Source organism: Bacillus sp. AFS098217, from assembly GCF_002551815.1.
Lineage (GTDB): Bacteria > Bacillota > Bacilli > Bacillales > Bacillaceae_G > Bacillus_A.
In genome coordinates this window covers 1-40911 of record NZ_NVPR01000169.1, presented here as the reverse complement: position 1 = coordinate 40911, position 40911 = coordinate 1, and the positions used below count along the sequence as shown (strand labels likewise).

General features: G+C 36.4%; 35 protein-coding genes, 4 pseudogenes and 1 other annotated feature. Of the genes and pseudogenes, 16 read left to right on the top strand and 23 right to left on the bottom strand.

The genetic code is table 11. The features are described from left to right. Window positions 1-113: 113 nt before the first annotated feature. Complete coding sequence (locus COO03_RS26235; RefSeq protein ID WP_097899870.1) at window positions 114-1289, bottom strand: acetyl-CoA C-acetyltransferase; 1176 nt, start codon at window positions 1287-1289, stop codon at window positions 114-116. 21 nt (window positions 1290-1310) lie between these two features. Beyond that, a complete protein-coding gene (locus COO03_RS26230; RefSeq protein ID WP_097899869.1) occupies window positions 1311-3692 on the bottom strand; it encodes a 3-hydroxyacyl-CoA dehydrogenase/enoyl-CoA hydratase family protein in 2382 nt (793 codons plus the stop codon). Between the two features lie 237 nt (window positions 3693-3929). On the opposite strand from COO03_RS26230, the gene COO03_RS26225 reads away from it, so the two are divergent. Together COO03_RS26225 and COO03_RS26220 are read left to right on the top strand one after the other, a co-directional pair. Further along, window positions 3930-4076, top strand: coding sequence for a YuzL family protein (locus tag COO03_RS26225; protein ID WP_016112417.1), 147 nt, complete (start codon window positions 3930-3932; stop codon window positions 4074-4076). Between the two features lie 263 nt (window positions 4077-4339). Next, a complete protein-coding gene (locus COO03_RS26220) occupies window positions 4340-5179 on the top strand; it encodes a D-alanyl-D-alanine carboxypeptidase family protein (RefSeq protein WP_097899868.1) in 840 nt (279 codons plus the stop codon). 23 nt (window positions 5180-5202) lie between these two features. Here COO03_RS26220 and COO03_RS26215 read toward each other — a convergent pair whose 3' ends face one another. From COO03_RS26215 to COO03_RS26200, 4 genes are all read right to left on the bottom strand, one after another. Next, entirely contained in the window at window positions 5203-6120 is a 918-nt protein-coding gene (locus COO03_RS26215; protein WP_097899867.1) for a proline dehydrogenase family protein, read from the bottom strand. 547 nt (window positions 6121-6667) lie between these two features. Beyond that, a complete protein-coding gene (locus tag COO03_RS26210; RefSeq protein ID WP_097899866.1) occupies window positions 6668-6913 on the bottom strand; it encodes a YusU family protein in 246 nt (81 codons plus the stop codon). 114 nt (window positions 6914-7027) lie between these two features. Next, window positions 7028-7330 carry an MTH1187 family thiamine-binding protein gene (locus COO03_RS26205; protein WP_001018864.1) on the bottom strand — a complete coding sequence of 101 codons (303 nt, stop codon included), beginning with the start codon at window positions 7328-7330 and terminating at the stop codon, window positions 7028-7030. A gap of 103 nt (window positions 7331-7433) precedes the next feature. Beyond that, window positions 7434-9434 (bottom strand): methyl-accepting chemotaxis protein, encoded by a 2001-nt coding sequence (locus COO03_RS26200; protein WP_097899865.1) that lies wholly within the window; start codon window positions 9432-9434, stop codon window positions 7434-7436. A gap of 228 nt (window positions 9435-9662) precedes the next feature. On the opposite strand from COO03_RS26200, the gene COO03_RS26195 reads away from it, so the two are divergent. Continuing rightward, window positions 9663-10421: a TrmB family transcriptional regulator gene (locus tag COO03_RS26195; protein WP_097899864.1), complete on the top strand. Its 759-nt coding sequence runs from the start codon at window positions 9663-9665 to the stop codon at window positions 10419-10421. 136 nt (window positions 10422-10557) lie between these two features. Here the strand turns inward: COO03_RS26195 and COO03_RS26190 are convergent, their stop codons facing one another. The 3 genes and pseudogenes from COO03_RS26190 to COO03_RS26180 form a co-directional block, all read right to left on the bottom strand. Continuing rightward, window positions 10558-10737, bottom strand: coding sequence for a hypothetical protein (locus tag COO03_RS26190; protein ID WP_097899872.1), 180 nt, complete (start codon window positions 10735-10737; stop codon window positions 10558-10560). Between the two features lie 282 nt (window positions 10738-11019). Continuing rightward, window positions 11020-11181 (bottom strand): annotated as a pseudogene (locus COO03_RS26185) (MFS transporter); the annotation flags it as partial. A gap of 24 nt (window positions 11182-11205) precedes the next feature. After that, entirely contained in the window at window positions 11206-12519 is a 1314-nt protein-coding gene (locus COO03_RS26180) for an APC family permease (RefSeq protein ID WP_097899863.1), read from the bottom strand. A 63-nt stretch (window positions 12520-12582) separates the two neighbouring features. Continuing rightward, window positions 12583-12818, bottom strand: a binding site (T-box leader). Window positions 12819-12984: 166 nt separating this feature from the next. On the opposite strand from COO03_RS26180, the gene COO03_RS26175 reads away from it, so the two are divergent. Further along, a complete protein-coding gene (locus COO03_RS26175; RefSeq protein WP_097899862.1) occupies window positions 12985-13212 on the top strand; it encodes a hypothetical protein in 228 nt (75 codons plus the stop codon). 27 nt (window positions 13213-13239) lie between these two features. Here the strand turns inward: COO03_RS26175 and COO03_RS26170 are convergent, their stop codons facing one another. Both COO03_RS26170 and COO03_RS26165 read right to left on the bottom strand, forming a co-directional pair. After that, the gene (locus COO03_RS26170; protein WP_097899861.1) at window positions 13240-14022 is read right to left on the bottom strand and encodes a membrane protein insertase YidC; all 783 of its coding nucleotides are present in this window, start codon (window positions 14020-14022) and stop codon (window positions 13240-13242) included. 28 nt (window positions 14023-14050) lie between these two features. Next, window positions 14051-14335 carry a hypothetical protein gene (locus COO03_RS26165; protein WP_097899860.1) on the bottom strand — a complete coding sequence of 95 codons (285 nt, stop codon included), beginning with the start codon at window positions 14333-14335 and terminating at the stop codon, window positions 14051-14053. Between the two features lie 275 nt (window positions 14336-14610). Here COO03_RS26165 and COO03_RS26155 point away from each other — a divergent pair, with 275 nt between their 5' ends. Together COO03_RS26155 and COO03_RS26150 are read left to right on the top strand one after the other, a co-directional pair. Next, window positions 14611-15504 (top strand): YitT family protein, encoded by an 894-nt coding sequence (locus tag COO03_RS26155; RefSeq protein ID WP_097899859.1) that lies wholly within the window; start codon window positions 14611-14613, stop codon window positions 15502-15504. Between the two features lie 370 nt (window positions 15505-15874). Then, complete coding sequence (locus COO03_RS26150) at window positions 15875-16261, top strand: DUF3938 domain-containing protein (protein ID WP_097899858.1); 387 nt, start codon at window positions 15875-15877, stop codon at window positions 16259-16261. A gap of 77 nt (window positions 16262-16338) precedes the next feature. Here the strand turns inward: COO03_RS26150 and COO03_RS26145 are convergent, their stop codons facing one another. From COO03_RS26145 to COO03_RS26105, 10 genes and pseudogenes are all read right to left on the bottom strand, one after another. Further along, on the bottom strand, window positions 16339-17772 hold the full coding sequence (locus tag COO03_RS26145) for a sensor histidine kinase (RefSeq protein WP_097899857.1): 1434 nt from the start codon (window positions 17770-17772) through the stop codon (window positions 16339-16341). Further along, the gene (locus COO03_RS26140) at window positions 17772-18455 is read right to left on the bottom strand and encodes a response regulator transcription factor (RefSeq protein WP_097899856.1); all 684 of its coding nucleotides are present in this window, start codon (window positions 18453-18455) and stop codon (window positions 17772-17774) included. The genes COO03_RS26145 and COO03_RS26140 overlap by 1 nt, the downstream gene beginning before the upstream one ends. A gap of 14 nt (window positions 18456-18469) precedes the next feature. Beyond that, window positions 18470-19240 (bottom strand): ABC transporter permease, encoded by a 771-nt coding sequence (locus tag COO03_RS26135; protein WP_097899855.1) that lies wholly within the window; start codon window positions 19238-19240, stop codon window positions 18470-18472. Between the two features lie 10 nt (window positions 19241-19250). Beyond that, window positions 19251-20072: an ABC transporter permease gene (locus COO03_RS26130; RefSeq protein ID WP_097899854.1), complete on the bottom strand. Its 822-nt coding sequence runs from the start codon at window positions 20070-20072 to the stop codon at window positions 19251-19253. Beyond that, complete coding sequence (locus COO03_RS26125; RefSeq protein ID WP_097899853.1) at window positions 20069-20797, bottom strand: ABC transporter ATP-binding protein; 729 nt, start codon at window positions 20795-20797, stop codon at window positions 20069-20071. Before COO03_RS26125 ends, COO03_RS26130 begins: the two co-directional genes overlap by 4 nt. Window positions 20798-20906: 109 nt before the next feature. Beyond that, window positions 20907-21008: a DUF3985 family protein gene (locus COO03_RS26755; protein ID WP_141523209.1), complete on the bottom strand. Its 102-nt coding sequence runs from the start codon at window positions 21006-21008 to the stop codon at window positions 20907-20909. 256 nt (window positions 21009-21264) lie between these two features. Then, entirely contained in the window at window positions 21265-22341 is a 1077-nt protein-coding gene (locus COO03_RS26120) for a M50 family metallopeptidase (RefSeq protein WP_097899852.1), read from the bottom strand. A 27-nt stretch (window positions 22342-22368) separates the two neighbouring features. Then, window positions 22369-23075, bottom strand: a pseudogene (locus COO03_RS26115) (DUF3169 family protein). After that, a complete protein-coding gene (locus tag COO03_RS26110) occupies window positions 23065-23286 on the bottom strand; it encodes a helix-turn-helix transcriptional regulator (RefSeq protein ID WP_097899851.1) in 222 nt (73 codons plus the stop codon). The pseudogene COO03_RS26115 and the gene COO03_RS26110 overlap by 11 nt, the downstream one beginning before the upstream one ends. 409 nt (window positions 23287-23695) lie before the next feature. Then, window positions 23696-24310, bottom strand: coding sequence for a DedA family protein (locus COO03_RS26105; protein ID WP_097899850.1), 615 nt, complete (start codon window positions 24308-24310; stop codon window positions 23696-23698). Window positions 24311-24973: 663 nt separating this feature from the next. On the opposite strand from COO03_RS26105, the gene COO03_RS26100 reads away from it, so the two are divergent. From COO03_RS26100 to COO03_RS26080, 5 genes are all read left to right on the top strand, one after another. Continuing rightward, complete coding sequence (locus COO03_RS26100) at window positions 24974-25420, top strand: DUF3978 family protein (protein ID WP_097899849.1); 447 nt, start codon at window positions 24974-24976, stop codon at window positions 25418-25420. 357 nt (window positions 25421-25777) lie between these two features. Continuing rightward, window positions 25778-26245: a L,D-transpeptidase gene (locus COO03_RS26095; protein ID WP_097899848.1), complete on the top strand. Its 468-nt coding sequence runs from the start codon at window positions 25778-25780 to the stop codon at window positions 26243-26245. Window positions 26246-26625: 380 nt separating this feature from the next. After that, the gene (locus COO03_RS26090) at window positions 26626-27291 is read left to right on the top strand and encodes a response regulator transcription factor (RefSeq protein ID WP_097899847.1); all 666 of its coding nucleotides are present in this window, start codon (window positions 26626-26628) and stop codon (window positions 27289-27291) included. Then, entirely contained in the window at window positions 27269-28717 is a 1449-nt protein-coding gene (locus COO03_RS26085) for a sensor histidine kinase (protein ID WP_097899846.1), read from the top strand. The genes COO03_RS26090 and COO03_RS26085 overlap by 23 nt, the downstream gene beginning before the upstream one ends. Before the next feature lie 170 nt (window positions 28718-28887). Then, window positions 28888-29790: an EamA family transporter gene (locus tag COO03_RS26080; RefSeq protein ID WP_097899845.1), complete on the top strand. Its 903-nt coding sequence runs from the start codon at window positions 28888-28890 to the stop codon at window positions 29788-29790. Window positions 29791-29867: 77 nt separating this feature from the next. Here the strand turns inward: COO03_RS26080 and COO03_RS26075 are convergent. Then, window positions 29868-30381, bottom strand: a pseudogene (locus COO03_RS26075) (class I tRNA ligase family protein); the annotation flags it as partial. A gap of 65 nt (window positions 30382-30446) precedes the next feature. Here COO03_RS26075 and COO03_RS26070 point away from each other — a divergent pair. The 5 genes from COO03_RS26070 to COO03_RS26050 all read left to right on the top strand — a co-directional run bounded on the left by COO03_RS26070 (window position 30447) and on the right by COO03_RS26050 (window position 39331). Further along, the gene (locus tag COO03_RS26070) at window positions 30447-31241 is read left to right on the top strand and encodes a class I SAM-dependent methyltransferase (RefSeq protein WP_097899844.1); all 795 of its coding nucleotides are present in this window, start codon (window positions 30447-30449) and stop codon (window positions 31239-31241) included. 230 nt (window positions 31242-31471) lie between these two features. Continuing rightward, window positions 31472-32044: a TetR/AcrR family transcriptional regulator gene (locus tag COO03_RS26065; protein ID WP_097899843.1), complete on the top strand. Its 573-nt coding sequence runs from the start codon at window positions 31472-31474 to the stop codon at window positions 32042-32044. Between the two features lie 184 nt (window positions 32045-32228). Next, window positions 32229-35081, top strand: coding sequence for a YhgE/Pip domain-containing protein (locus COO03_RS26060; RefSeq protein ID WP_097899842.1), 2853 nt, complete (start codon window positions 32229-32231; stop codon window positions 35079-35081). Between the two features lie 616 nt (window positions 35082-35697). Further along, the gene (locus tag COO03_RS26055; protein ID WP_097899841.1) at window positions 35698-37392 is read left to right on the top strand and encodes a methyl-accepting chemotaxis protein; all 1695 of its coding nucleotides are present in this window, start codon (window positions 35698-35700) and stop codon (window positions 37390-37392) included. Between the two features lie 247 nt (window positions 37393-37639). Beyond that, window positions 37640-39331 (top strand): methyl-accepting chemotaxis protein, encoded by a 1692-nt coding sequence (locus COO03_RS26050; RefSeq protein WP_097899840.1) that lies wholly within the window; start codon window positions 37640-37642, stop codon window positions 39329-39331. Window positions 39332-39695: 364 nt separating this feature from the next. On the opposite strand, the pseudogene COO03_RS26045 reads toward COO03_RS26050, so the two are convergent. Further along, window positions 39696-40911, bottom strand: a pseudogene (locus COO03_RS26045) (IS200/IS605 family accessory protein TnpB-related protein); the annotation flags it as partial.

The window sequence follows — 40911 nt, the reverse complement described above, 5'->3', positions numbered from 1 at the left end:
CTAGTTCCAGCGGCTAGAACGTTCGGTGGCTTCGCTTCCTCCTGCGAGGCAAAGGACGCCTCTACGTCAGAAGCTCCATCCCCCTCACACTCTAAGCGAGCCGCTTCCACTTTTTATAGTAACTCGAATACTCCAGCAGCTCCCATTCCGCCGCCGATACACATTGTTACAATACCGAACTGTTCATTACGTCGTTTCATCTCATGGATAAGAGATAATGTTAATTTTGCTCCTGTACAGCCAAGTGGATGTCCAAGTGCGATTGCACCGCCGTTTACATTTACTTTTTCTTCATCTAAGCCAAGCTCACGAATAACTTGAATTGATTGAGATGCAAATGCTTCATTTAGCTCAAATAAGCCGATATCAGATAGTTCTAATCCCGCTAATTTTAACGCTTTTGGAATCGCTGCAATTGGACCGATTCCCATTACTTCTGGCGGTACGCCAGCTACTGCAAATGAGCGGAATTTCGCAAGCGGCTTCATGCCATCGCTCACTGCTTTTTCACGATCCATTAGAAGAACGGATGCTGCCCCGTCACTCATTTGTGAAGAGTTACCAGCAGTTACAGAACCGCGAACATTAAATGCTGGGCGTAATTTTCCAAGGACATCTAATGTCGTATCCGCTCTTACTCCTTCATCTTGTGAGAAGACGATTGTTTCTTCTTGTAATTTGTTATTTGCGGAAACAGTACGAAGCGTTACATCAACAGGTACTGTTTCGTCTTCAAATTTCCCTTCTGCTAATGCTTTTGCTGCACGCTGATGACTTCTTACCGCAAATGCATCTTGCTCCTCACGGGAAATCCCATATTTCATAGCAACTTGCTCCGCTGTGTGTCCCATGCCCATATAATATTCTGGCGCCGCTTCTACAAGGCGGCTATTTGGACGAACAACATGTCCCATCATTGGAACTAAGCTCATAGATTCCGCTCCGCCAGATAATACCACTTCAGAGTGACCAAGCATAATGCGTTCTGCTCCATAAGCGATACTCTGTAATCCTGAAGAACAGTAACGGTTAATTGTAATAGCCGGAACATCATAAGAAAGTCCTGCTAATCCGCCGATATTACGTGCCATATTTAAACCTTGTTCTGCTTCTGGCATCGCACAACCGAAAATTAAATCATCAATTGGTCCTTCATAGTTATTTGCACGCTTTAACGTTTCTTTTACTACTAATGCCCCTAAGTCATCTGGACGAACTGTTTTTAATAAACCTCTCTTCGCTTTCCCAACCGGTGTTCTTGCTCCCGCAACAATGACAGCTTCTCTCATGAACGATATCTCCCCTCGTTATTAGTTACGTAATGGCTTTCCTTTTACAAGCATGTGCTGCATTCTTGCTTGTGACTTCATCTCACTTACTAAGCTAATAAATGCTTCACGTTCTACATCTAATAAATACTGCTCATCAACTTCTGTTCCGTACGGTACTTTTCCGCCAGCAATGACATATGCAAGTTTTTTCGCAATGTGTAAGTCATATTCAGAAATATAACCAGATAAATGCATTGCTTCTGCTCCAAGGACAAGCGTTGCATATCCTGTTTCACCGACAACTGGAATCTTTCTACGGATTGGCGCTTTATAGCCTGCTTCATATAAAGCAAGTGCTTTTTGTTTTGCATCATATAGTAAGTGATCACCATTCACACTAATACCATCTTTATCGCCTAAGAAGTTATGAGAAACTGCTTCTTGTGCAGATGTTGAAACTTTTGCCATCGCTACTGTCTCAAACACTTTATTCGCAACCTTTTGCAGATCAAACTCCACACCGTTTGCCATTTTGTTTAGGTGCTTAATATATAGTTCTTTGTTACCGCCACCGCCAGGGATTAAACCAACACCAACTTCTACTAATCCCATATACGTTTCGCTAGAAGCTTGAATGCTAGCTGCTGGTAAGCAAACCTCTGTACCGCCACCAAGCGTCATGCCATATGGCGCTGCTACAACTGGCTTAGAAGAGTACTTAATTTTCGTCATTGCATCTTGGAAGTTTTTCACAACCCACTCAATTTCAAAGTAGTTATCGTCTTGCGCTTCCATTAAGATCATCGCAAGGTTGGCCCCAACGCAGAAGTTCTTCGATTGGTTTCCGATAACAAGACCTTTATAATTTTTCTCTACTTCATCAACAGCGTAGTTAATCATTTGCGTAATATCCATACCGATCGCATTGCTCTTCGAATGGAATTCTAAGCAAAGGATGCCGTCGCCTAAATCAATTAAGCTCGCGCCACTATTTTTCTTTAACACGCCGTTTTTCTCTTTTAACTGCTTAAGAGAAATTGCTTTTTTGTTACGTTCGATTAGCTTATATTCACCATTATCGTAATAGTAGCTATCGCCATTATCATGTTTATAGAAAGTAGTAAAACCTTTCTCTAACATGTCTTTCACCCAAGTAGGAACAACTGCGCCGTTTTCTTCCATCTTTTGAACGGACTTTTCTACGCCAATTGCATCCCAGATTTCAAATGGTCCTTGCTCCCAGCCGAATCCCCATTTCATCGCTTGGTCAATCGCCACAATATCATCTGCGATTTCTTTATGAAGCTTCGCTGCGTATAGAAGAGTTGGTGTAATAATGTTCCACAATAGCTCTCCTGCACGATCTTTCGCGTATACAAGCGCTTTCAACTTATTCGCTAATCCTTTTTCTTGTTTGCTTAGCTCTACGGAAGCTGCTTTTAATTTTTTCCGTGCTTCGTATTCCATCGTTTCAGGATTTAATTCTAAAATTTCTTTTCCTTGTTTTAAGAAGAAACCTTGACCCGTTTTACTTCCAAGCCATTTTTTATCTAACATCTCATGCATGAAAGCAGGTACCTTAAATACATCTCGTTCTTCTTCCTGTACATTTTCATATACATTGTTCGCAACGTGAACAAATGTATCTAAGCCAACGACATCTAACGTGCGGAACGTCGCACTCTTTGGGCGGCCAATTAATGGACCTGTTACAGAATCAACTTCTCCAATGCTATAGCCGCGTTTCATCATTTCTTGCAATGTTACAAGTAAGCCGTACGTACCGATTCGGTTTCCAATAAAGTTTGGTGTATCTTTTGCGATAACAACGCCTTTTCCAAGAACGTCTTCGCCAAATAATTTCATGAAGTTTAACACTTGTGGATCTGTTTCTTTTGTCGGTATAATCTCTAGAAGTTTTAAATATCGTGGTGGGTTAAAAAAGTGCGTTCCTAAGAAGTGTTTTTGGAAGTCATCTGAACGACCTTCTGCCATTTTCTCAACGGAAATACCTGATGTATTTGAGCTCACAATAGAGCCAGGTTTACGAACAGCATCTACTTTTTCAAATAGTTTCTTTTTAATATCTAAGTTTTCAACAACAACTTCAATAATCCAATCTACATCTGCAAGGCGCTCAAGATCGTCCTCTAAGTTCCCCGCTTCAATTAATGCAAGGTTGCCCTTCACCGTAAGAGGAGCTGGCTTTTGCTTTACTAATTTTTGCAGTGCCCCATTGCTAAAACGATTTCTCACACTTTTATGTTCTAATGTAAGTCCCTTCGCTTCCTCTTCTTTTGTAAGCGATGGTGGTACAATATCAAGCAATAATGTTGGTATACCGATATTGGCTAAATGTGCCGCAATCCCTGACCCCATTACACCAGAACCGAGAACAGCAGCCTTTTTAATTTGGAACATCCATTTCTCCCCCTATTCTTGAATGAATGCTCATTCAATTTTTCGACATACGTCGCAATCAATGAGTGAGCCTCTACTAATAAATATATGATACTGTTTAAATTTTCGCAATATATTTATTGATAAAATTTTCTGAAATAAATATTTTTCTTTTGTTTGGGTACTCTATAATTGTGTATTTTCTTGATAAAATACGCGTTTTCCTTTTTAGAATTTGACAAAAACGGAGGAATATATATGGCTAGACTTAAGAAAGACCCTTCAAAAGCAGGCGTTAGCGCAGCAAGTGTAACAGGAAATGCAGGTCCAATAGATCGCGGGATTGAAAAAGGACGCCAAGGTAATAACCAGCAATACAAAAAGCACAACATGGGCGAAAAATAACGCTATATGTGCTTGTTCAAAAAGTAGGATAAAGAGAGCCGAGCAGTTCGAGGCGCGGAAGCCGGGAGGATACGGAGTGTAGGTGGAAGAACTACATGAGTACCAGACTGGCGACGTAACGAAGAAATGCGGGCGGTGATCTTTACCGGACTTCTTGAACTTCCTCTATATTTTTGGGCAGAGAACGTGGCATAATGAGTATTGGGCTGCTTTTTCTGCCCAATTTATTTGTACATAAGGACAAACAAAAGAGGGACTGCATAATGAAACGAACAATAATCATGATTGTTATGATTGCTACACTATTTACAAGTATGATTTTCTTTTCTTACACAAAAAGGCAAAAAGACGTAAGAAGTAATCAGCCTGATATCACAGGAAAATATGGTGTTACAATCGATGCAAATACGGGGAAAGTTTTATACGGAAAACGGGAAGAAGAACGTTCTTATCCAGCAAGTGTAGCTAAAATGATGACAACCATTCTGTTACTAGAGAATGTAAAGGAAGATGAAGAAATTACTGTCACAGAAAATGCGATAAAAACGGAAAGTCAGAGTTCGAAAATTAAACTTTGTGCTGGTGAAAAACTAAAAAGAGACGAGGCATTAAAACTGATGCTTGTTATCAGTGCCGATCCAATTGCTGAGTCGATCGCGGAACATATCGCAGGATCAAAAGAGAAGTTTGTAAAAATGATGAATGCAAGGGCGAAAGAACTCGGGACAAAACATGCAACTTTCAAAAATGCGAGCGGGGCTGACGCACTCGGCAATAAGGTTTCCCCTTATGACATCGCAATTATTGCAAAAGAAGCATTAAAATATCCGATTGTACTACAATATATGAACACAATACATACAACACTACATACTTCGCAGCGCGCTCCAAAAATTGCAAACTATGGCCGCGAAGAACTTTACGCTGACCCCTATGCAATTGGAAGTAAAAGCGGTTTATCTGCTTTAGGACAATATACAGTTGTAACTGTTGATGAAAAGGATGGTAAACGCGTTATTAACGTTGTGTTTTCTTCTAGTCGTAATCAGCTATATCCTGATGCGAAAAAGATGGCAAATTACGCGTTTCAGCAATTAAAATAACCAAGGAGTATTTTTCTCCTTGGTTATTTTTTTACCATTCCTTTTAAAACGAACGCAACGTTTGCTGGACGCTCTGCTAGGCGACGCATGAAATAGCCATACCAGTCATTTCCATACGGCACATAAACACGCATTTTGTATCCTTCTTTCACAAGCTCAAGTTGACGTTCAGTTCGAATACCATATAACATTTGGAATTCAAACTGATCACGTGAAATATTATGTTCTTCAGCAAGCTTCTTCGTATATTCAATAATCGCTTCATCGTGTGAAGCAATTGCAGTATAATTTCCATTTAATAAGTGCATTTTAATAATTTTTTTATAATTTTCGTCCACATCTTTCTTATCTGGGAACGCTACTTCTTCAGATTCTTTATAAGCCCCTTTTACAAGACGTAAATTAGGACTATATGCATTTAAATCTTCAATGTCCTTTTCTGTACGATATAGGTAAGCTTGGATTACAGTACCGATATTATCGTATTCAGATTTTAATTGCTTAAAGATCTCAATCGTTTTTCCGCAGCGTGTATAGTCTTCCATATCAATAGTAACAAATACATTGTTTTCTTTTGCAGCCTCTAAAATACGACGCATATTATTCATTACGATATCATCTGAGATATCTAACCCCATAGAAGTCATTTTTAGAGAAAGCTGTGAATCAAGGTTTTCGCGTCCAATTGCACGAATTGCTTCAATCGATTGACTTGCCATTTCGTTTGCTTCTGCTTCATTATCAACGAACTCACCTAAATAATCGATTGTTACACAAAGACCTTGCTTGTTTAATTGCTTAATAGCAGCTGCTGCTAAATCGATTGTCTCCCCTGCGACAAAGCGGCCTGCACCAAAGCGTAAGCCGTACTTCTTAGCCAGTTTTGTTAGCGCTTTATTTTTTGATAAAAAAAGAAACGAATTGCGCATTAATTGTTCCATGTAATCCACCCCTATGACTGTACTTTGTCTGTTTTTTACCCCTCTTCTAAATTATATCACTGTTTGAAATTATTTGATACAAATAATTATTTAGATAATTCTTAAGATACAATAAACATGCTCAAAAACCTATATTCTCGCTTTCAAATATTTATAAAAAGTTTTCGACATTTAGAAAGAAAGAGACTACTAGATGAAAAAAACAATTTGAATACAAAATTCGACATACTTTTGAGCACACTTATCTCCCACCTAACTTCTTTGCTTTCGCCCAATTTTGAAGTAGGAGTATTACTACCCATTCATGCGGGATAAATTATATAAAGATATTAATGTAACCAACACTCATTTGCTCTTTCTGTTTTTACTTCGCATGTGGCAGAAAAAGGCCTTAACCGCTTCTATGCATGGCCAGATGCTCTCTCCTACCTAAAAAGAGAGGGGTATGTCGATTTTTTAATTGATGAGATCATGAATCATAAAAAAGCTTGAGGACTATTTCTCCTCAAGCTTTTTTATGAAAGAATTACAAAATAGTTTCTACTTCTTATTTATCATTACGATGTTCGTCATTCAATTTTTTAATATCAGAAATTAAACGCACCATCTCTTCTTTTCCATCTGGATATGTCTCATTCCAGTGTTTTACAAGCGCTGGCATTGTCTTGGCAATATAAGAATACAACGCCCATTTTTGCACTTGCTCTTTTCGTTCCTCATTGCTCTCCCCTAATAACAATTCTGTATACTTCTCAAGCAAGCCATCAAACTGCTCATTAAACTTGTCACTCATCGCTCTTTCCTCCTTCACTAGGCAATGCAATAGATAATAAAAAAGTGTACCATGAATACACCTTTCTCACCTAATTTATCCATACAAAAAAGCAGCGAAAATCGCTGCTTTTCCCTATAATTTCGAACGAACAGAGTTTAATTTTTTCTCCATCGTGCTTTCTTTATCTCGGCGATCATCAATACGAATTGTTGTCGCTACACGCTTTGCACCTTTTGTATATGGCACTTCATGCATTTGTTGAATGACTTCAAGTAATACAGGAAGATCTCCTTCAATTACTGTGTTCATCGGTGTTAATTGATACTTCACGCGATCAGCGTTTTTCTCTAGCACTTTTTGTACTTCTGCTACATATTCACTTACGCTTGGATTACCTGTTCCAACTGGAATAATCGATACATCAACAATTGCCATGATTGTTTCCCTCCTAAACGGACTTTTTGAACTTCCTCTATAAATTCATTACCTATTGTACCGAAATAAACGTCATTTTACTAATAATATCAAGCCGATTTTCTTATTCTTCTACTTTAAATTGCTCTACTAATTTTTCTAAACCTTTCATTTCCTCGCTCAATGCTTTCATCGTATCTGATACCTTTTCTAAATGTACAACCTGCGATTCAGTTGCTGCATTTACCTCTTCAGAAACTGCCACACTTTCTTGACTCGTTCCTCCGATTGTTTGCATAATTCCTGTAATCTCTTCTTGCTCATGCCCTATATTATTTACTTCTAATACAATCTTTTCAACGGAAGTAATAATTGTATTTACTACTGACATAATCGTACGGAATTCTGTTTCTGCTTCTGTCGTAACCTGATCCTGCACATCAGTAATGCCCTTCAATTTACTTACAACCTCTAAAACACGCGAGACTTCTAATTGCACTTCTCCAATCATACTAGTAATTTCTTCTGTTGCTTCTTTTGATTGCTCTGCTAATTTCCTTACTTCTTCTGCAACAACTGCAAATCCTTTTCCTTGTTCTCCTGCACGCGCTGCTTCAATAGATGCATTTAAAGCAAGTAAATTTGTTTGATCCGAAATACCTTTAATAAGCGCTACAACACTTTGAATAGATTGTACCCGATGCTCTAGCTTACTCGATGCTTCCTCTGTATTCGTCACAATGGAAGACGATTCTCCTCTTGTATGAACTAAATGCCGCATCGTATTTAATCCTTGCTTTGATGCTTGTTCTGCCTTACTTGTCACCTCTTTAATTGCTCCAACTGATTCATTCATCTGTCCGACCGAATGAGTCATATTTTCAAGCTGTACTGAAACTTCTTCCACACTATTTGCAAGCGTTGATGCTCCGCCTGTTACATCTTCCATTGCTCCCGAAACTTCCTTACTAGCAGCAACAGTTTCATTGGTTAAATAATGTAGATTATGAGTAGATTGCTGGACCGTCGTCACATTACGCTTAATCTTACTTACCATTTCATTCATTTGGTCAATCATATAATTAAAATGCGTCGTAAGCGTACCAACCTCATCTTTACTTGTCACTTTCATTTGCAACGTTAAATCGCCCTCTGCTACCTTTTGGACATGTTCCGTCAATAATTGTAACGGTCTTGCCAATCTTCTTGAGAACAAATATGATACGACTATTGCAATCAATAGACTTGCACAAGCCATTCCAATTACTGCATTACGTGTCTCTATTAGCACACTATCAATCGCTTCTTTTGGATATACCATCCCTATCTTCCACTTCATCCTATCAAATGGTTGACTATAAACGACTACATCTTTACCTTTTAATGTAGACACAGCAAATTTCGTTGTATCTTTCTTTATGCTCTGTATAAGCGGTTCTTTTGAAACATCTTTCCCCACTTTTTCCGGATATGCAAGTGCAATGTTTTTATCATTTACAATAAACATTTCTCCGTTGTAACTATATTGAATATTATGTAGTAGCTTCTGAATTGTTCCTAGCGATACATCCATCGCTACAACCCCTAATACAGAACCATCTCCAGCAACAATGGCCTTTGAAACCCCAACGCTTAACTTTCCTGTTGCAATTTCATATTGCGGCTGTCCCCAATGAATAGATTTTGTATCTGCTTCAGCCTCTTTATACCAAGGTCTAGAAGTCGGATCATATCCTTCTGGTACTTTTCCTCCCTCAGCAATATTTGCACTCAATATTTTCTTATCTTTCGTCCCAATATATAAATCTAAAATATCAGGATGATTCTTTTTAAACTGTAAAAATTCTTTTAATATAACGTTCTCTTTTTCTGGCGTAACACCATCCTGTAACGTCCCTTGAATCAAATCACTGCTCCCGTAATGCCCTATATCTTCTTCAATTCCCTGTATAAATGCCGTGAGTTGTTCTGTCACAAGTTCCATCGTGTTTTGAGAATATTGATTAAGTGAACTTGCTTCTCTCTCTTTTTGCACTTGATATACAACTGTACCTAGTATTGCAAAAATCATCGTAATAAGCACCGAAAACACTACTGCAATTTTCCAACGTAAACTTCTTAGCATCTCTCCTCAAGCAGCTCCTTCTTAATGAAATTAAATTACATTAATCACTATATTAAGTATAATGGATAAAACTAAAACCTCAATCCTATATAATTTAAAAATTTATTTATATATATTTCACCGCATCTCTTAATTTCTGTATAAAAAGAAGTTTACCCTAGCAACACTTGTATAAATACGAATAGTTCTTTATTCTTAAGATAGAATCTAATTTGTTCGGGAGGAGTTATGTTACAAAAATTCGGTTTCTCACAATATGAAAGCCAGGCGTATGAAGTTCTAGTCTCAAGCGATGAACCATTAGATGCAACAACAATCGTAAAACATTCAGGAGTCCCAAAGGCAAAGATATATGAGGTGTTGGCACGTCTCATCGATAAAGGAATGGTCATGGATTCCGTATCAGAAAAGAAAAAGTTATATACCGCTTTACCATTAGACCTAGCGATTCAAAAATTAACGACAGAATTTCAATCTCATATTAAAGAACTTCAAACCAATATCTCAAAAAAATCCTTCACGGATGACCGTGTTTGGAGTTTAAAAATGCAGGCTTCTATTCAAGTACAAAGCAAGCAAATGATAGAAGACGCTACACAATCTATCCGCATTTCCGCTTGGAATGATACATTTTTAGAGTATCTCCCCTTACTAGAAAAAAAGGCAAAGCAAGGCATTGATATTGAGGCGCTTGTAGTTGGAAATGTGGAAACAGAACTAACAAACGTTCATTTCCTTATTCCAACTGAAGAACCTAACGCATTAGAACGTTACATACTGCTTATCGTTGATGATCATGCAATTTTATTTGCTGGGGTAGAGCAAGAATCTTGGCAGGCAATGAAAACTATGTCTCAACCATTCGTAAAATTCTTTACAGAGTTCTTCTATCATGATGTGGCACTTGCAAAAATTACTGAGAAGCATCATGATCTCTTTATGAATGATGAGGAAATTCGGAGCATTTTAATGAAATTGAGGTATTAAAAATACAACTTTATTTGTTTATAAGAAAAGAGAAAGCACTCAAATATTTGAATGCTTTCTCTTTTCTTATGCTTTTGTTAATTCAACCTTATGTAATTGGTTTTTTGGATGATTGCTATTTGTGAATACAGAACCTTCAGGACATATTTTGTTTCTTTATCTCATTTAACAGCTCAATAATTTTTTCATTTTGCTTAACTTGTTTCTCAGAATTCAAATAGATAAAACGAACCCATCTTAATCCAAAAATAATAAAAAAAAAGGGTAAGATTACTGCCAAAAAACTAAGCATCGAACTTATAAAACTTATAACCATAACAATACACCAACCTTTCCCTGTATACATACAAATTGAAAAAACGACCTGAAAATCCCTTTCTTTTTAGGTGGCCGAGAGCATCTATTCATGCATAGAAGCGGTCAGGGCCTTTTCCTGCCACATGCAAGGGGAAAAACAAAGGGAGAATACGAGTGCAGGTCATATTTTATTCTTTATAGCAGCGACTTACATGTTAAAAAATGAAAATGGATTTATATAATACCCTTCAATATCAAACTGGTAATCCCTTCAACTTTTAACTCACAAAAAAAGAACCTATCAAACGATAGATTCTTTCTTTACTGCCTGAGTAGATCGTCCTCTCGTAATCGAGAAGATTGTACAAAGTAATGCCAAAATAACAAAACCCCCACCTACCCAAGCATTATATATGACAGATGATTGTTCAATCACAGCTCCGCCTACTGTGGATCCAGGCGCATGATGCGCCTGCTTTTTAACTCCTTAAGACTGCGTTTCTTTTTTCTTATTTAAATACCAATAAACAGGAAGGCCTGTAAATACGATTCCAATTGATAAGAAACAGCTTAGCGGATCATTAATAATCGCACTTCCAATTACGAATAGTGATCCTAGAATCGCTAAAATTGGTACAACCGGGAATAATGGCACGCTGTACGCACGCTCTTTCCCTTCATTACGTTTTCGTAAAATAAAGACACCGATAAATGTCATCACATAGAAAATATAAATGATAAATACGGAAATCTCAGATAGCTTATTTGGATCACTAATAATCATTAAAATAATACCTAATATAATTTCAAAAGTAATTGCATTTGCAGGTGTTTTAAATTTCTCATGTGCTTTTGCAATAAACTTAGAAAACGGAAGTTGTCCACGTTCCGCCATCGACATTGGAATACGCGGGAATGTTAAAATCTTTCCGTTTAAACATCCAAAAATAGAAATAATAATACCGATACTAATGATTTTCCCGCCATGTTCCCCAAGTAACATCCCAGCTGCTGTCGCTGTCGCATTTTCTCCAAGATTTACAATCTTCGCCGCTGGTAATACTTTTAGTAGCGCTAGGTTAATTAATACGTAAGCAGCTGTTACAATTAAAATTCCTACTGTCATCGCCTTTGGTAATAACTTTGTTGGGTTCTTCATTTCACCGCCGATAGAAGCGAGTAAAATCCAACCATCATAAGCAAATAAAGTCGCTAAAATTGCCATCCCAATGCTTTGATTTTCTGACAATGGTACAACTACATTAAAAATATCACTATTCCCTTTCCAAAAACCTAACACAACAATTAATACGATTGGAATCATCTTCCCAACTGTTGTAATCGTTTGGACAATGCCCCCATATTTCGTTCCCATACTATTTACAACACCAAGGAATACAACTGTTCCAATTGCGATTGGTAAACTCCATACTTTATCTAAATAGAAGAAGTTAATCATTAAAGAGCTAAAATACAAACCTAATGTTCCAATAATAGCTGGGCCATATACAATTGTTTGCATCCACCCAGATAAATACCCCCAAAAACTCCCATAAATCTCCTCTAAATACGTATACAATCCACCATTCTTCGGAATTTGCGCTCCAATTTCAGCTACAGTTAAACCGCTAGCTAATGTTAATAATCCCCCTACTACCCAAGCAAGGATTGCCATATTAGAGCTTCCTGCGTAATCTAATACGCTCCCTGGTTTCATAAATACACCAGATCCAATAATAGTCCCTACAACGATGGATAGTGCTACTGTTAAACCAATTTTGTTTTTCTCATCATGATGCATGCTATATATCCTCCTTCCAATTCTAGTGTGATGCAAAAATAAAAAAAAAACACTCCTCCCTAAAAAAGGGACGAGTGTTGTATTCGTGGTTCCACCCTTGTTTCATCAGTAAAGTAACACACTTCACCAATTTCTCAAGTCTAGATAACGGTTTTTGCCGGCAAGCAATTACTAGATATTCATTCACTGCTGCAGTTCAGAGGTGGTAATCCATTTTTTCGTATTAGGAAGCTCACAGCCAAAGGCTTCCCTCTCTGAGAATCGTAAAAAATTGATCATGTCCTCATCATTACTTCTTGATGTCGAATTTTGTAGTTATTTTTCATTATATTGAATTTTTTCAAAAAATCAATATTATTTTTTATATAACATACAAAAATATTTCCTCTTATAGTATAACAGGAGCACTACTATTTTTCAGATTACCTTAAAACAGTACAATATACATATAAAGGAGGTATCGATATGATTCCAGTTATCTGTATTACAGCAACAATCCTATCTTTCATCTTTGCCATCATATTTCGACATAAGTATCCTGGTTATAGCATTTTAACTGTCTTTATTGTTCCTGCCGCATCCTTTTATACGTTAGGAAAATTCCAATACACGGAAGTGTTCATTGGATTTGCAATTGCATTCAGTGTCTTCACCTACATACTAACAATGAAAAGAATTTCAACAAATCAATAAAACGCCGCTCAAATGAGCGGCGTTTTTCTATGCATTTTGTAATTGTCCCTGTTCACGGTCCATTACTTTTCTAAGAACGATTGTTTGCGTCATTGTAAATATGTTACCTGTAATCCAGTACAGAACAAGTCCTGATGGTGCCGCAAATCCCATAAATAAAATCATTGCTGGCATCATGACCTGCTGCACTTTCAGCATTTGAACTTGCTCCCCAGATGTCATATTTGACTGTATAACCTTCATTTGAATAAATGTTGTTAACGCTGCAAGAACCGGTAATATGTGATATGGATCTGCATGTCCTAAGTTCACCCATAAAAATGAAGATGTACGAATCTCTTCAGTTCGGCTAATCGCGTAATACAATGCTGAGAAAATCGGCATTTGTATAAAGATTGGCCAGCACCCAGCAAGTGGATTCCAACCGCCTGATTTCATTAGTTCTGACATTTCTTTTTGATACTGTTTTTGTTTTTCAATATCTTTACTCACATCACCATATTTTTTCTTTAGCTTCTGGAGTTCAGGTTGCATTTTTTTCATTTTCATTTGACCGCGATATTGCGCAACAGCCAATGGAATCATTGCTGAACGAACAACGAGCGTAATGATAATGATTGCAATCCCGAAGCTTCCTCCAGGTATATGATGAGCAACGAATTGAAGCATACATGAAATTGGATACACAAAATAGTGATTCCAAACACCAGTACTATTTGCATCAATTGTTCCGCTATTACTACAACCAGATAAAACAAAAACAAGTAATAATGATAAACTAACGAGCACAGCTCGGTATGATTTTAACATGTTCATTCCTCCAATGTTTCGTAATTAGTTAGCGAAACATTGGTATATATGGACCCACCTCGTCACTCTCACCGCTCGATTCTTGCCTGCGAACTGAACGAGCCATTCCATATTTATAGAAAATAGAAAAGAGCGGGATATTACCAAGACTCTCTTCGCATGTATCAACAAACGTGAAAGCTTTTTGTCTACCACATGATGCTTGCTGCCTTACAAAGCGAGAAACACTAGTGAGAAAAAAGACTTCTAATAAACAAAGCGCTGTCGTTACAACAGATATATATAGAATTGCATCTTGCAATAAAAATTCCATCGCTTCACATCCTTAATAAAGTCATTTTAGCACATTCAACAAACATTCTCTATTTCCTTTTATTTTCAAAAAAGGATTTTGCATATTTTCTCAAAAAAACAATAAAGAAAATCGTTGTATTCGCTTTCTTTAGTATATTCACACACATAACTGAATAGGCTTATTTTTTTAGAAATTTATAAAATTTTCTTATTATAATAAAACTGTTGCCAGCTTTTGAAAAAAGCATTATTCTCTTCTTGTAATCAAAAATAAATATGGAGATGAAACATACTATGGGTCAATTAGGAGACGCCGATTACGTTCCCGATACCGCCTTTTTATCCTTCCCAGCAGCTAGAACATTTCATTTAGAATTTATAATACAGTTGATTGTTATTTTTGTAGCTTCCATTTTGTATGCTATTTCAATGAATATGTTTTTTATTCCGCATAATATGATTAGCGGTGGTTTCGCTGGTGTAGGGATGATTATCGGTTATTTAATGCACTATAATATAGGTGCACTTATCTTTTTATTAAACATCCCGCTTCTTATTCTAAGTCATTTTTACTTAGGGAAGAAGACAACCTTTTTAACAGCGTACTTCGTGGCAGTATCATCTGTAGCCATGAACATTATTCCAGTACATCAAGTTTCAAATGACATTTTACTTTCATCTGTATTCGGTGGCGTCATTTGTGGTGCAGCCTCAGGAATTATATTCCGATTTGCTTCTTCAACAGGTGGTTTTGATGTTGTTGGATTGATTGTAGCGAAATATAAAGACATTTCGATTGGTGCTATTATTTTTGTCTTCAACTTAATCTTACTTGTTGTCGCTGGCTTTATTTTCGGATGGGATATTACACTGTACACATTAATTAGCCGTTTCGTTGTCAGCAAAGTAATTGATGCTGTACATACAAAACACATTAAATTAACGATAATGACAATTACAGAAAAAGGCGAGGAAATTAAAAGCGCACTACTGCATTACGGCATACGTGGTGTAACAATGGTAGACGCTGTCGGCGGCTATACCAACCATAAGAAAAAAATGATTTACACTGTCGTAACTCGTTACGAATTAGGAGAAATAAAACGCATCATTCGTCATGTAGACAATCATGCGTTTATGAATATTACAGAAACCGTTGAAATCGTTGGACGTTTCAAACGTATATAAGAAAGCGCAAGGAATCCTGATTCCTTGCGCTTTTTATTTTTTACACTTATTACAAAATCAGATAATTCTATTATTACCCCTTGAAATATGTTATAATATAATAAGACTTACAAAAAAATGTATAGACTTGGGAGTTTCTCTTATTTTTATAAGCAAAAAGAAACGAGAAGTCGGGTATATTTCAAGCACAAGTTTACGTAATAACTAGTATTATCACATCTTACAAGAAACGGCTTAAAAAGACCGATCATCTTAGTTATTCTTCACAACTCTTTTTATAGAAAAAATACGTACAACTAACATTCACTTCTATATACTATACCTATCTTTTTGACTTCCAAATCATCTTATTACATAAGGAGATGAACATATGAATCAATATATACGGTACTGGGTAGCTGCTTTGTTTGCGATTATCGGCGGCGCAATTTGCTTCTGGACAAACAATCAGCTTGGAGAACACATTATTTTTAATGGAATCGAATCTATTGTAAGCGCTTCAATATTAGGCGGATACATTTACTTCCTCTTTAACCCAGAAGAAAACGCTCAAAAAACAATGCTATTAACAATGATCGGAATCGTTGGAGGATGTATTTCCTACTCAATGACAAACTATACATTACCACTTCAATTAGGCTCAGCTGTCTTCCACGGCCTTTGGACTTGGTTTATCGCATTTTGCTTAGCAGATGTATTTAACCTATTACAAGACCCTAGAGAGGAAAACGGTCACCACATTGAAAGTAACTCTTAATAAAAACGAGGCTGGAAGATACATCTCCCAGCCTCGTTTTTCAATATATCGGTGCTTTCACAAAATCCGCCATCTTATTACACACTCGGAATCTGAAACCACACATGCGCCCCGCCGCATATTGAACTATTTTCCGCAAATATTTTTCCGTCATGCTTCTCCACAATTGTCTTCGCAATATATAATCCAAGGCCTGAATGTTCTTTACTACTGGAGCGAGATGTATCTTCCTGATAAAAGCGCTGAAATACTTTTTGCATATCTCCAGATTGAAAGCCGCTCCCTGAATCGTACACATGAAACTGCAATGCACCGTGCTGTATACATACCTTTACTAACATCTTACCTGCCCCTGGTGTAAAACGAACACCATTCATAACGATGTTGTCCATTACTTGACTGATTCTCTCTTGATCAAATACGAATGTCTGTCTATCATCATCCGTTTCGAACATAACGTTCCATTCTATCTCTTTCTTTTTGGCAACATACTCATACTCTTCTATCTTCTTACGAAAAAAGCTCTCCAAGTTCACTTCGCTTAAAAATAATTGAAACGAAAAACTCTCGAGCTCATTCACCGTATTGAATTCTTGCAGCAGCTTCGCCATTCGATTTGTATTCCGTTCAATCGTCTGTAAATAACGCTGCAACAACTCTTCATTTTTCCATAGACCGCTCTGTAGCCCTTCGGCATGCCCTTGGACAATTGTTAGTGGTGTTTTCAAATCGTGAGAAATTGCTCTGACGTATTCTCTCCGTTCTTCTTCTAGTTCCCATTGGCGTGATAAGCTATTAGCTAATGCAGCGCGCATATTTTCAAATGAATGAACTAATTCACCGATTTCGTTATTTGCTTTGTATTCTAAGTTAAAGTCAAGGTCATGTGCTTGAATTCGCTTAGAGGCTTCTGAAAGTTCAGCAAGTGGTTTTCCGATTCTTTTCCCCATTCGATTCGAAATCATATACGCTAAAATTGTAATATAAATAAAAGGAGCACTAAAAAATAGAATAATCGGAAGATAATCAATAAGGGAATTTGTTGAAACGGCCAAACGATAATGCAAGCCGACTGCTCCTTGTAAATTCCCATCCTTATCGACTAGCGGAACATAGGTTGTAATCTCACTATTATTATTTTCTGCATAAATATTTGTATTAATAACATTCAAAAGTGGATTCTGCTTCGTTATAATCTCTTTTGTATATGTACCATAACGGATTTCTCCTTGCTTATCTACAACCTGATATTGAATACCCTTCATAGGAATAACTTTTTCAAACTCTTCTTTTTCGCTCATATTTAATAAAAATTCTTCTTTTTTCTTAATATATTCCTCAATGGAAGGGATTTGATTCTGATAGTAATTGGCCGGAAACACTTTCTCTTTCCCATCACTTTGTAACCAATACCAACCACCGATTGCCGTTAAAATAGTCAATACTAGGCTTCCAATCAAAATAATTAAGAAACCAACAACTAATTGTTGTTTAATCCGTAGTTTCTCCATCACGCCTGTACGCTCCACTTATACCCAATTCCCCACACAGTTTGGATATACGTATGCTCCCGGTCATACATACTAAGCTTTGTTCGAATTTTCTTCATATGTTCTACTACAGTAGACACATCGCTTTCGCTATCATAACCCCAAATTCTCTCAAAAAGCTGTTCTTTCGTTAGCACTTGACCGGAATGTAGCGCGAGCATTTTTACAACTTCAAATTCCTTCTTTGTAAAATGAATCATTTGATTTCCTGCTGTTACCTCATAACTCTGTAAATCAATTACGATGTTGCCATAACGAAGAACTCGCTTTTCCTCTCTTAAATCAGCAGCACGACGCAAGTTTGCAATAATCCTTGCCTTTAATTCCTTTAAGCTAAACGGCTTATTAATATAATCATCTCCGCCAATCATCAACCCTTCAATGCGTGATTGCTCCCTACTATCGGCGCTTACAAATAGAATAGGAAAAGTTTGTCTCTCCCTAATTTTTTCGCATACTTCAAATCCATTCATATCTGGAAGCATTACATCAAGCAAAACTAAACTCACATTGTCATCTAGTTGGTGGAGTGCTTCTTTCCCATCTAAAGCCGTTCGCACGCAATACCCTTCCATAGCTAGACTATCTGTAATAAACGTTAAAATATCTTCTTCATCATCAACAACTAAAATCGTCTCTGCCATGGTCATTCTCCCCTTCACTCATACAAATCCTTTGTCTTCCACGTTATAAAACTGAGTAACATACAAACTACTAAAATTGTACCATTCACAAGGTAGAATATGGAATCTCCATTACTTAATATACGGATTGCTTCTTGACCTGCTGATAAGAAATATGAAAAACTGTCATGAATATATAGTGCTCCAAAAAGCAGGCCAATTGTCCCAAAGAAAGATAGCACCACGTTTGGCATCCATAAACTTACGAAACTCGCTAATAATAAAATGGTTGCTGTAATAAGTACGAATACCCCGTAAAATTTCAATGTATATAAGAAAGCTTCCGCTGCATTATATTTGATATCTTGATGTAAAAACGTTGTATATTCAGCTGTAGGAATGTATAACTTGCCATATATATACCCGAAGATAAACGTAAGAAACAAAAACGCAATTGCCAGGATGAACTGAGTTAGCCATTTTGCTACAAGCAGCTTAGTTCTCTCAATTGGTCTTATACAAACAAGACGATATGCTCCAGACGAGCGCTCACCATTAAAACTATCAATAAATAAAATCGGGAAAACTAATAATGCTAATACGAAATATATTTCTTTCGCTAGAGTCACTTGAAAATTCAACTGACTTAAAGGTGCCGCCGCTCCCTCACTGCTATAAATTGCCAATTTCCCGTAATCAAGGAAAACGGCGTCTCCTATAAGAAACAATGTAAAAACAAGGAACATTACCTTTGTTTTTTTTCGCGAAAAAATCCTTTCAAACTCACTTATCATTAACTGCTTCATTTCAATCACCTCACACAAAATGATCTTTCTTTCCTAATACGTAAAACGTAATAAAATTAGAAATGGCAATATAAATACTTAATACCCCTAAACAAAGGTAAATAAAATTTCCTTTTCCTATAAGTGATAATGCAATCCCCTGATACTGTAAATTTACGATCGACGAATAACGTACGAATACTATCTGACTATTAGGTACAAATCTCTGCATAACTTCTGGAATTCCAAAAGAAAGTATAATAAACCCGATACCAAATGCAATTGCACTTGTTGTTGACTTACTAAGTGCTGTAAGCATCATAAAGATGCTAATTACACAAGCTATCATGACATAGGCCATCCCGTAATATTTCAGCATATAGAAAAAGACTTCCATTCCGCTCTCTGTTGGCTGTTCATAATAAAAGAGCAAAATATTTGGATTAAAATCAAAACATAAATAACCAATTACATAGCTGCAAATGAAATACACGAGGAAAAACAAAGCCATCATAATGAGCATCGTAATCATTTTTCCCAATAAAATTTGCCGATACGTATAGGCGCGCTGCAATACCATCCGCATTTGCCCGCTATGATATTCATGAGAAATCATAAGAGCCATCGTAACAAGTACAATAAGATTGCATGCACTAATGAGCATTTCTGCTAAACCCATAACGGGGAATGTATTGGCATACGTATAATCTACAGCTGTTTTTGCGACAACTTGATTATGCCCCATATAATACTTTGCTGAAGCAAACAACATAACCGGTATCACCGCAAAACAAAGCCAAGTCACCTTCTTCGCCCAAAGTCGCTCCCATTCAGAGCGCACTAACATCATCATGAGCTCATCATCTCCACAAAGATATCTTCTAGCTCCTTACTATCCCCTTTTAGTTCCTCTGTCGTTCCGCGCCAAATGAGTGCCCCTTCCCGAATCATCACCCATGAATCACACATCAGCTCTAATTCACGAATTAAATGACTTGAGATGAAGAAAGTAATGCCTTTATTACGCTGTAAATCGAGTACGATTTTCCGAAGCTGTTTAATCCCCACTGGATCTAATCCGTTTGAAGGCTCATCTAAAATAATAAAATCTGGATCTCCAAGAAGCGCCTGCGCAATTCCTAATCGTTGTTTCATTCCTAATGAATACGTGCCTACCTTATCATCTGCACGATTTTCTAACCCAACGATTTTTAACACTTGCTCAACCTTTTCCTCTAAATTCTCTCCCCCGCAGTTCATCGTAATTCGACCTAAATTCCGCAAATTTTTTCGTCCAGACATGTAAGGAAAAAATATCGGCGCCTCCACAATCGCTCCGACATACTGAAGTGCCTCCTCACGATTTTTTTGCACACTCACACCGTTAATTAAAACTTCTCCTTTATCTGGTTTAATAAGTCCCATAATCGTTCGAATTAATGTCGTTTTCCCAGAACCATTTGGCCCAACAAAACCGCAAATTTCATTTTTATAAACGGAGAAGGACATATGATTTAACAAGCTTCTCCCCTTCACCCTTTTCGTTACATCTTTTACTTCTAACACCGCTGTTTTCATTCTTATCGCCTCCTTGCTTTTAGAATAGGAGGTAAAAATAAACAATTTATAAACAAATAAAAAGAAGCTGCATTTTTGTAGCTTCTTTCTCACCATTCACTGTATAAAACTATAATCCGAGCAGCATCTCTCCAAATTGAACAATAAATAGGATAATTAATACAATCGCTAACAACTTCAATGCTACATACGTTACTTCTTCCTCTATCATTCGTGAAACTAAATAAAATTACATATATATAAATCCATTTTAATTTTTCGACATCTAAATCCTTGCTATGTAGAATAAAAAGTAACCTACCCTCATCTGCTCTTTCTGTTTTTACTTCGCATGTGGCAGAAAAAGGCCCTAACCGCTTCTATGCATGGCCAGATGCTCTCTCCCACCTAAAAAGAGGGGGTTTATGTCGGTTTTTTTATAGAAAAAAGGATATCTCACTTAACGTAAGATACCCTCTTTCCCATTGCTAGATTACTAGTTTCTTTTGTAAAAGCTCAAACCATTCTCGTTCTAATTGTAAGCAGCCGATTCCACTCTTTTCAGCATTCTTTAACTCTTTTTCTGCTTTTTTCATATATGTATGAAAGGACTCCGTATCCTTCTCTAAATATTTTAAGATTGCATGTGTACGGTAATACCCATGCAAATCCAATTTTGTGATAGCTTGGGCATGCTGCTTCATCTCATGTAAAGACACATCATCCATATCATATAGCGCCTTATATAACAGGTACCAACTATGAAAACTACCAACAAAATATTTATTTGCTTTCGTAACAGGGATTTGTAAAACTCGTTCTAAACAAGTTATACCTTTTTCCATTCCTTCTCTATCACATTTGGAATAAAACACGAGCATAAGATCACTCATGGTTTCTCCTACATCTTCATTATTCTTTATGTTTTCTTTACTTATTTCTACTATCTCATTATCCCAATCTTTCGGTCTTTTTGAACTCAATAGCTCGCTGGATACTTGAATGCTATGTAAATGCTGGTGAGCCTTCTCATCACCTTTAACTAAAATCAAAAATTGATACCCATCACTAGGCATGATTCCCTTCATTGGAATTGCCGTAGCCAAAAAGATTACAAAATGTAATATAGAAAAATACAAAAAAGATTGGTAATAGCTCACCATGTATATATAACCCGCCAACAAGCCGCAGACCAAACTTGTTATCGGCCCACCTAAAGTCGTCCATGCCCACTTTTTCGAAAGGTTTGGCGTATAAAATGAAGGTGGTAATAACATGGCAATACCTCCAAAATATCCCCACATTTTATTTTCTCTTATTCGTATCTTTCCCTCTTCTTTTTGGATGGTAATCGGTCCTGCTGTCATGAATTTAAATTGCAGGCCATTTAACAAACCAAATACTACATGCCCTAATTCATGAATGGCAAACACCAGTACTAAAATAACCAGTACTCCCCACAATTCCATAACCGCCTGCATTTTTTCTGGCCTGATCCATCCATATACAACTGAACAAACAAAAGCAATCACTATAGAAAAAGCTGGCCTTCTCAAAATATCCACCGTTTTTCTCCCCTTGATTATCGTGTGTTAGTAAATCATTTTTCTATGCATTTCATACATGTATTTTCCGATATGCAAGACCCAGACAAATGAAATCATACCAATCAGGAAGAAATCTGCTTCACGTACAATTGTATAACCGATTGACAAGATCCATGCCCATGCAAGCACAATATTTGTAAACTGATATGCCTTGTAACCCGCTTCATGAACGATATGCTGTTGTCCTTCATCTGCATTTCTCGCCCACATCTCCATAGATTGTGAATATGTAACGCGCTGTTCTGGATACAACTTGTTATAGCGGTTCTTCATAATAAAGCCAATCCATATTACAAGAATCAAGCATACAATTGACACAACAAAGTTTACAACCTCAAATAAAGAAGGTGTCCCTGCTGCAAATGATCGATAATACATAATTGCAGCACAAATTGCCCAAGACATACAATCACTTCACTTACACGTAAATAAATGAGCATAGACCCTAGTCTACGTCCCTGTTCATTTTCCTCTTCATCACGTAACTTTGTTAATGTCCACATGTTTTTTCCAAACCAAACTAGAGCAACTGCGCAGCATATAAACAGCACAATTACTTTGGTATAGGAATCATCTCCTTCTGAACCAACGCCAAAATAATGAGCGAATACATATCCGATGATTAGACCAATTAACATAGATCCCAATAATTTAGCAATAGACATCATCATATGCTTTAGCCTATTTTCCATCTTCCTCTTCCCCCTCCACTAACATAAATATCTCCTCTACAGGCACCCCGAAAATATGTGCAATTTTTAGCGACAACACAATCGACGGCGCATAATCCCCACGCTCAATTAAGCTAATTGTTTGCCTTGATGAATCAATCGCTTTCCCTAAATCACCTTGTGACATTCGATACTTTGCTCGAAATTCTCTCACTCGATTTTGAAGCTTCATACCCAACCTCTTTTTCGTTTATTTAGTTAAAATTGTAAATAATATCCTCTTTATTGTCAATTATAATTGTCATTTTGACGTTAATAATTGACAATATAATACCTATTCACGCTAAAAAAGGAGAGACACTTGAAATTACTGTCCACTTCCTTATTGATGAAAGCGGTAATTACGGTCATGGTCTTCAATTTTCTAGTGAATTTAATAGAAATGAATCTGTTTCAGAAATATACAAAGATACATACCAGCTTTCAGCAACAAAAACAGGAATGTATTATAGTCACTGGTTACAAAATCGCAGGTAAAATAAAAGTAAGTTGGAAAATACAATAAAATATTTGCGCAAAAATAAAAGGCAATGCTCATAAGCACTGCCTCTTCCAATTTTCGACATAGAATGGATTCCATATTAATTTGCATTTTGTACAAATACCTGTTTCAATTGTTTCCGGAAACGAACGCCTAGCGTAATTGCTACAACAGCAATCACTCCAAAGATGATTTTTCCGATATGCTGCTCCAATGCCCCAAAGATATTATGCAAGTTTCCACCTAGCCAGTAGCCACCGATTAAGAAGAAAGATACCCAGAACAATGCACCTGCATAAATCGTTAACGCAAAACGACGAAACGGTAAATTAATAATCCCTGCAAAATATCCAGTAAAATGACGTACGCCTGGAATAAAGAACGCGATAAAGATAAGAAAATATCCATACTTATCAAACCACATTCTCGTTAAATCAATTTTCCTTTGTTTCAAAAACACGTATTTTCCATATTTCTGCACAAAGGGCATACCAAGTTTATTTCCTACAAAGTACTGAATTGTCATTCCAACACTTGTCCCAATAAACGATAGGATAATTAAGATTGGTAAATGTAAGTCTCCTATCTGTGCTAGATATCCCGCATAAGCTAATGTTGGCTCTCCTGGAAACGGAAGAGCAATATATTCTAACAGCAATCCGATAAGTACAACATAATAGCCATATTGTTGAAATAATTCATGAATCCATTCCATGTCATCTCTCCTTTCCTCTTCTCTTGACAGCATCACTCACGTACGAACTGTTACTATTATTGTATAAAAAAATTGTCGAAATAACTATCACAATAGCTTACATTTATATTACATTTTTGTAAGGTAGATACTTAAAATGACAACTATTTATTCATCTATATAAATTTAGTATTTAAATCCAAGCATTGGATTCATGAAACATAAAAATTTATAGTGTTCTAAATAAAAAACCACTGCAAAAAATGCGAACAATAAAATAGACAAATTCATCTCCCCCATACAGTCTATCACCATGCGCTTTCATTTGTTTTTCAAATAAAAAACTCTTCCTATTTTCCAAAAAATGTTCTTTATAAAAAACCACATTAAACTCATATTAACTTCATATTAGCTTCATATACATGGTGTAAGATTATATCGGAATTTGTTGAAAAGTATAACAAGTGTTTTTCCTTTATATTAAATTGAATAAATATAATGTGAAACTTTAATCAGTGGGGTCTTCATTCCCCACTGATTATTAGCTCTCACCAATCGGACTTTTACGGGCCGTTTATCTTCCACCTAACTTCTTTGCTTTCACTGAATTTTGAGGTGGGAGTATTGCTGCCCCAAAATAGCGGAATAAGTTGTTTTTCCAAAATGCACAAAGGGAGAATAAAAATGGAAGCGTATAACATGCACAATTTTATTAATACAAACATTGAATCTCATCAGGATGAAACAATTTTTAACTTACATATATGTGAAGCAAATGAATTTGATGTAAATTTAACAAAATCAACAACATTATCCTTTATCGTTACACAAAAAAACATAAAGATCATCACCAAAAAATGGATTAACTCTATCCAGGAAAGTATGATCGGTAAAAGCTATATCATTCCAACTCAAGCATTTCACTATCTTCTGCCTATCATTTCCGAAAATGAAAATGAGATGATTGTGCAAATGCAAAGCTTTGGAACAAATGGAGAGCTTTTGCTAAATGAAAGATTACTCATTAATAAAAATAACAGGAACAATAACGCTAAAATTACTACTTTTTTTGAAACCTTAAACGAAAATATACATCAGACATTACGTAGATTCCAAATCTATTGCATGTAATAGTTTTATAAAGTAAAAGTTTCATAAGGTGAAAATTTAATCAGTGGGGGTTCTTTATATACAACAATTAAAAAACCGACATAAAACCCCTCTTTTTAAGTGGGAGAGAGCATCTGGCCATGCATAGAAGCGGTCAGGGCCTTTTTCTGCCACATGCGAAGTAAAAACAGAAAGAGCANNGAGCAAACGAGTGTAGGTTACTTTTTCCTCTGCATAGCAGGAGTTTAGATGTCGAAAAATTAAAATGGATTTATATTCATCTCCCACTGATTATTAGCTCTCACCAATTGAGATAAATTAATTAATTGTTTGCACTCTTTATTTTTTAGACTAGCAAACTAGTACTAGGAGAATATAATGAAAAAAATATTACTTATTATGTTATCAATGGGATTATGGGCATTTCCATATAAACCCGCCGCGGCTGAAGCTGCTTCACCAAATCAACAACTGATTGTTAACACAAGCACACATGAAATGGCATTTTACCAAGACGGGGCATTCATAAAAAGCTTTACTGTCGCTACTGGAAAGGCATCGACTCCAACACCAACGGGAACCTTTATCATTGTAAATAAAATTAAAAACCGCCCTTACTATGCTAAACATATTAAAGGGGGAGATCCACGTAATCCACTTGGTGACCGTTGGCTCGGTTTAAATATGGCAGGAACCTGGGGAACAACTTACGCAATTCATGGAACAAGTAATAACCAAGCGATTGGTAAACCAACAACACTTGGTTGTATTCGTATGTATAATGAAGATATACACTGGTTATTTGACCGCATTAATGAAAAAGCCACTGTCATTGTAAACAACTAAATTATGATATAACCTAAGAAAAAAAGATTTACATGTAGCCAAGAATTTATATCTTGGCTTCTTTTATTTCTTTATTTACAGTAGCGGAACACCTGTCTTTACATATATAATGAAAATACCGTTTAAAAGAGCTATCAACATTCATAAAAGCGGATATTTGAATTATACAGTTATAATATTTTATAAATTTCACTTTACATACTATAATAGAACTATTATGATTTGCGAGTTGAATCTTTTTTGTTCTAACGTACCATTCCCCTTGCTACTTTCATTACAATTTAATGGCAGGGGCTTCTTATATGTTCAGCAATATTAAGCATATCAAAAGCGATGAATTTGAATATTGCAGTAAAAAGCGTTATTTAGGAGGTGTTACTATGACGCATATACTAGTAATTGAAGACAATCCAGATATACAAGAACTAATACGGGAATTTTTGACCGCACAAAATTTTAAAGTTGATGTTGTAGGCGCTGGCACAGAGGGGATTCTTCTCTTTCAAAAGAATTCATATGATCTTGTCCTCCTTGACGTTATGTTACCAGATATAGATGGATATAGTATTTGTAAAATTATAAGAGGACAGTCCAATGTACCAATCATTATGTTAACAGGCTTACATAATGAAGAAAATGAAATTAAAGGTTTTGAACTAGGAATCGATGATTACATTACAAAACCTTTTCACTATGCGGTTTTCATCAAACGAGTTGAAGCTGTGTTAAGAAGAACAACTTCAACAGAGGTTGAAAATACGAATATACTACAATTCCATGAACTCATGTTAAATTCGACAGCGTATGCTGCCTATGTTCATGGTAATCAAATTGAACTAACAACAAAAGAATTTGAAATCATATATACGTTGCTACAAAATCGAGGAAACGTATTATCAAGAAGTGATTTGTTAAATAAAGTATGGGGCTACGAACATTATGGTGATGTGAGAGTAATAGATACACATATTAAAAATATAAGGAAAAAATTAGGTATTCCTTATATTAAAACGGTGAAAGGCATTGGCTACAAAATCGACTCGTAAAAAAGAGAACATCACCAAAAATATTTTTATTAAAACCATGTTATTTTGTATCCTTTTATTATTTTGCCTTTATCAAATTATGTATTTTCTATTATCAAATTATGATAAAAAACAGCAAGGTCATTCTATAAATGCTGAAGAAGTGCAAAAAACAGAAAATGAACCGTCCAGTTCAAAGAATGCAGAAAGTAAAAGTGAACAAAATAAAGCATTTTCGGGAAACTTATCCCAGCTTCCGCCTTCTAGTATAGATGTTCAAACTCTCTATACAACACTCAGTCATATTTTACAAAAAAATAACCAAGCGGCAAAAGCAAAAGAAAATGTGCATGCGCAGAGCCCTTCTGATAAACAAAACAAAAACGAATCACTTACACAACCAGAAAAGCAATCCGATAAAAATGTTGCCTCTGATGTAACAGATGCAAAAAACAAATCAAGTGATGATGCCAATCTCACAGATGCATTAAAACAGCTTGCTCCGCATATCGCAATTACAATGTTAACTATCTCACTGCTCGGTTCTTTAATTTATACAAAATTAATTGCCAAACCGTTTCAATATATGAGTGACGCGTTAAAAGAAATTATGAACCTTGATTTTTCAGATAAACCACAGGTAAAAACGAGTGCGAAAAAAGATAATTATGACTTACAGGCTATAACTTCGCAAGCACAACATATTGTAAAAAACTTACATGAAACAAACAAAGATTTAAGAAGTGAATTGAGAAAAGAACAAGAATTAGAAAAATCTCGCAAAGAATTTATGTCCATGTTATCTCATGAATTAAAAACACCAATCGCAGCCGTCATGGGGCAATTAGATGGAATGATTCATGGGATAGGCGCCTATAAAGATCGAGATAAATATTTAAAGCGCTCCTACGAAATGATGCAAGATATTAACATTTTAACGGAAAAAATGTCAGAATTATCCAAAATACAAAACCCTCAATTTACACCAACTTTAGAAATTATTCCTTTGTCAACTATTATTGAGGATGTTATGAAGAAAGTAGATTATTTCGTAAATGTGAAGCAGTTAAAGATTCAATCTAATATTAAGCAAGATGTACAAATTTTAGCTGATCATAAATTTATTCAAACAGCTATTTTTAACATTATTTCAAATGCAGTTCACTATACAATTGATCATCAACATGTATACATAAAGCTATATGAGAAACCAAATAGTTATGCATTAGAAGTGTTAAATACAGGCACACAAATTGACGAAGAAAAATTAGCTCATTTATTTGAACCTTTCTATCGTGCAAATCCTGGAAAACATGGTTTAGTACAAGGAAGTGGTCTAGGTTTATATATTGTAAAACAAATATTAGATAAGCATCAGTTTCCTTATGGGATTCAAAACACGCCCCAAGGCGTAAAATGTTCTATCATTTTCCCAAAAGCTCTATAAAGGAGATTTGACTCTTCTTACGCTTCAAAATACAATAGGAAATAGAATTTCATACCCAAACTCATATTCCTTGATGAGTGGCGGAATTTTGTAGAGATTTTACTCTGTTTCGTTCGCCCGTTGTCCTTAGTTGGACAGCGGGCGTTTTTTATTTGCAAAGGGGGATTTTTATGAAGAAATTTAAGTTTTCATTATTAGTTTTATTTGGAGCCTGTAGCTACGGCGTACTTTCTACTATTTTCAAACTTGGCTTTATGAATGGATTTTCTTCACACCAGCTATTAGGAGGGCAATATCTATTTGGATGGATCGGCTTGTTACTGCTCGTTCTTTTCTTTTCACGTCATACAGTGCCCAAAAAGCAAGCATTCTCCTTATTAGCTGTCGGAACAACAATGAGTATGACTGGTATTTTCTATGCCATTTCTGTGGAGGAATTACCTGCTTCCATTGCCGTTGTTCTACTTTTTCAATTCACATGGATTGGGGTAGTCATTGAAGCAATCGCAAATAAAACATTCCCAAGCCGCGAAAAAATCATATCTATTATTATTTTATTTACGGGAACATTATTTGCTGGCGGTGTCTTTGAAGGGCTTGGACAAAATTTTTCAACAAAAGGCATTATCTTTGGATTACTAGCTGCTGTTTCTTTTTCCTTTTATGTCTTTGCAAGCGGACGCGTTGCGACAAATGTACCGCCCTATATAAAAAGCTTTCTCATGACAACAAGTGCTACACTTATTGTCTGCTTATTCTTCCCACCAACATTCTTAACTGATGGTGCCTTGCAAGCTGGATTATGGAAATATGCTTTCTTTCTAGGGTTCTTCGGCGTTGTTGTGCCGGTCATTTGCTTCTCAATTGGTGTACCAAAAGTAGGAACAGGACTAGGAACAATCTTAGGTGCAGCTGAACTCCCAACAGCGATTATCGCTTCCATTACACTTGTTCATGAAGCTGTATCAATGATGCAGTGGTTTGGTATCGCTTGTATATTACTGGGAATTTTTGCGCCGCAACTTCTTACTGCAAGAAAAGAGAAAACACGTTCAATCAACCAAAGCATCTAAAAAAGAGCACATGATGTGCTCTTTTCACTTCTGTGTCCCATATAACTTTGCAACTTCTATTTCAGTTTGCCCTGTATAAAATTCGCAATAAGATACACACAATTATAGATTGTTTCTTCACATAAATCAGGGGCTTCTTCTCTTTGTTTCCACAGCTGCTTTTCATCAAAATATTTATTTACAAAACGCACTGCTTCAAAGATTGTTTCTAACGCTACTTTAAAATGAGCCTGCTCAATAGCAGCTCCTACACTGCTATATAACTCTTCTACCTTTTTCTCTAATCCTTTCTTTATCGTTCCTTTTGGCACGATACCATCATAATATTTCTCAATGAACTTCAATGTGCGATTCACAAAGTTCCCATATGCTCCTAACAATTCACTGACTATAAATAAATTCACGCCAAGAAAAGTCTGTATCACGATTCTCTGGTGCATTCACTGTTAAAAAATAACGAATGGAATCAGGACCATATCTTTCTAATATATCTGGTACCCATACTGGCCACTTTTTACTTGTTGATAATTTTCGTTTTTCAACTGTTGAATACTCATTGGAAACGATATGACGCGGGATTGCTTTTTCTCCAAAGAAAAAAGGAATTATAATCTTCCTTACGAATATTTATATGTTCAGAAAAGGGAGTGATTTCATTGGATCAACAACAATTAAGTACCGTAAATAAAAAAAGTTGGAGTGCAGCCGCCTATGAAGCCTGGACCAATCGGCACGGTACGCCAAAAGAATATGCAAAAAAACTCATGCAAGATCCTGCCCAGGAAGTAGCCTACTACTTACCTTACATACAGAATCTCCACGGAAAACGGATTATCAATTTACTCGGCTCAAAAGGAAATAAAGCTGTCGCATTCGCCCTACTAGGTGCTGACGTAACTGTTGTAGATATTTCTGAAAGCAACGCAAAGTATGCAAATGAACTAGCAGATGCTGCTGGGGTTTCTATTGAATACATCGTTTCAGATGTATTAGAAATTACTCCTTCTAAAACATTCGATATTGTTTTGTTAGAGCTAGGTGTACTCCATTATTTTTTAGATTTGAAGCCGCTCTTTACATGTATCTCACAATTATTATCTGACGGTGGTATTTTTATACTTCGTGATTATCATCCTGTTTATACAAAATTATTAGCAATAGATCATCCCTCGTTTCAAGCAAACGGTAATTATTTTTATGAAGAACTGATTGAAAGTGATGTTGCTTACAGCATGCTACTTGATGAAGCGCAGCAAGAATCATTACCAAAAACGAAAATTCGCCGCTGGACATTGGGAGAAATCATTACAGAAATCGCGCAGACAAATCTCCGTATTGAGAAACTTATTGAAGAACGCGGTTCCCATCAAAGATGGGTCTTCCCTTCTTCTGCACCAGAAGGAATAGAAGAACGCATTCCGGGGCTATACACATTAATCGCTACAACTTAAAAAAAAGCCTCATACGAGGAAAATAAAATGCACCTGCCATTATACAAACGGGTGCATTTGTTTATTTTTATGTTCGTTTGATACAATAAGAGACAATAAATTTCATTTGTGACGGATTAAAGATGTAAGATTGTAAAAATAAAACTTGAAAACATTGGGAATCTATAGTAATATCATAAACGTACTATTTGACCATTATATTCATTCAGTCATTTTTTGGAGGTGAAAACGTGGCAATTGATCGAAAACGAGCAATTATTGAAGCGGCAACAAAGTCTTTTTCTGCATTTGGTTATAAAGCAACAACAATGGACCAAGTTGCAAAGCTTGCCAACGTTGGAAAAGGGACAATTTATACGTTTTTCAAAAATAAGGAAGAGCTGTTTGGTGAAATCATTTCCAATCTAATTGCAGAAATGAAGCAAGTAGCAGAAATGGCAATTGATTCAAATGTACCATTTTTTGAAAACGTACACCGTGCTTTATATCGTATTTTAGAATTCCGTAAAGATCATCAACTCATGATTAAGCTCATTCAAGAAGAACGAGATATGGGAACAAAAGAAGTACAAGATGTGATGAGACAATTAGATTTGACAATTATTACGTTTATTAAATCGCGCCTTGAAGTTGCAATTGCAAAAGGTGAGATTGCAGAATGTGATCCAGAAATTACAGCATTTATTATGCTTCGTTTATATGTATCACTCATTTTTGATTGGGAAAAACATCATGAGCCGTTAGAAAAAGAGCATATCGCTGAACTTTTTGAATTATATTTATTAAAAGGATTGTCAAAATGAGATAATCCTCTTATTATTATAAAATATGACCAAATGAACATTATGGTCATCTGTCAGTGAAGGGTGAATTATAAGAAGACAGCAATACATACGAGAGGATAATATTAGTAGTTATTTTCTTCTTTTTTTCACCGATATGACCAAATGAACAAAACAGTCAACATTTTAAAAGGAGGGTCAAACAATGCGTGGATTGAAACTGCTTGGAAAAGAGTTTACTACGATTATTAGAAGCAAAAAAATATTAATTCCAATTATTGCAGTCTTATTTATTCCAGTATTGTACGCTGGTATGTTCTTATGGGCGTTTTGGGATCCATATGATCAATTAGAGGATTTACCAGTTGCAGTTGTAAACCTTGACAAAGGTGTAGTGTATAATGGAAAACCGATTGAAGCCGGTAAAGAACTTGTTGATAATTTGAAAGAAAATAAAAGCTTCAAATGGGAGTTTGTCAGCGAGAAAACAGCAAAAAAAGGGATGGACGATCGTAAATACTACATGACGATCCGCATTCCAAAAGACTTCTCTGAAAATACAACAACACTGTTGGATGCGAACCCTAAAAAATCAAAACTAGAGTACATTCCAAATGAAAGCTTAAACTTCTTATCTTCACAAATTGGCGGATCAGCTATTGAAAAAATCAAAAGTGAAGTATCAAATTCGGTAACGAAAACGTATGCTGAGACAATGTTTGATTCATTAAAAGATGTTTCTAAAGGTTTTGCTGATGCAAGTGAGGGAGCTGGTAAGCTTCATGATGGAACGAATCAATTAAAAGATGGCTCACAGCAAATCACAGATGGTTTAGGTGAATTATCTAAGAAAACGAATAATGGATTGAACCAATTAGCAACTGGTTCTAATCAAATTACGAATGGCTTAGGTGAGTTGAATAGTAAAGTAAGCGCAATGCCAGGTGGAGTGAATCAGTTATTAAACGGTTCACAACAAATCACAAATGGCTTAGGTGAATTAAATAGTAAAGTAAGTGCCATGCCGAGTGGAGTGAATCAGTTATTAGGTGGCTCACAACAAATCACAAATGGCTTAGGTGAATTAAATAGTAAAGTAAGTGGAATGCCGGGTGGAGTGAATCAGTTATTAGACGGCTCACAACAAATCACAAATGGCTTAGGTGAGTTAAATAGTAAAGTAAGCAACATGCCAGCTGGAGTGAATCAGTTATTAGATGGTTCACAACAAATTACAGGTGGTTTGAATGGACTAGTTAATCCTAAAGGAGAATTACAATCAAATTTAGGTCAGTTATTGAACGGTTCACAACAAATTACAAATGGATTAAATCAGTTCAATGATCCACAAGGTAAATATCAATCTGGATTAAAAGCAGCTCAAAAAGGTGCACAAGATATAAACTCAGGAGCTTCTAAACTTTCACAAGGGGTATCCGAATGGAAGAAACAAGCAGATAACCTAAATGATGTTGCGCAACAGACAGCAGGAGGAGCTCAACAAGTTTCAAAGAACTTAGCGGATTTAAATGAACAAATTAAAAATTTACCGGAAGAATATAGAAAGCAATTACAGCCTGTTGTCCAAGGAATTATGGAAGGCAGTCAACAAGTTTCCAAAGGTACAGCAGGAGTTGCACAAGGCATACAAGGGCTAGCTGGAGAAAAAGGTGCTGGACAAATTGAAGCCGGAGCAACGAAACTCGCAAATGGAACTGATACGTTAAATAAAGGAGTAAATCAGCTGTCAGAAGAATCAATAGCAGGTTTAAGTAAATTGGCAAATGGATCAGGGCAAGTAACAGAAGGAATAGGTCAGTTAGTAGATTCAAAAGGGAAATTTCAAAATGGCTTAAGTAAGTTAGCAAATGGATCAGGAAAAGTAACAGAAGGTTTAAATACCTTAGCAAGTCAATCTGGTCAACTAACAAGCGGAGTAAGTGCTTTACTTGATGGCTCTGGAAAAGTAACAAGCGGTTTAAATACTTTAGCAGATAATGCAGGTCCATTAGCAAGCGGAGTAAGTGCTTTACTTGATGGCTCTGGAAAAGTAACAGGTGGTTTAAATACCTTAGCAAGCAGCTCCGGTCAATTAACAAGCGGAGTAAGTGCTTTACTTGATGGCTCTGGAAAAGTAACAGGTGGTTTAAATACCTTAGCAAGCAGTTCCGGTCAATTAACAAACGGAGTAAATGCTTTATTTGATGGATCGCAAAAAATTTCAGGCGGACTAGGTCAATTCGTAGATCCAAAAGGAGATTTCCAAAGCGGTTTAGCTCGTTTACAAGACGGTTCAGGTCAAGTAACGAATGGACTAGGTGAAGCCAATGACGGTTCAAAAGAACTTGCAACAAAACTTGGCGAAGGCGCTGAGAAAACAAGTGAAACAAAAGGTGACGAGAAGAAATATGAAATGTTCGCTAATCCAGTGAAAGTGAACACTGAGAAAACGGCAGAAGTTCCAAACTACGGAACAGGCTTTACACCGTACTTCTTATCTCTTGGTTTATTCGTTGGAGCACTGTTATTATCTATCGTGTTCCCATTACGCGAAACAGTTGGTATACCGAAATCAGGATTTAGTTGGTTTATTAGTAAGTTTGGTGTACTTTTTGCAGTTGGTGTGATTCAAGCACTTGTTGCGGATGCAGTATTGCTGTTCTGGTTAGGTGTTGAAGTACAAAGTATTCCATACTTCGTATTGTTTAGTATTATTACAAGCTTATCATTTATTGCATTAGTTCAATTCTTAGTAACCACTTTCAGCGATGCAGGACGCTTTGTTGCGATCTTGACATTGATTTTACAGTTAACAACAAGTGCTGGTACATTCCCTCTTGAGTTAATTCCGAAACCACTGCAAGTCTTTAATGCATGGTTCCCGATGACATATTCTGTATCAGGATATAAAGCGGTTATTTCAAGCGGAGATTTCAGCTTTATGTGGCAAAATGCAGGCATTTTAATGATTTTCATTGTTCTGTTATCACTTGGAACAATTGGAACATTAACTTGGATGCATAAGCGGCAATACGGAAAACTTGCGGAAGCAGAGTAAATGAAAGAAGCTGTCCCAAAAGGTCGTTGAATAACGACCTTTTGGAGGCAGCTTTTTATTTTTACTTTTATATTTAAATATCTAGTTTTGGGTTATTATGATGATTTAGGCCTATCATTGCGGCTCTTTTGCTATTTGATTACTTATTGCAACCCATTTCGGTTAGCGGAATCATGCAAAAAAGGACCCCTTTGCGGATGGAATCCTTTTTCACATGCTTAACGCATATAAGTTGAGGTTGGAGATTACCATAATTCTGTAGAATAGGACACAAGGTATTTCAACATTTTTCTCTGACTTACGTAGTCAAAAGGGGTATGACCAACATAACGAAGAGTAACGTTTTTGCTTTTGTTGATATTGATAATCGTTATCAACTAATTAGGAGTATACATGATGTTTTCTAAAAATACAATCGTATTTCATATTTTTATCTAAAAATTTTTCTCGGCCAAATGTAGACATTTTCTGAACATTCATGCATATAAAATATTCTTCTGCCATTATCTGCTATACTTCTATTGAACAGATTAACAACTGTACAATAAGGAAATCTTTAATTTTGTTCTTTATATGCTAAAATCATAATAAACGGTTTTAAAGGTGGAGGATAATTATGAAATATGTTGGAATTCGAAAAAAGCTACTCTTCATGCTCTTAGGTATTTGTTCATTATTTAGTATTGCACTAATTATTATTCTTACATTTGCTACGAGCCAAGCACGTGAAGCAGACACCCTAGAACATGATGTTTCACGAAGAGCAGCTATTTTAAAAGACCGTGGTGATTGGTTTCAAGCACAAGTTGCTGGTTTACAAGAATACTTACTATCACATGACCAAAAAGGATTAGAGAAATTTAATAGCGAAGGAAAAAAATTAGCCGATACACGTAAAGAAGTAACGAGTGATAAAAGCATTCCAGAAGGGATGAGAGAAGCTATCTTAATGGGAGGAAAATGGCGTAGTGTAATAGATAATGAAGTGCTTCCACTTGCACGTGAAGGTAAATGGGAGGAAGCATCAAAAATTGCGATGGAGCAAACTGATGTTGTCAATGATCTTTTAAATCGATTTACAAAATATGCAAATGATGAAAGAGAAAAACAAAACCAATTAATTGAGAGCATTCATAACTCAACAAAATTCATTCAATATGTAATTGTTTTTTCACTTATTATATGTACAATCCTCGCCATTCTACTAGCATGGTGGTTCTCTGGTAAACTCGTTAAGCCAATCCACCAAATCGATTCTAAACTAAAAGAGTTAGCTTCTAAGGAGGGCGATTTAACTGCAAGATTAGATGTAAACAGTAAAGATGAACTTGGTGATATTGCACATTCCTTTAATCAAATGCTCGGTAATTTACAACATATTATTCAGCAAGTTCAACAAACATCTACAAATGTGAAAGAGGCATCTGTCAGTATGTTTACAACAACAACCGATTCTATGGATGCTGCATCACAAATTCAAGCTACAATGCAAACACTTGACCATAATATTCGCTCACAAGTGTCCAGTATCGAGGAAAGTTCAACAGCAATGGATGATATGTCCACAAGTGTGCAACGTATCGCAGAATCCGCTTCTTCTGTTGCACAACTAGCCGTGACAACTTCTGAAAAAGCTGATGATGGCGGAAAAGTGATTGAAAAATCAATTTCACAAATGAATGCAATACATGATGCAGTCAATGCTACATCCCAAGTGGTTGAACGCCTCATTACACATACAAAGCATATTGATACAGCTGTGCAATCTATTTCTAATATTGCGGAACAAACAAATTTATTAGCTTTAAATGCATCCATTGAAGCTGCCCGTGCTGGTGAGCAAGGAAAAGGATTTGCAGTTGTGGCAGATGAAGTTCGCAAGCTTGCCGAACAATCTAAAACAGCCGCAACAGATATTAATCATTTGCTTCGTCAAATCCAAGATGACACACAAGCAGCCAATAACATGATGACACAAGGACAGTCAGAAGCATCCCAAGGAATCACAGTTATTCGTACCGCTGGCTCTTCTTTTACAGCAATCGTTAACCACATTAATGAAGTTTCTACGCAAATGCAAGAAATGTCTGCGACTGCTGAAGAAATGGCTGCAAGTGCTGAAGAAATGAATGCATCCTTAAATAGCATCGCTTCTATTTCAAATGAGGTTGCAGCTGAAACAGCTCAAACATCACATTCAGCCGGCACACAAGCAAACGTTATGAAAGAAGTCGCAACAAAATCATCAGAAATGAAAGCTACCGCTCAAGACCTAGAAGCACTTGTTTCTCATTTTAAAACAATTTCATAATTCAAATCATCTTCAAAAGAGAGGCTCTTTAACAGCCTCTCTTTTTCTATTATCTTCCGCATATTAAAAAGACATAAATATGTGCTTACAAAGGACATATTATACCTTCCTCTATACGCAACTGTCTGCTATAATTCCTAGTGGAAGAAGAAAGCTTTATTCCAAAATAAAAAGGAGTAGGGCTTTCTTTTGGTTTTATATATAAGGTAATCTTAATAAGATAATTTTTAAAAGGAGGTTTTATCATATGAGTTTTATCAGTATTCGTAAAAAACTGATGTTCATGATGATAACAACTTGTGCTTTATTTGGCATTGCATTAGCTTTTATTTTATTTTTTGCTATTGATCAATCACATAAAGCCGAAACATTACAAAGCGATATCTCTCCTCTAGCAACAGAATTTGCAGAACGCGGGGACGCTTATCAAGTACAACTTTCTGCTCTAAGAGGTTATTTATTACAGCATGATCAAGCAGAACTAGATAAATTTCATGAAATGAGCAAACGTCTAGAAGATACGAAAGATAAACTTCTTTCTAACTCTCATATCTCTCAGCAAGTAAAAGATACAATGCAGTCAGGCTCCACTTGGAGGCAATTTATTGACGATAAAGTCGTTCCTCTTACAAAAGACCAAAAATGGGAAGAAGCGGTACAACTTGCTTCAACAGAAAATGGCACTGTCTATAAAGTAATTGGTGATTTCACAAACTATAGCAATGAACAGGTGAAAATACGTGACCAATCTATTCAACAAATTGATCAATTATCCGTAATAATTGAATCCATTGTTTTCTTATCCCTTGTGATCTGTAGTATTGCCGCTATTATTCTTGCATGGTGGTTCTCTGGTAAACTTGTTAAACCAATTCAACAGATTGATACAAAACTAAAAGAATTAGCTTCTCAAGGCGGCGATTTAACAGGCCGTTTACACGTAAACAGCAATGATGAAATTGGTGAAATCGCAACTTCCTTTAATAAAATGTTAGAAAACTTGCAACATATTATTAACCGTGTTCAAAAAACATCTATCGAAGTACAACATGCTTCTGAAAATATGTTAGAAAAAACAAGTACATCACGAGATGCAACAATACGCGTTCAAAATACAATGTCTCATTTAAAAACGAACATTCAATCACAAACTTCCAGCATGGAAGAAAGCTCAACAGCAATGGATGATATGGCTATTAGTGTTCAACGTATTGCTGAATCTGCTTCATCTGTCGCAGAGCTAGCTGTCGCTACTTCTGAACATGCGAATGACGGCAGTGCAGTCATTCAAAAATCTATTACACAAATGACAACAATCCATGAAGCAGTCAATGCTACATCACAAGTAGTCGAACGTCTAATCACTCATACAAAGGATATTGATATGGCAGTACAGTCAATATCTAATATTGCTGAACAAACAAACTTACTTGCTTTAAATGCTTCCATTGAAGCTGCTCGCGCTGGTGAACAAGGAAAAGGATTTGCGGTTGTAGCGGATGAAGTTCGCAAACTTGCAGAACAATCCAAAACTGCTGCAACAGATATTAACCGACTGCTACATCAAATTCAGAACGACACTGAAACAGCAAGCTCCATGATGTCTCAAGGACAAGCTGAATCATCTGAAGGAATTCATGTAATTCGTGAAGCTGGTACTTCCTTTACAACAATTGTAGGGCAAGTGAACCAAGTCTCCACGCAAATACAAGAAATCTCCGCGACTGCTGAAGAAATGGCTGCAAGTGCTGAAGAAATGAACGCTTCTCTCAATAATATTACTGCCATTGCTAATGAAGTATCGTCTGAAACAGCGCAGACTGCTCAATCAGCGGAGAAAAAAGTTATCGTCATGAATGAAATGGCTTCTACAGCCAAACAAATGAAACAAACAGTAGAAGAATTAGATACACTCGTATCTCGTTTTAAAACAGAGTAGTTCTCTTATACAAGCATTTCTTTGTAAAAAGAATGCTTGTATTTTTTATCATTTCAATTCACAAGCACGTGTAACTTCCCATATCACATTGAACTACCCCCACTTGAGCTTGAGGTGGGGGTTCTACTGTTTCTGCCCTCGCAAAAACACTTCCTCTCGTTCAACAAAAAGGATACAACGATTTAGAAATTCAGTAGTGTCCTTAGACAAGACGACCTCCTTCTGTCTTCCGAGGAAAACAGAAAAGGTATAGCCATTTTCTTCCTATATCGAGGAGAAAACCACCTTGTCATGCATCCAGTTCCTAGGACCTGTTATCTGCTCTGGTAACAAGCGTAAGAGACTGGGACAAGGGGGTCTTTTTTTATGATACAAACATGTTTGCTAGTTTTTTCTTTTCATCTTCAAGTAAGTCTAATCTCTCGATTTGTAATGCCTCTTTCGGCTGATTCACATCATATAACTGATAGAAATGATGGGCGCGAATATCCAGTCGATTGTTCAATTGATGCCAATGACTCCAGTGATGCGCTTCTTTCTTTAAAATATAAGGCTGAAGCACTTGAGGTACTTTTTCTTTATACCCTAACCCACGACGCCCAATCGTAAAAGCCGCAGATTGATGAATAGATATCCCGAGTTTTCGCATATATTTCATCTTTCCTGAGATAGAAGTGTAAGCTGGATTGACTTGAAAGACAGCCACGCCCTTTTTATCCGCGCGATTTAGGATCGCGCTTGTCATCTTCTCATAAGCGAACAGACTTTTCATTCGATTCGCTCGCTTATTTCCGTACCGATCACCTGTCTTGGATTGCATGGTATCTAACTTTTCTATGATAATCGGCTTATGATACCGCACTGCTAAGTCAACTAAGCGAATGACTTCCGCTTCAATTATCTTTGTGATTTGTCCAGTTGTTTTTCCAATAACGGAAAAACGGAAAGAACCACTCCCTTTGTAATTCCCATCCTCCGTTACATGCGCCCATGCAAAGTGGTCTAGGTTACAATCCACACCAATGACACCATCCGCTTTACTGTAATTCGTGTGAGGGTTTTCCGGTACATCGACTAAGCATTTTACAATGTAATACTCGCCATAGTCTTCAACAGACCACGCAATCGGTTTGCCGTGTTTTTTCTTATTCTTACACTGTAATTGTTTTGTGATTACTTCCTCAATGATTTCTTGCCCATACGGGAATGTGACAGCTGGAAACATAACTAGTTTCCCTGCACTTGTTGTCATCCATAATTCCTGTTTCTCAACAACGTACTGAAACACAAAATTTCCATGTTTGGCATCTTTACGACCNNTGAGACCGAAACAGTTTTTTGCTTCCAAACACCGCGCTCGGAATATGCGTTTGGTACGATTCAAGCTTCTGCTTTAAACGATATTGCCGATGAGTCAAACGGCCGATTTTTGCCTGGATCCTTTTGATTTGAACATCTAAGTACTGGTGTTCAAACAGATATTCATTCAGCCAAATCAATGTATCCTCTTTACGAGACAAGGAGATAATCTGGTTGTGCTTCGAAAAGCGGGAGTTTTTCGGGAACGTAATCTTTCCTTT

Bases quoted from the DNA above. Each gene is read 5' to 3' on its own strand.
- COO03_RS26175 (WP_097899862.1), top strand. From the start codon at position 12,985: ATGATTCCAGTTATCTGTATTACAGCAACAATCCTATCTTTCATCTTT.
- COO03_RS26150 (WP_097899858.1), top strand. From the start codon at position 15,875: ATGAATCAATATATACGGTACTGGGTAGCTGCTTTGTTTGCGATTATC.
- COO03_RS26220 (WP_097899868.1), top strand. From the start codon at position 4,340: ATGAAACGAACAATAATCATGATTGTTATGATTGCTACACTATTTACA.
- COO03_RS26095 (WP_097899848.1), top strand. From the start codon at position 25,778: ATGAAAAAAATATTACTTATTATGTTATCAATGGGATTATGGGCATTT.
- COO03_RS26135 (WP_097899855.1), bottom strand. From the start codon at position 19,240: ATGAAGCAGTTAATGATAAGTGAGTTTGAAAGGATTTTTTCGCGAAAA.
- COO03_RS26080 (WP_097899845.1), top strand. From the start codon at position 28,888: ATGAAGAAATTTAAGTTTTCATTATTAGTTTTATTTGGAGCCTGTAGC.
- COO03_RS26125 (WP_097899853.1), bottom strand. From the start codon at position 20,797: ATGAAAACAGCGGTGTTAGAAGTAAAAGATGTAACGAAAAGGGTGAAG.
- COO03_RS26195 (WP_097899864.1), top strand. From the start codon at position 9,663: ATGTTACAAAAATTCGGTTTCTCACAATATGAAAGCCAGGCGTATGAA.
- COO03_RS26225 (WP_016112417.1), top strand. From the start codon at position 3,930: ATGGCTAGACTTAAGAAAGACCCTTCAAAAGCAGGCGTTAGCGCAGCA.
- COO03_RS26050 (WP_097899840.1), top strand. From the start codon at position 37,640: ATGAGTTTTATCAGTATTCGTAAAAAACTGATGTTCATGATGATAACA.
- COO03_RS26235 (WP_097899870.1), bottom strand. From the start codon at position 1,289: ATGAGAGAAGCTGTCATTGTTGCGGGAGCAAGAACACCGGTTGGGAAA.
- COO03_RS26060 (WP_097899842.1), top strand. From the start codon at position 32,229: ATGCGTGGATTGAAACTGCTTGGAAAAGAGTTTACTACGATTATTAGA.
- COO03_RS26130 (WP_097899854.1), bottom strand. From the start codon at position 20,072: ATGATGATGTTAGTGCGCTCTGAATGGGAGCGACTTTGGGCGAAGAAG.
- COO03_RS26755 (WP_141523209.1), bottom strand. From the start codon at position 21,008: ATGATAGAGGAAGAAGTAACGTATGTAGCATTGAAGTTGTTAGCGATT.
- COO03_RS26145 (WP_097899857.1), bottom strand. From the start codon at position 17,772: ATGGAGAAACTACGGATTAAACAACAATTAGTTGTTGGTTTCTTAATT.
- COO03_RS26210 (WP_097899866.1), bottom strand. From the start codon at position 6,913: ATGAGTGACAAGTTTAATGAGCAGTTTGATGGCTTGCTTGAGAAGTAT.
- COO03_RS26170 (WP_097899861.1), bottom strand. From the start codon at position 14,022: ATGTTAAAATCATACCGAGCTGTGCTCGTTAGTTTATCATTATTACTT.
- COO03_RS26055 (WP_097899841.1), top strand. From the start codon at position 35,698: ATGAAATATGTTGGAATTCGAAAAAAGCTACTCTTCATGCTCTTAGGT.
- COO03_RS26200 (WP_097899865.1), bottom strand. From the start codon at position 9,434: ATGCTAAGAAGTTTACGTTGGAAAATTGCAGTAGTGTTTTCGGTGCTT.
- COO03_RS26180 (WP_097899863.1), bottom strand. From the start codon at position 12,519: ATGCATCATGATGAGAAAAACAAAATTGGTTTAACAGTAGCACTATCC.
- COO03_RS26105 (WP_097899850.1), bottom strand. From the start codon at position 24,310: ATGGAATGGATTCATGAATTATTTCAACAATATGGCTATTATGTTGTA.
- COO03_RS26230 (WP_097899869.1), bottom strand. From the start codon at position 3,692: ATGTTCCAAATTAAAAAGGCTGCTGTTCTCGGTTCTGGTGTAATGGGG.
- COO03_RS26100 (WP_097899849.1), top strand. From the start codon at position 24,974: ATGGAAGCGTATAACATGCACAATTTTATTAATACAAACATTGAATCT.
- COO03_RS26165 (WP_097899860.1), bottom strand. From the start codon at position 14,335: ATGGAATTTTTATTGCAAGATGCAATTCTATATATATCTGTTGTAACG.
- COO03_RS26090 (WP_097899847.1), top strand. From the start codon at position 26,626: ATGACGCATATACTAGTAATTGAAGACAATCCAGATATACAAGAACTA.
- COO03_RS26140 (WP_097899856.1), bottom strand. From the start codon at position 18,455: ATGGCAGAGACGATTTTAGTTGTTGATGATGAAGAAGATATTTTAACG.
- COO03_RS26190 (WP_097899872.1), bottom strand. From the start codon at position 10,737: ATGGTTATAAGTTTTATAAGTTCGATGCTTAGTTTTTTGGCAGTAATC.
- COO03_RS26205 (WP_001018864.1), bottom strand. From the start codon at position 7,330: ATGGCAATTGTTGATGTATCGATTATTCCAGTTGGAACAGGTAATCCA.
- COO03_RS26110 (WP_097899851.1), bottom strand. From the start codon at position 23,286: ATGAAGCTTCAAAATCGAGTGAGAGAATTTCGAGCAAAGTATCGAATG.
- COO03_RS26215 (WP_097899867.1), bottom strand. From the start codon at position 6,120: ATGGAACAATTAATGCGCAATTCGTTTCTTTTTTTATCAAAAAATAAA.
- COO03_RS26155 (WP_097899859.1), top strand. From the start codon at position 14,611: ATGGGTCAATTAGGAGACGCCGATTACGTTCCCGATACCGCCTTTTTA.